This is a genomic window from Pseudomonas hamedanensis, assembly GCF_014268595.2.
GTDB lineage: Bacteria > Pseudomonadota > Gammaproteobacteria > Pseudomonadales > Pseudomonadaceae > Aquipseudomonas > Aquipseudomonas hamedanensis.
In genome coordinates this window covers 4,405,669-4,462,299 of the sequence record NZ_CP077091.1, presented here as the reverse complement: position 1 = coordinate 4,462,299, position 56,631 = coordinate 4,405,669, and the positions used below count along the sequence as shown (strand labels likewise).

The 56,631-nt window shown below is 60.6% G+C and carries 53 protein-coding genes (2 of these 53 cut by a window edge); 14 read left to right on the top strand and 39 right to left on the bottom strand.

Annotation, left to right across the window (positions count from 1 at the left end):
- The 5 genes from HU739_RS19405 to HU739_RS19385 form a co-directional block, all read right to left on the bottom strand.
- Positions 1 to 38, bottom strand: the 5' portion of a protein-coding gene (locus HU739_RS19405; protein ID WP_186551235.1) for a putative 2-aminoethylphosphonate ABC transporter substrate-binding protein. 988 nt of this gene lie to the left of the window's left edge; the window shows 38 of its 1,026 coding nt (coding positions 1-38); its start codon is at positions 36 to 38; its stop codon lies beyond the left edge, outside the window.
- A 36-nt stretch (positions 39 to 74) separates the two neighbouring features.
- Positions 75 to 1,799, bottom strand: coding sequence for a putative 2-aminoethylphosphonate ABC transporter permease subunit (locus HU739_RS19400; protein WP_186551236.1), 1,725 nt, complete (start codon positions 1,797 to 1,799; stop codon positions 75 to 77).
- Positions 1,799 to 2,875 carry a putative 2-aminoethylphosphonate ABC transporter ATP-binding protein gene (locus HU739_RS19395; protein WP_186551237.1) on the bottom strand — a complete coding sequence of 359 codons (1,077 nt, stop codon included), beginning with the start codon at positions 2,873 to 2,875 and terminating at the stop codon, positions 1,799 to 1,801. The genes HU739_RS19400 and HU739_RS19395 overlap by 1 nt, the downstream gene beginning before the upstream one ends.
- A gap of 223 nt (positions 2,876 to 3,098) precedes the next feature.
- Positions 3,099 to 3,962: a LysR family transcriptional regulator gene (locus tag HU739_RS19390; protein ID WP_186551269.1), complete on the bottom strand. Its 864-nt coding sequence runs from the start codon at positions 3,960 to 3,962 to the stop codon at positions 3,099 to 3,101.
- A gap of 16 nt (positions 3,963 to 3,978) precedes the next feature.
- Positions 3,979 to 6,288 (bottom strand): heavy metal translocating P-type ATPase, encoded by a 2,310-nt coding sequence (locus HU739_RS19385; protein WP_186551238.1) that lies wholly within the window; start codon positions 6,286 to 6,288, stop codon positions 3,979 to 3,981.
- 84 nt (positions 6,289 to 6,372) lie between these two features.
- Here HU739_RS19385 and cadR point away from each other — a divergent pair, with 84 nt between their 5' ends.
- A complete protein-coding gene (gene cadR / locus HU739_RS19380) occupies positions 6,373 to 6,822 on the top strand; it encodes a Cd(II)/Pb(II)-responsive transcriptional regulator (protein ID WP_186551239.1) in 450 nt (149 codons plus the stop codon).
- 120 nt (positions 6,823 to 6,942) lie between these two features.
- Here cadR and HU739_RS19375 read toward each other — a convergent pair whose 3' ends face one another.
- From HU739_RS19375 to HU739_RS19365, 3 genes are all read right to left on the bottom strand, one after another.
- Entirely contained in the window at positions 6,943 to 7,914 is a 972-nt protein-coding gene (locus HU739_RS19375; RefSeq protein WP_186551240.1) for a thymidylate synthase, read from the bottom strand.
- A 50-nt stretch (positions 7,915 to 7,964) separates the two neighbouring features.
- Positions 7,965 to 8,780 carry a prolipoprotein diacylglyceryl transferase gene (lgt, locus tag HU739_RS19370; protein WP_090287239.1) on the bottom strand — a complete coding sequence of 272 codons (816 nt, stop codon included), beginning with the start codon at positions 8,778 to 8,780 and terminating at the stop codon, positions 7,965 to 7,967.
- Positions 8,781 to 8,860: 80 nt separating this feature from the next.
- Entirely contained in the window at positions 8,861 to 9,643 is a 783-nt protein-coding gene (locus tag HU739_RS19365; protein WP_186551241.1) for a sulfite exporter TauE/SafE family protein, read from the bottom strand.
- Between the two features lie 130 nt (positions 9,644 to 9,773).
- On the opposite strand from HU739_RS19365, the gene HU739_RS19360 reads away from it, so the two are divergent.
- A complete protein-coding gene (locus HU739_RS19360) occupies positions 9,774 to 10,520 on the top strand; it encodes an NRDE family protein (RefSeq protein WP_186551242.1) in 747 nt (248 codons plus the stop codon).
- A 159-nt stretch (positions 10,521 to 10,679) separates the two neighbouring features.
- Here the strand turns inward: HU739_RS19360 and ptsP are convergent, their stop codons facing one another.
- A complete protein-coding gene (ptsP, locus tag HU739_RS19355) occupies positions 10,680 to 12,959 on the bottom strand; it encodes a phosphoenolpyruvate--protein phosphotransferase (protein ID WP_186551243.1) in 2,280 nt (759 codons plus the stop codon).
- Positions 12,960 to 12,981: 22 nt separating this feature from the next.
- Positions 12,982 to 13,461: an RNA pyrophosphohydrolase gene (locus HU739_RS19350; RefSeq protein ID WP_003229203.1), complete on the bottom strand. Its 480-nt coding sequence runs from the start codon at positions 13,459 to 13,461 to the stop codon at positions 12,982 to 12,984.
- Between the two features lie 143 nt (positions 13,462 to 13,604).
- Between HU739_RS19350 and HU739_RS19345 the strand changes: the two genes are divergently transcribed.
- Positions 13,605 to 14,261 carry a histidinol-phosphatase gene (locus HU739_RS19345; RefSeq protein ID WP_186551244.1) on the top strand — a complete coding sequence of 219 codons (657 nt, stop codon included), beginning with the start codon at positions 13,605 to 13,607 and terminating at the stop codon, positions 14,259 to 14,261.
- Positions 14,262 to 14,355: 94 nt separating this feature from the next.
- On the opposite strand, the gene HU739_RS19340 is transcribed toward HU739_RS19345, so the two are convergent.
- Positions 14,356 to 14,769, bottom strand: a complete 414-nt coding sequence (locus HU739_RS19340; protein ID WP_186551245.1) for a DUF2269 family protein — start codon at positions 14,767 to 14,769, stop codon at positions 14,356 to 14,358.
- A gap of 41 nt (positions 14,770 to 14,810) precedes the next feature.
- Positions 14,811 to 16,325, bottom strand: coding sequence for a threonine ammonia-lyase, biosynthetic (gene ilvA, locus HU739_RS19335; protein ID WP_186551246.1), 1,515 nt, complete (start codon positions 16,323 to 16,325; stop codon positions 14,811 to 14,813).
- Positions 16,326 to 16,644: 319 nt separating this feature from the next.
- Here ilvA and rpiA point away from each other — a divergent pair, with 319 nt between their 5' ends.
- Positions 16,645 to 17,319: a ribose-5-phosphate isomerase RpiA gene (rpiA, locus tag HU739_RS19330; protein ID WP_007913886.1), complete on the top strand. Its 675-nt coding sequence runs from the start codon at positions 16,645 to 16,647 to the stop codon at positions 17,317 to 17,319.
- Between the two features lie 133 nt (positions 17,320 to 17,452).
- Here the strand turns inward: rpiA and HU739_RS19325 are convergent, their stop codons facing one another.
- From HU739_RS19325 to HU739_RS19310, 4 genes are all read right to left on the bottom strand, one after another.
- Entirely contained in the window at positions 17,453 to 18,370 is a 918-nt protein-coding gene (locus HU739_RS19325; RefSeq protein WP_186551247.1) for an SdiA-regulated domain-containing protein, read from the bottom strand.
- Positions 18,371 to 18,487: 117 nt separating this feature from the next.
- Complete coding sequence (locus tag HU739_RS19320) at positions 18,488 to 19,411, bottom strand: SdiA-regulated domain-containing protein (RefSeq protein ID WP_186551248.1); 924 nt, start codon at positions 19,409 to 19,411, stop codon at positions 18,488 to 18,490.
- Positions 19,412 to 19,708: 297 nt separating this feature from the next.
- Positions 19,709 to 20,374 (bottom strand): fumarylacetoacetate hydrolase family protein, encoded by a 666-nt coding sequence (locus HU739_RS19315; protein ID WP_186551249.1) that lies wholly within the window; start codon positions 20,372 to 20,374, stop codon positions 19,709 to 19,711.
- Positions 20,375 to 20,415: 41 nt separating this feature from the next.
- Complete coding sequence (locus HU739_RS19310) at positions 20,416 to 21,810, bottom strand: FAD-binding oxidoreductase (RefSeq protein ID WP_186551250.1); 1,395 nt, start codon at positions 21,808 to 21,810, stop codon at positions 20,416 to 20,418.
- 204 nt (positions 21,811 to 22,014) lie between these two features.
- Between HU739_RS19310 and serA the strand changes: the two genes are divergently transcribed.
- Complete coding sequence (gene serA / locus HU739_RS19305; RefSeq protein ID WP_186551251.1) at positions 22,015 to 23,244, top strand: phosphoglycerate dehydrogenase; 1,230 nt, start codon at positions 22,015 to 22,017, stop codon at positions 23,242 to 23,244.
- A 114-nt stretch (positions 23,245 to 23,358) separates the two neighbouring features.
- Here the strand turns inward: serA and HU739_RS19300 are convergent, their stop codons facing one another.
- Complete coding sequence (locus tag HU739_RS19300; RefSeq protein ID WP_093097349.1) at positions 23,359 to 23,784, bottom strand: DUF4399 domain-containing protein; 426 nt, start codon at positions 23,782 to 23,784, stop codon at positions 23,359 to 23,361.
- Positions 23,785 to 23,919: 135 nt separating this feature from the next.
- Between HU739_RS19300 and HU739_RS19295 the strand changes: the two genes are divergently transcribed.
- The gene (locus HU739_RS19295) at positions 23,920 to 24,489 is read left to right on the top strand and encodes a transporter substrate-binding domain-containing protein (protein ID WP_186551252.1); all 570 of its coding nucleotides are present in this window, start codon (positions 23,920 to 23,922) and stop codon (positions 24,487 to 24,489) included.
- A 117-nt stretch (positions 24,490 to 24,606) separates the two neighbouring features.
- Here HU739_RS19295 and HU739_RS19290 read toward each other — a convergent pair whose 3' ends face one another.
- On the bottom strand, positions 24,607 to 25,092 hold the full coding sequence (locus HU739_RS19290; protein WP_186551253.1) for a DUF523 domain-containing protein: 486 nt from the start codon (positions 25,090 to 25,092) through the stop codon (positions 24,607 to 24,609).
- Between the two features lie 2 nt (positions 25,093 to 25,094).
- Entirely contained in the window at positions 25,095 to 25,727 is a 633-nt protein-coding gene (locus tag HU739_RS19285; protein ID WP_186551254.1) for a 2OG-Fe(II) oxygenase, read from the bottom strand.
- Between the two features lie 108 nt (positions 25,728 to 25,835).
- On the opposite strand from HU739_RS19285, the gene HU739_RS19280 reads away from it, so the two are divergent.
- Complete coding sequence (locus HU739_RS19280) at positions 25,836 to 26,567, top strand: DUF2059 domain-containing protein (protein ID WP_186551255.1); 732 nt, start codon at positions 25,836 to 25,838, stop codon at positions 26,565 to 26,567.
- Between the two features lie 104 nt (positions 26,568 to 26,671).
- Here the strand turns inward: HU739_RS19280 and HU739_RS19275 are convergent, their stop codons facing one another.
- Positions 26,672 to 27,619 (bottom strand): phospholipase BipL, encoded by a 948-nt coding sequence (locus HU739_RS19275; RefSeq protein WP_186551256.1) that lies wholly within the window; start codon positions 27,617 to 27,619, stop codon positions 26,672 to 26,674.
- A 98-nt stretch (positions 27,620 to 27,717) separates the two neighbouring features.
- Between HU739_RS19275 and HU739_RS19270 the strand changes: the two genes are divergently transcribed.
- Positions 27,718 to 28,296 carry a DUF6436 domain-containing protein gene (locus HU739_RS19270; protein ID WP_186551257.1) on the top strand — a complete coding sequence of 193 codons (579 nt, stop codon included), beginning with the start codon at positions 27,718 to 27,720 and terminating at the stop codon, positions 28,294 to 28,296.
- A 102-nt stretch (positions 28,297 to 28,398) separates the two neighbouring features.
- The gene (locus tag HU739_RS19265) at positions 28,399 to 30,810 is read left to right on the top strand and encodes a penicillin acylase family protein (protein ID WP_186551258.1); all 2,412 of its coding nucleotides are present in this window, start codon (positions 28,399 to 28,401) and stop codon (positions 30,808 to 30,810) included.
- Positions 30,811 to 30,942: 132 nt separating this feature from the next.
- Here the strand turns inward: HU739_RS19265 and HU739_RS19260 are convergent, their stop codons facing one another.
- A complete protein-coding gene (locus HU739_RS19260) occupies positions 30,943 to 31,908 on the bottom strand; it encodes a GlxA family transcriptional regulator (protein WP_186551259.1) in 966 nt (321 codons plus the stop codon).
- 312 nt (positions 31,909 to 32,220) lie between these two features.
- Here HU739_RS19260 and HU739_RS19255 point away from each other — a divergent pair, with 312 nt between their 5' ends.
- Positions 32,221 to 32,862, top strand: coding sequence for an HD domain-containing protein (locus tag HU739_RS19255; protein WP_186551260.1), 642 nt, complete (start codon positions 32,221 to 32,223; stop codon positions 32,860 to 32,862).
- A gap of 176 nt (positions 32,863 to 33,038) precedes the next feature.
- Here the strand turns inward: HU739_RS19255 and HU739_RS19250 are convergent, their stop codons facing one another.
- From HU739_RS19250 to HU739_RS27085, 8 genes are all read right to left on the bottom strand, one after another.
- Positions 33,039 to 33,929, bottom strand: a complete 891-nt coding sequence (locus HU739_RS19250; protein WP_122748323.1) for an ABC transporter permease subunit — start codon at positions 33,927 to 33,929, stop codon at positions 33,039 to 33,041.
- Positions 33,926 to 34,807 carry an ABC transporter permease subunit gene (locus HU739_RS19245; protein WP_186551270.1) on the bottom strand — a complete coding sequence of 294 codons (882 nt, stop codon included), beginning with the start codon at positions 34,805 to 34,807 and terminating at the stop codon, positions 33,926 to 33,928. The genes HU739_RS19250 and HU739_RS19245 overlap by 4 nt, the downstream gene beginning before the upstream one ends.
- Positions 34,808 to 34,842: 35 nt before the next feature.
- Positions 34,843 to 35,985 (bottom strand): ABC transporter ATP-binding protein, encoded by a 1,143-nt coding sequence (locus HU739_RS19240; RefSeq protein ID WP_186551261.1) that lies wholly within the window; start codon positions 35,983 to 35,985, stop codon positions 34,843 to 34,845.
- A 63-nt stretch (positions 35,986 to 36,048) separates the two neighbouring features.
- The gene (locus HU739_RS19235) at positions 36,049 to 37,146 is read right to left on the bottom strand and encodes a polyamine ABC transporter substrate-binding protein (RefSeq protein WP_186551262.1); all 1,098 of its coding nucleotides are present in this window, start codon (positions 37,144 to 37,146) and stop codon (positions 36,049 to 36,051) included.
- Between the two features lie 187 nt (positions 37,147 to 37,333).
- Positions 37,334 to 38,446 carry a polyamine ABC transporter substrate-binding protein gene (locus HU739_RS19230; RefSeq protein ID WP_186551263.1) on the bottom strand — a complete coding sequence of 371 codons (1,113 nt, stop codon included), beginning with the start codon at positions 38,444 to 38,446 and terminating at the stop codon, positions 37,334 to 37,336.
- Between the two features lie 171 nt (positions 38,447 to 38,617).
- Positions 38,618 to 39,982 (bottom strand): aspartate aminotransferase family protein, encoded by a 1,365-nt coding sequence (locus tag HU739_RS19225; protein ID WP_186551264.1) that lies wholly within the window; start codon positions 39,980 to 39,982, stop codon positions 38,618 to 38,620.
- A gap of 56 nt (positions 39,983 to 40,038) precedes the next feature.
- Complete coding sequence (locus HU739_RS19220; RefSeq protein WP_186551265.1) at positions 40,039 to 41,397, bottom strand: glutamine synthetase family protein; 1,359 nt, start codon at positions 41,395 to 41,397, stop codon at positions 40,039 to 40,041.
- A 94-nt stretch (positions 41,398 to 41,491) separates the two neighbouring features.
- Complete coding sequence (locus tag HU739_RS27085; protein ID WP_407681933.1) at positions 41,492 to 41,860, bottom strand: glutamine amidotransferase; 369 nt, start codon at positions 41,858 to 41,860, stop codon at positions 41,492 to 41,494.
- A 278-nt stretch (positions 41,861 to 42,138) separates the two neighbouring features.
- On the opposite strand from HU739_RS27085, the gene HU739_RS19210 reads away from it, so the two are divergent.
- A complete protein-coding gene (locus HU739_RS19210) occupies positions 42,139 to 43,515 on the top strand; it encodes a glutamine synthetase family protein (RefSeq protein ID WP_186551266.1) in 1,377 nt (458 codons plus the stop codon).
- Positions 43,516 to 43,799: 284 nt separating this feature from the next.
- Positions 43,800 to 44,426, top strand: coding sequence for a TetR/AcrR family transcriptional regulator (locus tag HU739_RS19205; protein WP_186551267.1), 627 nt, complete (start codon positions 43,800 to 43,802; stop codon positions 44,424 to 44,426).
- A 146-nt stretch (positions 44,427 to 44,572) separates the two neighbouring features.
- Here HU739_RS19205 and HU739_RS19200 read toward each other — a convergent pair whose 3' ends face one another.
- The 8 genes from HU739_RS19200 to HU739_RS19165 form a co-directional block, all read right to left on the bottom strand.
- On the bottom strand, positions 44,573 to 44,788 hold the full coding sequence (locus HU739_RS19200) for a TOBE domain-containing protein (protein ID WP_003229256.1): 216 nt from the start codon (positions 44,786 to 44,788) through the stop codon (positions 44,573 to 44,575).
- Between the two features lie 32 nt (positions 44,789 to 44,820).
- On the bottom strand, positions 44,821 to 45,627 hold the full coding sequence (gene ssuB, locus HU739_RS19195) for an aliphatic sulfonates ABC transporter ATP-binding protein (RefSeq protein WP_186549549.1): 807 nt from the start codon (positions 45,625 to 45,627) through the stop codon (positions 44,821 to 44,823).
- A complete protein-coding gene (gene ssuC / locus HU739_RS19190) occupies positions 45,624 to 46,406 on the bottom strand; it encodes an aliphatic sulfonate ABC transporter permease SsuC (RefSeq protein ID WP_186549551.1) in 783 nt (260 codons plus the stop codon). Before ssuC ends, ssuB begins: the two co-directional genes overlap by 4 nt.
- Positions 46,407 to 46,415: 9 nt before the next feature.
- A complete protein-coding gene (ssuD, locus tag HU739_RS19185) occupies positions 46,416 to 47,564 on the bottom strand; it encodes an FMNH2-dependent alkanesulfonate monooxygenase (protein WP_186549553.1) in 1,149 nt (382 codons plus the stop codon).
- A gap of 25 nt (positions 47,565 to 47,589) precedes the next feature.
- Positions 47,590 to 48,555 carry a sulfonate ABC transporter substrate-binding protein gene (locus tag HU739_RS19180; RefSeq protein ID WP_186549555.1) on the bottom strand — a complete coding sequence of 322 codons (966 nt, stop codon included), beginning with the start codon at positions 48,553 to 48,555 and terminating at the stop codon, positions 47,590 to 47,592.
- Positions 48,556 to 48,644: 89 nt separating this feature from the next.
- Positions 48,645 to 49,238, bottom strand: coding sequence for an NADPH-dependent FMN reductase (gene ssuE, locus HU739_RS19175; RefSeq protein WP_042607062.1), 594 nt, complete (start codon positions 49,236 to 49,238; stop codon positions 48,645 to 48,647).
- A 320-nt stretch (positions 49,239 to 49,558) separates the two neighbouring features.
- Positions 49,559 to 50,197, bottom strand: a complete 639-nt coding sequence (locus HU739_RS19170) for a peroxiredoxin (RefSeq protein ID WP_186549557.1) — start codon at positions 50,195 to 50,197, stop codon at positions 49,559 to 49,561.
- A 292-nt stretch (positions 50,198 to 50,489) separates the two neighbouring features.
- Positions 50,490 to 51,833 (bottom strand): OprD family porin, encoded by a 1,344-nt coding sequence (locus HU739_RS19165; RefSeq protein ID WP_186549560.1) that lies wholly within the window; start codon positions 51,831 to 51,833, stop codon positions 50,490 to 50,492.
- 365 nt (positions 51,834 to 52,198) lie between these two features.
- On the opposite strand from HU739_RS19165, the gene tauA reads away from it, so the two are divergent.
- The gene (tauA, locus tag HU739_RS19160; protein WP_407681963.1) at positions 52,199 to 53,188 is read left to right on the top strand and encodes a taurine ABC transporter substrate-binding protein; all 990 of its coding nucleotides are present in this window, start codon (positions 52,199 to 52,201) and stop codon (positions 53,186 to 53,188) included.
- A 140-nt stretch (positions 53,189 to 53,328) separates the two neighbouring features.
- On the opposite strand, the gene argA is transcribed toward tauA, so the two are convergent.
- Entirely contained in the window at positions 53,329 to 54,630 is a 1,302-nt protein-coding gene (gene argA, locus HU739_RS19155; protein WP_186549564.1) for an amino-acid N-acetyltransferase, read from the bottom strand.
- A 275-nt stretch (positions 54,631 to 54,905) separates the two neighbouring features.
- A complete protein-coding gene (argE, locus tag HU739_RS19150) occupies positions 54,906 to 56,063 on the bottom strand; it encodes an acetylornithine deacetylase (protein WP_186549566.1) in 1,158 nt (385 codons plus the stop codon).
- 156 nt (positions 56,064 to 56,219) lie between these two features.
- On the opposite strand from argE, the gene HU739_RS19145 reads away from it, so the two are divergent.
- Positions 56,220 to 56,631 carry the 5' portion of a CYTH domain-containing protein gene (locus tag HU739_RS19145; RefSeq protein ID WP_186549568.1) on the top strand. Its footprint extends 959 nt past the window's final position, so only the first 412 of its 1,371 coding nucleotides appear in the window; the start codon lies at positions 56,220 to 56,222; the stop codon falls past the right edge of the window.

Sequence of the window (56,631 nt, the reverse complement as noted above, 5' to 3'; positions counted from 1 at the left end):
GCGAGCACAGCAGCGGCCAGGGCCATAGGCTTGAACATGAGCGGATTCCTGTCTTGAGCGTTGAAGGTGTGATTTCAGTGACCGGGCGCTGTTTGCCGCCAGGCCTGGGAACGGCGCAGCAAGCCGCGCGAAGCCCACGCCAGCAGCAGCGACACGCCCGCCGAGGTGAACAGAATCAGAGTCGACATCGCCGCCGCGCCGCCAACGTTGCCGGCGTCGTCCATGTTCAGCACCGCCACTGCGGCAAGGATGGTGTCGGGGCTGTAGAGGAAAATCGCCGCCGACACCGTGGTCATCGCCGAGACGAACAGGTAGCGCACGATATCCAGCAGCGCCGGCAGGCAGATCGGCACGGTCACGCGCAGGAAGTGGCGGTACAGCGGCGCCTTGAGCGACAGCGCGGCGGCTTCGAACTCGGCGTCGAGTTGGCGCAGCGCGGTGGTCGCGGTCATTTGCGCGGTAGTCAAATAATGCGCAATGGTGCAGACGATCAGCAGCGTCATCGTCCCATATAGAACGTGCAACGGGTTGCCGCTGAGATTGAAGAAGAATACGTAACCCAACCCAAGCACCAAACCCGGCACCGCCATCGGTACAAAACTGAGCATGCGCAAGGTCAGGTTCAGCCCGGGTTGGGTGCGGGTTTTCTCCATCAGATAAGCGCCAGTGAAGATCAGCACACTGCCGATCAGTGCCGTGCCCAACGCCATCTTCAAACTGTTGCTGTAGGCGAGCCAGCCACCGCCGGCGGTCTCGTTGAACTGATAGTGGTTGAGCGACAGCGACAGATTGTATGGCCAGAATTTCACCAAGGATGAGAACACCGCCATGCCAAACACCAGCAACAGCGCGGCGCTGATCAACAAGACAATCGCCAGATAGCAACCATCGCGCAGCTTGGACGGCAACGGTTTGAACACCTGTGCGCGCCCGCTCATGGAATCGCCGTGTCGACGACGCAGCCAGGCATCGACGCCAAAACTGAACAGTGCCGGCAGCAGCAACACCATGCCGATCAACGCGCCGCGCCCGAACTGTTGCTGGCCGACCACGGCTTTGTAGGCCTCAAGCGCCAGCACTTGGTAGTCGCCACCGACCACCACCGGCACCCCGAAATCGGTGATGGTCAGGGTGAACACCAGACAGAACGCGGCAAACACCGCTTGGCGCGTCGCCGGCCAGGTAATGCTGCGAAACGCCTTGGCCGGACTGGCGCCCATGCTCGACGCCGCATCGAATAACCGCGCATCGGCCAGCGACAACGCCGAGAGCAAAATCATCAGCGCATGGGGAAAGGTATAAATCACCTCGCCCAGCACAATCCCCCAGAAGCCGTAGATGTTGTCCGACAGCAGCCCGCGCAGCAGGCCCTGGTTGCCGAACAGATAGACCAGGGCAATGCCCGGCAGCATCGACGGCGCCATCAGCGGCAGCAGGGAAATCCCGCGCCAGACGCCCTTGGCCGGAATCAGCGTGCGTTGCAGCGCGTAGGCAAACAGGTAAGCCAGCGGTACGACGATGGCGGCGACGCTGAGGGAAACTTTCAAGCTGTTGCCGAGCAGCCAGTGGAAATTCGCGCTGGTCAGAAGTGTTTTCGCCGCGAGCCAGCCACCGCCCTGCCCGGCGTCATTGCTGAAGCCGCGCCAGAAGATTGCCAGCAATGGCAGCAGTACGGCGAGGCCGAGCAATACCAGCAGTAGAAGCTTGCCGCCGACCACGAACAGGCGATCGCCGATCTCGGCGCGGGACGTCGGCCGTACCCGCTTGTCCGGCAGCGGCAAGGCGATCGGGGCGCTCATCAGGCGAACACCTGCAAGCTGCGCGGCGGCAAGGCGACCATGATCTGCTGGGCGCCGAGGCGTGGCATGGCTTCGGGCGCCAATTCGGCGAGCAGCGCATGGCCCGGCAACTGATCAAGTTCGAAGCTCATGCGGCAGCGGTTGCCGAGGAAGGTGATCTCGCGAACCTTGGCCGGGAACAGGTTTTCTTCATGCACCAGCGGATTGACGTTGATCGCTTCCGGGCGGCAAAACAGTCGGCCCGACGCGCTCTGCACGCTGCCATCGGCCAGGCGCAGATTCATGCCGCCGACCTGGGCGTGGCTGTCACTGCTGCGCTGGAACGGCAGCCAGTTGCCCTGCCCGACGAACTCGGCAACAAACGGCGTGGCCGGACGGTTGTAAATTTCCTGCGGGGTGGCGTATTGCTCGACGCGGCCGTTGTTCATCACCGCAATGCGGTCGGCCATCAGCATCGCTTCGTCCTGATTGTGCGTGACCATCAGGGTGGTGATGCCCAGATTGCGCTGCAACTGGCGCAGCTCGGTGCAAAGATGTTCGCGCACACGGGCATCGAGGGCCGACATCGGCTCGTCGAGCAACAACAGCGACGGGGCCGGCGCCAACGCTCGGGCCAGGGCAACGCGCTGTTGCTGGCCGCCGGACAATTGCCCGGGATACTTTTTCTCGCTGCCGCTGAGGCCGACCAGTTCCAGCATCTGACCGACGCGACGGCGCACTTCGTCGCGACCGCTGCCAGCGAGGCCGTAGGCAATGTTCGCTTCGACGGTCAGATTGGGGAACAGCGCGTAGGACTGGAACAGAATGCCGTAATCCCGCGCCTGCGGTGCGAGGTGCGAAACGTCGCGCTCGCCCAGGTACAACTCGCCGCTGTCCTGCTTCTCCAGCCCGGCGATGCAACGCAGCAGCGTGGTCTTGCCACAGCCCGACGGGCCGAGCAGACACACCAGTTCACCGGCGGCGACATCAAGGGAGACATTATCCAGCGCGGTGAAGGCGCCGAAGCGCTTTTGCACGCCGCGCACTTTCATCGGCGCGCCGGGATGGGTCAGGGCAGTGGCGATGGCAGGATTCATGGACAAACCTCATCAAGCAGATGAGGCCAATCCTAGAGCTGTAATGCGTCCGTCATGTGGCAGTGAGGCAAAAACGGCCGATAGTGGTATTCGGGGATTTTCGTTCAAATGAAGCGTTGCCCGCCCTGGCCCCATCGCGAGCAGGCTCACTCCTACAGGGGAACGCATTCCAACTGTAGGAGTGAGCCTGCTCGCGATGGGGCCAGTCGGCACACTCGAAAATTCAGGCCGGGGACATCTCTTGGGCCAAGCCGAGGAATGCCGCCGGCAACCGCGCCCCTTTGCGCTCCTTGAGGCAATACAGATACTCCGGAATCTGCGGCGCATTCTCGATGGTCAGCACGCGCAGTTGCGGATCGTGCGGCACTTCCTGGCGGGCAATAATGCTGATGCCGATATTGCGCAGCACCGCCTCGCGGATCGACTCGCGGCTGCCGATCTCCAGTAGCGGCCCGAAGCTCACCCCGGCACTGGCCAGCAACTCTTCGGTCAGCCGCCGCGTGGTCGAACCCGATTCGCGCATCAACAGCGTATGCCCGGCCAGAGCACTCAACGCCACATGTTCGTGCGCTGCCAGCGGATGATTACGGTGCACCGCCAGCACCAGCGGATCAGTGCCCAGCACCCGACGAATCAACCGTGCATCGTCGAGCAATTGCGACGAAGCGGCGACGTCAACGCGATAATCCTCCAGCGCCTCGAGTACCTGCTGCGAGTTGCCGATTTCCACCGACACTTCCACCTGCGGCAAACGCTCGCGAAAGGTTTTTACCAGATCAAGGATGTAATATGGCGCGGTGGCGGCAATGCGCAACGTGCCCTGCACCTGGCCGCTGTTGCGCAGAAAGAACTCGATGTCCGCTTCTTGCTGCAACAGCGCTTTGACCATCGGCAGCAAGCGCGCACCTTCATCGCTGACACTCAGGCGCCGCCCACCGCGATAGAACAGTTCTACCGAGTACTGGCTCTCCAGGTTACGGATCTGCGTGGTCACGGTCGGTTGGCTGAGGCCGAGTTTCTTTGCCGCCAGCGTGATGCTGCCCAGGCGGGCGACCCTGTAAAACGCTTTCAGCTCGGCACTCAGCACAACCATCCCTCATCGTTTATTTGCGCAGCAAACGCAAACCGTTGAACACCACCAACAGGCTCACGCCCATGTCGGCGAACACCGCCATCCACATGGTGGCGAGTCCGGCGAAGGTTACCCCAAGAAAGATCGCCTTGATCACCAAAGCCAGGGCGATGTTCTGTTTCAAGATGCTGGCCGTGTTGCGCGACAGGCTGATGAATGCCGGGATCTTGCGCATATCATCATCCATCAGGGCGACATCCGCGGTTTCAATCGCCGTATCGGTACCGGCCGCAGCCATGGCGAAACCAATCTCGGCGCGGGCCAGTGCCGGAGCGTCGTTGATGCCGTCACCGACCATGCCGACCCGGTGGCCCTGCTTGTACAGATTTTCGATGGCTTGCAGTTTGTCGGTCGGCAACAAATCGCCACGCGCCTCGTCGATACCGACTTGCGCGGCAATCGCTTGGGCAGTGTGGACGTTGTCGCCGGTAAGCATCAGGGTTTTCACCCCAAGTTCATGCAATTGGCGAATCGCCTCACGACTGGTTTCCTTGACGGTGTCGGCCACTGCAAACAACGCCAACGGGCCGGACGGGTCCAACAGCAACACCACTGATTTGCCCTGTTTCTCCAGCGCAAACAGCTTTTCTTCCAGCTGCGGCGAACACAGCCCCAGTTCTTCGACCAGACGATGGTTGCCCAAGTGATAGGTCTGACCGTTGATCTCACCTTTGACGCCGCGACCGCCAAGCGCTGTGAAGTTATCCACAGTGAGCACTTCAAGATTTTTATCCACAGCGGCGTTGGCAATGGCCAGCGAAACCGGGTGATCGGAGCGCCCGGCCAAGGCAGCGGCAATTGCCGGCGCTGTGGCATCGGCGGTCGGGTCGAGCGACAGGTAGTCGGTCTGCACCGGTTTGCCGTGGGTGATCGTCCCGGTTTTATCCAGCGCCAGGTAATCGAGTTTGAAACCGCCTTCCAGGTACACGCCGCCCTTGACCAGAATGCCTTTGCGCGCCGCCGCCGCAAGGCCACTGACGATGGTCACCGGCGTGGAAATCACCAGTGCGCACGGGCAGGCAACCACCAGCAGCACCAGCGCCCGGTAGATCCAGTCAAACCATGCCGCGCCCATGAACAGCGGCGGTATCACCGCCACGGCCAAGGCAAAGACGAACACCACCGGCGTGTAGATTTTCGAGAATTGATCGACGAAGCGCTGGGTCGGTGCCCGCGCGCCCTGGGCCTGTTCGACCGCGTGAATGATCCGCGCCAGGGTCGAGTTGTTGGCCGCAGCGGTAACTGTGTACTCCAGCGAACCGGCCTGGTTGATGGTACCGGCGAAGACTTTGTCGCCGATGGTCTTGTCTACCGGCAGGCTTTCACCGGTGATCGGCGCCTGGTCGATGGTCGAACTGCCACTGGCTACTTCGCCGTCCAGGGCAATGCGCTCGCCGGGTTTCACCCGCACACGGGCGCCAAGTTCGACGCTTTTCACCTCCTGTTCGAGCCAGTTGCCATCGGCCTGCAACACCGTCGCCTGCTCTGGGGTCATCTGCATAAGACCGCTGATCGCATTGCGCGCGCGGTCCAGCGAGCGCGCTTCGATCAACTCGGCGGCGGTAAAGAGAAACATCACCATCGCCGCTTCCGGCCACTGGCCGATGAGAATTGCACCGGTCACGGCGATACTCATCAGTGCATTGATGTTGAGATTGCGGTTCTTCAGGGCGATCCAGCCCTTTTTGTAAGTGCCGAGGCCACCGCTGAGGATCGACACCAGTGCAACGACCGCCACCCCCCAGTCCGGCGCGGCGTTGGTAAAATGGATAACTTCGGCTGCCAGCGCGGTCACGCCAGACAGCGCCAGTGGCCACCAGTGCTTTTTCACTGGCGTCGGGGCCGGCGCGTCGACGCCCGCCTCCAAGGGTTCGGCGTGCATGCCGAGGGATTTGATCGCCGCCGTGATCGGTGCGGTGTCCGCCAGGTTATGGGTCACGCCGAGTACACGGTTGATCAGGTTGAATTCCAGCTGCTGAACGCCGGCCAATTTGCCCAGTTTGTTCTGGATTAGCGTTTGCTCGGTCGGACAATCCATGGCTTCGATGCGGAAACTGCTCAGCCGTGCATCGGCGCTGGTCTTTTCACTCAGTTGCACCAGCGCGGGCGCTGCGGCTTTCGACGAGCAGCAGGCGTCTTCGTGCGAATGAACCGGGGCCGGCGCAGCGGCTTTCGAACCACAGCAAGAGTCGCCGCCATGCGCATGTTTATGCACGGGCTGCGCTTTATGACTGTGATCGTGCCCGTCGCCGGGCTTGTGGGTGTGCAGGGAATCGCTCATTGGTCGCGTCCATGAAGGTGCCTGTTGCCAAGTAAAGACCCTGTAGCCACTATAGGGTCAAGCACCCTTTTGGAGATTGCCGCGATGAAGATTGGAGAACTGGCCAGACTCACCGACTGCGCCGTAGAAACCATCCGCTACTACGAGCGCGAAAACCTGCTGCCGGAACCGGCCCGCAGCGACGGCAACTACCGCGTCTACACCCAGGCCCACGCCGAGCGCCTGACCTTCATCCGCAATTGCCGCACCCTCGACATGACCCTCGAAGAAATCCGCAGCCTGCTCGCCCTGCGCGACAGCCCGCAGGATCAGTGCGAGAGCGTCAACGCGTTGATCGACGAGCATATTCAACACGTGAAGGCGCGGATTGACGGGTTACTGGCCTTGCAGACACAACTGCTCGAGCTGCGCCAGCGTTGCGGCGAAGGGCCGGAGGCGGATCAATGCGGGATTTTGCAGCGGCTGGAAGTGAGTGGCGGGGTTGTTGCGACGGAGGTTGAGCATTCCCACGTAGGCCGCAGCCACGGCCACTGACGGGCGAAGCTCGTTCCCACGCTCCGCGTGGGAATGCCGCCATGGACGCTCCGCGTCCAAAGTGGCGCAGAGCGTCACGGGATTCATACCCACGCGGAGCGTGGGAACGATCAATGGTGACTAGACCGCCATCGGCGCGGTCATCGGCGGATGGTGCTCATAGCCTTCCAGCGAGAAATCGCTCGGCTCGACCAACTCCAGCCACTCCGGCTGATACACACCCGTCTTGGCAAACTCCGGCACGCGGTCAGAGATCTTCAGCTTCGGCATGGCAAACGGCTCGCGCTTGAGCTGTTCGTTGAGCATGTCCAAGTGGTTTTCGTAGACATGGGCATCACCGATGAAATAGGTGAACCAGCGCGGCGTATAGCCGGTCAGGCGACCGATCAGGCTCAGCAGTGCGGCGCCTTCGGTGAGGTTGAACGGCGTGCCCAGACCCAGGTCGTTGGAGCGGATGTACAGGGTCAGCGAGATCTCTTTGGTCTCGACGTTCGGGTGGAACTGGTACAGCAGATGGCACGGCGGCAGGGCCATTTCATCGAGCTGGGCGCAGTTCCAGCCGTGGAACAGGATGCGGCGGCTGCCCGGATCGTTGATGATCGTGTCGACGCACTGGCGCACCTGGTCGATGGCTTTGTACAGCACCACGTAGGCCTGACCGTCTTCTTCGCCTTGGGCAATCTGCTTGTAGCCGATGCTCAAGGTTTGTTCGATGGCGGCAGTGTTGTTCAGCGGGATCTGCTTGTACGCCGGCCATTTGCGCCATTGCACGCCGTAGATTTCGCCGAGGTCGTCGTCGCCCTGACGGAACGGGTTGGCCAGCCATTGCGCGTTTTCGTTGGCGTTCTGGTCCCAGACCTTGCAGCCCAGCGCGCGGAATTGCGCGGCGTTGTTCACGCCACGCAGAAAGCCGCACATCTCGCCGATGGCCGATTTGAAGGCCATCTTGCGCGTGGTGATCGCCGGGAAGCCTTCCTGCAGATCGAAACGCAGCATCGCCCCGGGGAAACTGATGGTGTTGATGCCGGTGCGGTTGGCCTGTTTGGTGCCGTTCTGGATGACGTGCGAGACCAGTTCGAGATATTGCTTCATGAGTTACCTGTGTCCTTTGAGCCCCGGCGTCGCGCGCCGGGGTTCGTAGTTTAAGCCGTCGGGGCGAGCGGCGCTGCCGGTGCGCGACGATAGGCCAGCCAGATCAGGAACAGCCCGCCGACAATCATCGGCACACACAGTACCTGGCCCATGGTCAGCCAGTTCCACGCGAGATAACCCAACTGCGCATCCGGCACGCGAACGAACTCGACGATGAAACGGAAGATGCCATAGAACAACGCGAACATCCCGGAAACGGCCATGGTCGGGCGCGGTTTGCGCGAGAACAGCCAGAGGATCAGGAACAGCGCCACGCCTTCGAGGGCAAACTGATACAGCTGCGACGGGTGACGCGGCAGTTGCGCCGGATCGCTGAACGGCGGGAACACCATCGCCCACGGCACGTCGGTGGCCTTGCCCCACAGCTCGGCGTTGATGAAATTGCCGATACGCCCGGCGCCCAGACCGATCGGCACCATCGGCGCAACGAAGTCCATCAGCTGGAAAAACGACTTGCCATTGCGCTTGCCGAACCACAATGCCGCGAGCATCACGCCGATGAAACCGCCATGGAACGACATGCCGCCCTTCCACACCTCGAAAATCAGCGTCGGGTTGGCCAGGTACGCGCTCAGGTCATAGAACAGAACGTAACCCAGACGGCCGCCGACAATCACGCCCATCGACAACCAGAACACCAGATCGGAGAGTTTCTCCTTGGTCCATGTCGGGTCGAAGCGGTTGAGCCGACGCGACGCCAACAGCCACGCGCCGCCAATGCCGATCAGGTACATCAGACCGTACCAGTGGATTTTCAGCGGACCGATGGCCAGGGCCACCGGGTCGATCTGCGGGTAAGGCAGCATTGCGACTCCTCGTTAGAGTTGAAAGCGAAAATTCCCGGGCGACGCTGCCACCTCAGGATTAAGCCAGGATTGCCGCGCGATCAAAGCAGGAAGCTCAAACCTACGCAAAACAGCAACGCGGCGAACAGCCGCTTCAGCAAGCGCGGCGACAACCTGTGCGCCAGACGCGCGCCGAGACGGGCGAACACCATGCTGGTCAGGGCGATGCCCAGCAATGCCGGCAAATACACAAAACCGAGACTATGGGCCGGCAACAACGGATCGTGCCACCCCAGAATCATGAAACTTAATGCACTGGCCAAGGCAATCGGCAGACCGCAGGCCGACGAGGTCGCCACGGCTTGCTGCATCGGCACACTGCGCCAGGTCAGGAACGGCACGGTCAGCGAACCGCCACCGATGCCAAAAATCGCCGACGCCCAGCCAATGACGCTGCCGGCCACGGTCAGACCGAGTTTACCCGGCACCGTTCGACTGGCCTTGGGTTTGACATCCAGCGCCAATTGCACGGCTATTACCAGGGCGAACACGCCGATGATCTTTTGCAGGTTCGGCCCGGAGATCGCCTCGGCGGTCAAGGCACCGAACCCGGCGCCGAGCAGAATGCCCACGGTCATCCACATGAAGATCGGCCAGCGCACCGCGCCCCGACGGTGATGCTCACGCACGGCGTTGACCGAGGTGAAAATGATCGTCGCCAGCGAGGTACCGACCGCCAGATGCGTGAGAATCGACGGATCAAAGCCTTGCAAGGTGAAACTGAACACCAGCACCGGGACAATAATGATCCCGCCGCCAACCCCGAACAGCCCGGCCAGCACGCCTGCGCAGGCGCCCAGCGCCAGATAGAGCAGAAATTCCATGTCCTTCTCCCAGACGCATCCCCGAAACAGGAGCGGCATGGTAACGGATGCGCGGCCTTCTGCTCCACTGGCGATGGATGCACGGGCGCCGGATGCGTAGAGTGAGCAAAAAACACACAAGGACCGCCTTATGTGCCTGATTGTTTTCGCCTGGCGCCCGGGCCATGCCCTGCCGCTGATCGTCGCGGCCAACCGTGACGAATTCTACGCCCGGCCAAGCCTGCCGCTGGCGCCGTGGCCGGAAGCGCCGCATGTGCAGGCTGGGCGTGATCTTGAAGCTGGCGGCACCTGGCTGGGAATTGGTGCCAACGGGCGCTTTGCTGCGCTAACGAATATCCGCGATCCGCAGCAGCCGCCGGCGACCAAATCCCGTGGCGAACTGGTGGCGCGGTTTCTCGTGGATGATCTGTCGATTGATGATTATTTGCGCGATGTGGTCGGTCGTTCGGCGGAGTACGCCGGGTTCAACCTGTTGCTCGGCAATGCCCATGAGCTGTGGCACTTCAATGCTCGGGCGTCGGAGCCGGTGATGCTTGAGCCTGGGATTTATGGGTTATCCAACGCGGGGCTGGATACGCCGTGGCCTAAACTGCTCAAGGCCAAGGCTGCGTTGAACGCGGTGCTGGACGATCCGCAGCCGGAGCGGCTGTTGGCGTTGTTGAGCGATGCGCAGACCGCGCCGGAGGCCGAGTTGCCGAACACCGGGGTGGGGCTGGCGACAGAATCGCTGCTGTCGAGTGTATTCATTGCCAGCCAGAGTTACGGGACGCGGGCGAGTACGGCGTTGATTGTGCAGGCGGACGGGACGCGGCGGATGGTGGAGCGCAGTTTCGGGCCGTATGGCGGGCACTTGGGTGAGGTGGAGATCACTATTTGAAGCGACATCAATGTGGGGCGAGGGAGGCTTGTCGAATCGTCGCACCGTCCCGCTCGGCTGCGCAGCAGTCGCAACAGACAAATGTGATGACATTGGCCCGATTGGGAGCGCTTCGCACTCCAGCGGGAGCAAGCTCCCTCGCCACAGACCCATCAGCGACTAGAGGGCCTTGGTGACCACAGGCGGATTCATCTTGGCCAAGCCGAGATTTTTCAGCGCCAACTGCAGTGAGCTGTGGATAACTTGCGGGTTATCGATGGTCATCAGCTCAGCCAGCAACGCCTGGGCCTTGCTCAGATTGACCTGGCGCAACATCCATTTCACCTTCGGCAGGTTGGTGGCGTTCATTGACAGGCTGTCGAAGCCCATCGCCATCAGCAGCACCGCCGCCGCCGGATCACCGGCCATTTCGCCGCAGATGCTCACCGGTTTGCCTTCGGCATGGGCGTCGCGCACCACGGTTTGCAGGGCTTGCAGCACCGCCGGGTGCAGGTAGTCGTAGAGATCGGCCACCCGCGGGTTGTTGCGATCGACCGCCAGCAAATACTGGGTCAAGTCGTTGGAGCCGACGGACAGGAAGTCGACCATTCGCGCCAGTTCTTTGGTCTGGTAAACGGCTGCGGGAATTTCGATCATCACCCCGATCGGCGGCATCGGCACGTCGGTGCCTTCGTCGCGCACCTCGCCCCAGGCACGGTGAATCAGGTGCAGGGCTTCTTCGAGTTCGTGGGTGCCGGAGATCATCGGCAGCAGAATCCGCAGGTTGTTCAGGCCTTCGCTGGCCTTGAGCATCGCGCGGGTCTGCACCAGGAAAATTTCCGGGTGATCGAGGGTGACGCGGATACCGCGCCAGCCCAGGAACGGGTTGTCTTCCTTGATCGGAAAGTACGACAGCGACTTGTCACCGCCGATGTCGAGGCTGCGCATGGTCACCGGCTGCGGGTGGAACGCGGCGAGCTGTTCGCGGTAGATCGCCAGTTGTTCCTTCTCGCTCGGGAAGCGCTGGTTGATCATGAACGGCACTTCGGTGCGGTACAGACCGACCCCTTCAGCGCCACGCTTCTGCGCCCGCGCCACATCGGCGAGCAGGCCGGTGTTGACCCACAGCGGCATGCGGTGACCATCGAGGGTCACGCACGGCAGGTCGCGCAAGGTGTCGAGGCCCAGCGCCAGTTGTTTCTCTTCTTCGACGACTTCGGCGAACTGCTTGCGCAGCACTTCGCTCGGGTTGGTGTAGACCTCGCCACGGGTGCCGTCGACGATCATTTCGATGCCGTCGACCTTGGCGTACGGCAGGTCGACCAGGCCCATCACCGTCGGAATGCCCATGGCCCGGGCCAGAATCGCGACGTGGGAGTTACCCGAACCGAGTACCGAGACCAGACCGACCAGCGTGCCTTCCGGCACCTCGCCGAGCATCGCCGGCGTCAGTTCTTCGCTGACCAGAATGGTTTTTTCCGGGTAGACCAGGTTCTGCTGACGCTCTTCCTGCAGATAGGCGAGCAGACGGCGGCCAAGGTCTTTGACGTCCGAGGCACGCTCGCGCAGGTAGGCGTCGTCCATCAGTTCGAAACGGTTGACGTGCTCAGTGACCACCTGACGCAGCGCGCCCTGAGCCCACTGCCCCGTCTTGATCACGGTGGTGATTTCGCTGCCCAGCGAGGCATCGTCGAGCATCATCAGGTAGACGTCGAACAGCGCGCGCTCTTCCGGGCGCAACTGGGTCGCCAGCTTGGCGGACAACGCGCGCATGTCGGCGCGCACGCCTTCGATGGCGGTCTTGAACAGCGCCAGCTCAGCGTTGATGTCGGTGATGGTCTTGTCCGGCACCACGTCCAGATCCGCCGGCGGCAGCATGACCACCGCAGTACCGACGGCAGCACCCGGTGAACCCGGCACGCCGACGAACTTGGCTTCCTGTATGCCTTTGCCCTGACGGCCCAGACCACGGATCGAGCCGGTGGCCTCGGCGTGGGCGATGACGCCGGCGAGCTGCGCGCTCATGGTCACGAGGAAGGCTTCTTCACCTTCGTCGAACTGGCGCCGCTCTTTCTGCTGGATGACCAACACGCCGACGACGCGGCGGTGGTGGATGATCGGTGCACCGAGGAACGAGGCGTAACGCTCTTCACCGGTTTCGGCGAAGTAGCGATAACGCGGGTGATCCGCGGCGTTTTCGAGGTTCAGGGGTTCTTCACGCGTGCCGACCAGACCGACCAGACCTTCGTTGGGAGCCATGCTGACCTTGCCGATCGAGCGCTTGTTCAAGCCCTCGGTGGCCATCAGGACAAAGCGGTTGGTCTCGGGGTCAAGCAGGTAGACCGAGCAGACCTGGCTGCCCATGGCCTCTTTGACGCGCAACACAATAATCCCCAACGCCGCCTTGAGATCCTTGGCGGAGTTAACTTCCTGGACGATCTTGCGCAGCGTATTGAGCATGGCTCGGGGTCGAACTCCGTCGTCAGTCGCGCGCTAAAAGGCGCGGGGCAAGCTCTTTGAGGGCGCGGCGATACACCTCGCGCTTGAATGTCACCACCTGGCCCAACGGATACCAATAGCTGACCCAGCGCCAGCCATCGAACTCCGGTTTACCGGTCAAATCCATCCGCACCCGCTGCTCGTTGGAGATCAGGCGCAGGAGAAACCATTTCTGTTTCTGGCCGATGCACAGCGGTTGGCTGTGGGTACGCACCAGACGTTGCGGCAAACGATAGCGCAACCAGCCTCGGGTACAGGCCAGTATTTCAACATCTTCACGTTCCAGGCCAACTTCTTCGTTCAGCTCGCGGTACAAGGCGTCTTCCGGCGTCTCCTCGGGGTTGATGCCCCCTTGCGGAAACTGCCAGGCGTCCTGATTGATACGGCGAGCCCATAGCACCTGGCCGGCGTCATTCGTCAGAATGATCCCGACATTGGGGCGGAAACCATCGGGGTCGATCACGGCAACAACCTCGCAAACGCATGTCGCCGCATTGTTCCACAAAGCTTGATCAGGCGGCAACGAAGGTTCCTACCTTATGTGCACTCTTGTGAAAAGACCGTATTCTTGTCGCCTTTTTACTGACTTTTCAGCGGGTAACTGCAATGCGCCTGGCTCTATTCGATTTGGACAACACCCTTCTGGGCGGCGACAGCGATCACGCCTGGGGCGATTATCTGTGCGAGCGCGGCTTCCTCGACCCGATCGCCTACAAGGCGCGCAACGACGAGTTCTATCAGGATTACCTGGCCGGCAAGCTGGATAACGCCGCCTACCTGAACTTCTGCCTGGAAATTCTCGGCCGCACCGAAATGGCCGTGCTTGATCAATGGCACAGCGATTACATGCGCGACTGCATCGAGCCGATTGTGCTGCCCAAGGCGCTGGAGTTGCTCAAGCAACACCGCGACGCCGGCGACAAACTGGTGATCATCACCGCGACCAACCGCTTCGTCACCGCACCGATCGCCGCGCGCCTGGGCGTCGAAACCCTGATCGCTACCGAGTGCGAGATGGTCGATGGCCGCTACAGCGGGCGCAGCACTGACATCCCGTGCTTCCGTGAAGGCAAGGTGACGCGGCTCAATCGTTGGCTGGAAGAGACTGGTTATTCGCTTGAGGACAGCTATTTCTATAGCGATTCGATGAATGACTTGCCGTTGCTGGAGCAGGTGGCGAATCCCGTTGCTGTGGATCCGGATCCGAATTTGCGCGCCGAAGCCGAGAAGCGTGGCTGGCCGGTGATTTCGTTGCGCGGCTGACATCGCTATCGCGAGCAGGCTCACTCCTACAAGGGAACGCATTTCAAATGTAGGAGTGAGCCTGCTCGCGATCGGGCCAACCCGGTCTCAAGCCTTAAACCGGCTTGGCCCCCATCAACGCCGCTATGGCGACAAATCCGACGCCGCTGACAATCGCCAGCGCCAGATTGAATGTCCGATTGCCCTTTCCGCTTGTCCACAGCCGATTCAGCCGAACCAGCAGCCAGACCGCACTGAACGCGGCCACGGCATAGATCACGCTGGACCCCAGGATCCACAATTGCCCCAACGGCCAGCCAACCAGGTGCACCAGCCACCAGCCAGTGAACGGCATGCTGAGCATAGCGATCAGCATCAAACACCAGATAAACAGCCAAGGCCGCTGCATCGTGCTGGCCGCCCCTTCGCTGCGATTACGCCAGGTCAGGGCGGCAAGCCCCAGTCCGCTCGCGAGTATGACTACGGTCGCCGCGACGTGAAGGACTTTCAGGGTAGTCAGGGTTTCCATGCAGTTCTCATCCGTAGGTCCATGCCCATCAGCGTAGCCGCTCAGCCGAGAAACAGCTGATAAGCCGGGTTGTCGCTTTCGTCCCAGTACGGGTAGCCGATTTCAGCCAGCGCCGCCGGCACCAGATGACGCTCGTCATGGGGCACTTGCAGGCCGGCGACCACGCGGCCGTCCGCCGCGCCGTGGTTGCGGTAGTGGAACATCGAAATGTTCCAGCGCCCGCCGAGCTTGTTGAGGAAGTTGAACAGCGCGCCCGGACGTTCCGGGAATTCGAAGCGCAGCACCACTTCATCGACCACCTGCGCCGCGCGACCGCCGACCATATGGCGGATGTGCAGCTTGGCCAGCTCATTGTCGGTCAGGTCGATCACCGGGAAGCCCTGCTCGGTCAGGCTCGCCAGCAAGGCGCTGCGCGGGTCGTTGTCGGGGTGGGTCTGCACGCCGACGAAGATGTGCGCTTCGCTGCCGGTGTTGTAGCGGTAGTTGAATTCAGTGATCTGGCGCTTGCCGATGGCCTCGCAGAAGGCTTTGAAGCTGCCGGCTTTCTCAGGGATGGTCACAGCGATGATCGCCTCGCGACCCTCGCCCAGTTCGGCGCGTTCGGCGACGTGGCGCAAACGGTCGAAGTTGACGTTGGCGCCGGAGTCAATGGCGACAAAGGTCTGGCCGCTGACACCGCGCTGCTCGACGTACTTCTTGATCCCGGCCACGCCCAACGCGCCAGCAGGTTCGGTGATCGAGCGGGTATCGTCGTAGATGTCCTTGATGGCCGCGCAGATCTCGTCAGTGCTGACGGTGATCACTTCATCGACGTAATCCTTGCAGATGTCGAAGGTGTGCTGGCCGATCTGCGCCACCGCCACGCCGTCGGCGAAGATGCCCACGGTCGGCAGGACAACGCGCTCACCGGCGGCCATGGCCGCTTGCAGGCAGTTGGAGTCGTCGGGTTCGACGCCAATCACCTTGATGTCTGGCCGTAGATATTTGACGTACGCGGCGATGCCGGCGATCAGCCCGCCGCCGCCGACCGGGACGAAAATCGCGTCCAGAGGTTGCGGGTGCTGACGCAGAATCTCCATCGCCACGGTGCCCTGCCCGGCAATGGTGTGCGGATCGTCGTAGGGATGGATGTAGACGTAGCCTTTCTCGTCGACCAGTTTCAGCGAGTAGGCCAGCGCCTCGGGAAACGAATCACCGTGCAGCACTACTTTGCCGCCCCGCGAGCGCACGCCTTCAACCTTGATTTCCGGAGTGGTCTTGGGCATGACGATGGTGGCTTTGACGCCCAACACTTTCGCCGCCAGAGCCAGACCCTGCGCATGATTGCCCGCCGAAGCAGTGACCACGCCACGGGCGCGTTCTGCGTCGCTCAGTTGGGTCAACTTGTTGTAGGCGCCGCGAATCTTGAACGAGAACACGGGCTGCAAGTCTTCGCGCTTGAGCCAGATGTCGTTGCCCAGCCGCTCGGAGAGCTGGCGAGCGTTGTGCAGCGGGGTTTCTACGGCAACGTCATAAACGCGCGAGGTGAGGATCTTCTTGACGTACTGTTCGAGCATCGGAAAGCATCACTGAGCGGGTTGGGCGGGACCGGGGAGTCTAACCCGGCTTTCAACCGGACGACCACACTAAACAGGTGGTTTTAAGGTCTGGAAAGCCATTCTTGAGTGAGCACCATTGTGGCGAGGGGATTTATCCCCGTTGGAGTGCGAAGCGCTCCCCTGCATTTTTTCAGTTACACCGCGTTCCTGGGTTTTACGACGACTGCGCCGCCGAACGGGGATAAATCCCCTCGCCACAGGGTGTTTCCCCCTGCACCACCGCGGGGCCTATAATGCCGGCCTTTCTGCCCACCCCTTGCCCGCTTCCGGAGCCCGCATGACCCAGGATCAACTCAAACAGGCCGTAGCCCAGGCCGCCGTCGACTTCATCCTGCCGAAACTCGACGACAAGAGTATCGTCGGCGTCGGCACCGGCTCCACCGCCAACTGCTTCATCGATGCCCTGGCCCAGCACAAGGGCGCGTTCGATGGCGCGGTCGCCAGCTCCGAAGCCACCGCCGCACGCCTCAAGGGCCATGGCATTCCGGTGTATGAGCTCAATACCGTCAGCGACCTGGAGTTTTACGTCGACGGCGCCGATGAAAGCGACGCGCACCTGAACCTGATCAAGGGCGGCGGCGCGGCCCTGACCCGCGAGAAGATCGTCGCCGCCGTGGCCAAGACGTTCATCTGCATCGCCGACGCCAGCAAACTGGTGCCAGTGCTCGGTGAATTCCCGCTGCCGGTGGAAGTGATCCCGATGGCGCGCAGCCACGTCGCTCGCCAATTGGTCAAACTCGGTGGCGACCCGGTGTACCGCGAAGGCGTGCTGACCGACAACGGCAACATCATCCTCGACGTGTTCAACCTGCAGATCACCAACCCGGTGGAGCTGGAAGCGCAGATCAACGCCATTGTCGGCGTGGTCACCAATGGCCTGTTCGCGGCGCGCCCGGCGGATTTGTTGTTGCTGGGCACGAGTGAAGGCGTGAAGACCCTCAAGGCTGAATAAATGTCTTCAGGCGGTGAAATTCCTCTGTAGGAGTGAGCCTGCTCGCGATAGCGGTCTGTCAGTCGACATAAATATCAACTGACAGACCGCTATCGCGAGCAGGCTCACTCCTACAAAGGTTTTGTGGTGTTGGTTAGTTTTGTGCAGGCTTTTTGAAGACGTAGAACAGATTCGGCTCGCTCACCAGGTACAACGTCCCGTCATCGTCCATCGCAATCCCCTCGGCCTGCGGCACGGTTTTCTGCAAACCCTGACGTCCGCCGCTGATGGACATAGTGCTCAACGGTCGCCCGTCGACATCCAGCTCGATAATCAACCGCGATTCGTCTGACAGCGCCAGCAGGTGCCCGCTGCGTTCGTCGTACTGCAAGCTCGACAGATCACGCACGAACATCCCGGCATCACGCTTGGGGTTGTTGATCACGTGCACGGCGTAGGTTTTGTCCGGTTTGAAATGCGGAAAGCCGTGGACTTCATAGATCAGCATCGGGTCGCGCTCTTTCGCCACGAACAGCCGTTTACCCACTGAATCGTAAGCCAGCCCCTCAAAACCCTTGTTGCTGGCCATGTGCACGCCGAGCGTCATTTGCTCGGCATCCTCGGCATCGAGAAACGTCGTGTCGGCGTCGAGGTGGATCTTGATCAGTCGCTGCTGGCGCTCGTCGGTGATGACATAAGTGTCAGCGCTGATGTACTCCACCGCTTCGGGATCGCCAAAGCCGACCAGAGCAATGCGTCGCAGGATCTTGCCTTCCAGCGACAGTTCGATCAGTTCAGAGTTTTTGTTGGTGACGGTGAACAGGCTTTTGCGCACCGGATCGTAGGTCAGCGCCGAGACGTCATCGTCGAGCCCGTCGATCGGCCGCGCCTCGATCGCCACCCGATACTGACCCAGCCCGATCGCCTCGCTGCTCAACGGCTGCCACAACGTGTGCAGGTTGAACCAGGCGCGCTCGAACAGGCGCAGGTATTGGCCGACCGCGATCAACGCGATCAGGGCAATTACCGACAAGAGGATGACCAGCGGTTTGGGACGGGCAAGTCGACGCATTCGGGCAGGCTCGGATTCAAAACAGGCCGATGAAATATCATGCCCGTCTGAACTGAAGCTTAATGGCCACTTGCCTGCCACGACAACCGCACAATTCCGCGATTGTCGTAGGGAAAGTTACCGGTGCTTTTCGAAACGGTAGAACAGGTTCGGCTCACTGACGATGTACAGGGTGCCGGCCTCGTCCATGGTCACGCCTTCGGCGCGGGGGATGGTGTCTTTCAAACCGTTGAAATTGCCGAGCAGGGTCATGAAGCTGACTTGTTCGCCGGTCTCGTCCAGTTCCAGCAACAGGTGCGAATCGGCCGACAACACCAGCCAATGGCCGGTGCGCGGATCGACGGCCAACGCCGAAAGATTGCGGATATCCAACTCATCGCTGGGCAGTTTTTGCTTGTCACCCGTCAACGTCTGGCTACCGTCGCTTTTCCAGGTGAACAGCGCCGGCGGCCGCTCTTCACCCAGCACCAGTTGCTGATTGCGCGGATCCCAAGCGATGGCTTCGAAGGCTTTGTTCTGGTCTTTCGACGGGCCGAGGTCGTATTTGGGGAAGTCGGCGATGTTCAGCTCGCGAGTCGCGGCATCGACCTTGACGATCGACAGCGTGTGTTGACGCTCATCGACGATCGCCAGCAGACCGTTCTCCATCACCGTCAGGCCTTCCGGATTGCTCCAGCCCACCAGCGGCATTTTGCGCAGCACCTCGCCTTGCAGGCTGAGTTCGGCGAGAAACGGATTTTTGCCCATCACTGAAAACAGGGTTTTGGTCTGCGGGCTGTAGGCCAGGTCCGAAGCTTCGTCCTTCTCCATGCCCGGCAGTGGCTTGGCATCGATCACCACTTGGTAGTCCGGCAGCCAGACGCTCTCCTTCTGCTCGGCCTTGCTCTCGAAGCGTTCCAGCACCCAGAGCACGCCGCGATCGTCCCAGTGCATGGCGAACGCCAGCCCATAGACCGCAGCGATGATCAACAACAGCCAGGCGTACCAGCGCAGGGCGAAACGGGAGCGACGTGTGGGTTTCTGCTGAGTTTGAGAGGACATCAAGGGACGCGTTCCGTAAATTCAGGCCAAGGGTAATAGCACAAACAGGCCGGCTCAGACGCCAGAATGGCGGAAATTATCCAGAGAGGATGTGAAAAAAACGGGAAATGGCGGGATTGGCGTGTGCGTTTGCCAGCCGCTACACATTATCGATATGGAATGGCCCTTGTGGCGAGGGGATTTATCCCCGTTGGCGCGCGAAGCGGGCCCAAAAATCTTAGGCCTGCTGCGCAGTCCAACGGGGATAAATCCCCTCGCCACAAAGCTCACTCCAGGGGGGAGTTGCAGTGTTGCGATTTAGCGCACGCTGCTGGTAAAGCGGCTCGCGCCCGGGAGTTCGAGGACGATCTCATCGCCGACGTTCAGCGGCCCGACACCCACCGGCGTGCCGGTCAGGATCACGTCACCGGCCTGCAGCGAGAAACAGCCGGCCATGTGCTGGATCATCGGCACGATCGGGTTGAGCATCGCGCTGCTGTTACCGTCCTGGCGCACTTCGCCATTGATGGTCAGGCGAATGCCGATGTCGGTCAGGTCGGCAAAGGTGCTACCCACCACAAACGGGGCGAGTACCGCTGCGCCGTCGAACGATTTGGCGATTTCCCACGGCAGGCCCTTGGTTTTCAGCTCGGCCTGCTTGTCGCGCAGGGTCAGGTCCAGCGCCGGGGCGAAACCGGAAATGGCGTCGAGGACTTCTTCGCGGCTCGGCTTGGTCGACAACGGCTTGCCGATCAACACGGCGATTTCCGCCTCATAGTGCACCGAGCCGCGCTCGGTCGGAATGCTGAACCCGCCTTCCAGCGGCACCACGCAACTGCCCGGCTTGATGAACAGCAGCGGCTCGGTCGGGACCGGGTTGTCCAGTTCCTTGGCGTGTTCGGCGTAATTGCGGCCAATGCACACGACTTTCCCGATCGGGAAGTGAATGCGCGTGCCGTCGATGTACTGGTGCTGATAGCTCATTTACCGACTCCTGCCTTCATTGATTCAACAGAGATTACCGATCAAACCGCAAAGATCTTGCCCGGGTTCATGATGCCGTTCGGGTCGAACACTGCCTTGACCGCTTTCATGTATTCGATTTCGACCGGCGAGCGGCTGTAGGTCAAGTAATCGCGCTTGGTCATGCCGACGCCATGCTCGGCGGAAATCGAACCGTTGTACTTCTCAACGGTTTCGAACACCCACTTGTTGACGGTCGCGCACTTGGCGAAGAACTCGTCCTTACTGAGGTTTTCCGGCTTGAGAATGTTCAGGTGCAGGTTGCCATCGCCGATGTGGCCGAACCAGACGATTTCGAAGTCCGGGTAGTGCTCGCCGACAATCGCATCGATTTCCCGCAGGAAGGCTGGCACTTTCGAGACCGTGACCGAGATGTCGTTCTTGTAGGGGGTCCAGTGCGAAATGGTCTCGGAGATGTATTCGCGCAGTTTCCACAGGTTCTGCAACTGGGTTTCGCTCTGGCTCATCACGCCGTCCAGCACCCAGCCCTGTTCGACGCAATGTTCGAAGGTTTCCAGCGCGCTGTTGGCCACTTCTTCAGTGGTCGCTTCAAATTCCAGCAGGGCGTAGAACGGGCACTCGGTGCCGAACGGTGCCGGTACGTCGCCACGGCCGAGCACTTTGGCCAGGGCCTTGTCGGAGAAAAATTCGAACGCAGTCAGATCAAGCTTGCCCTGAAAGGCGTGCAGCACCGGCATGATCGAATCGAAATCGGCGGTGCCGAGGACCATGGCGGTGAGGTTTTTCGGCGCGCGGTCCAGGCGCATGGTCGCTTCGACGACGAAACCCAAGGTGCCTTCGGCGCCGATGAACAACTGGCGCAGGTCGTAACCGGTGGCGTTCTTGATCAGGTCCTTGTTCAGTTCGAGCACGTCGCCCTTGCCAGTGACGACTTTCATGCCGGCCACCCAGTTACGGGTCATGCCGTAGCGAATCACCTTGATTCCGCCGGCATTGGTGCCGATGTTGCCGCCAATCTGACTGGAACCCGCCGACGCGAAGTCGACCGGGTAGTACAAGCCATTTTCTTCGGCGACATTCTGCAGATGTTCAGTGACTACGCCCGGCTGGCACACGGCGGTGCGGTCGGTGAGGTTCACGTCGAGGATCTGGTTCATGTAATCGAACGAGACAACCACTTCGCCGTTGGCCGCCACCGCAGCGGCAGACAGCCCGGTGCGTCCGCCCGACGGCACCAGCGCGACCTTGCGCGCGTTGGCCCAGCGGACCACGGCCTGGACTTGTTCGATGGTCTTGGGAAACACAATGGCGCTCGGCGCCGGAGCAAAATGCCTGGTCCAATCCTTGCCGTATGCGTTCAGGGAGTCGGCGTCAGTCAAGACCTTGCCAGCTTCGACCAGGGACTTCAGTTCATCAATCAGCGCAGGATTGGTCATCGACAGAACTCTCGAACAATTCATGGTCATCCTGAGAACGCTTCACGTCGCAGGAATGAGTGTTTAGCGGGGTGGCTATGCTAGCATACCGACCCCGCAGGACAGTGCCCAAGGCCTGATCCGCGGTGACGGCATTCTTGTCGTCCAGGTCAGCGTCTGCTGGCTATCTCCTGCCATTTTTCTCCGGGATACAGGTTTACGCAGATGAGCAAGACTTCTCTCGATAAGAGCAAGATCAAGTTCCTTCTTCTCGAAGGCGTCCACCAATCGGCTGTCGACGTCCTCAAGGCGGCGGGCTACACCAGCATCGAGTACCACACCAGTTCTCTGCCGGACGCCCAGCTCAAGGAAAAGATCGCGGACGCTCACTTCATCGGCATTCGCTCGCGCACGCAACTGACCGAAGAGATCTTCGATCACGCGAAGAAGCTGGTCGCGGTCGGCTGTTTCTGCATCGGCACCAACCAGGTTGACCTCGGTGCGGCCCGCGAGCGCGGTATCGCCGTGTTCAACGCGCCGTACTCCAACACCCGCTCCGTGGCCGAGCTGGTGCTGGCCGAAGCGATCCTGCTGTTGCGCGGCATCCCTGAGAAAAACGCGTCCTGCCACCGTGGCGGCTGGATCAAATCCGCAGCCAACTCCTTCGAGATCCGTGGCAAGAAGCTGGGCATCGTCGGCTACGGCTCGATCGGCACGCAGCTGTCGGTTCTGGCTGAAGGCCTGGGCATGCAGGTGTTCTTCTACGACACCGTGACCAAGCTGCCGCTGGGCAACGCCACGCAGGTCAACAACCTGCACGAGCTGCTGGGCATGTCCGATATCGTCACCCTGCACGTACCGGAAACCGCAGCGACCCAGTGGATGATCGGTGAGAAGGAAATCCGCGCCATCAAGAAGGGCGGCATCCTGATCAACGCCGCACGCGGCACCGTGGTCGAGCTGGACGCCCTGGCGGACGCGATCAAGGACAAGCACCTGATCGGCGCGGCCATCGACGTGTTCCCGGTGGAGCCACGCTCCAACGACGAAGAGTTCGAAAGCCCGCTGCGTGGCCTCGACAACGTGATCCTGACCCCGCACATCGGTGGCTCGACCGCCGAAGCGCAAGCCAACATCGGTCTGGAAGTGGCGGAAAAACTGGTCAAGTACAGCGACAACGGTACCTCCGTCTCGTCGGTGAACTTCCCGGAAGTGGCCCTGCCGGCTCACCCTGGCAAGCACCGCCTGCTGCACATCCACGAGAACATCCCGGGTGTGATGAGCGAGATCAACAAGGTCTTCGCCGAAAACGGCATCAACATCTCCGGTCAGTTCCTGCAGACCAACGAGAAGGTTGGCTACGTGGTGATCGACGTCGACGCCGAATACTCGGAGCTGGCGCAAGAGAAGCTGCAACACGTCAACGGTACTATCCGTAGTCGCGTACTGTTCTAACAGCAGCTGCAAGCTGCAAGCGGCAAGTGAAAAGCGCGTTTGCCTTTACTTGCCGCTTGTAGCTGGCAACTTGAAGCTGAATAAAAGAAGGGAGCCCCGAAGGGCTCCCTTTTTTTATTTCACGTTTACGGTGATTTTTTCCGAAACGATCGACGGGTCGAACGGCATGTGGCCGCTGTCGCCGAGAATCAGCTGCAAGGTGTGCTTGCCCGGGGCCAGTTTGATCGTGGCTTCGGTCTGCGCCTTGCCGAAATGCATGTGGTGGGCGTCAGTCGGGATCGGCGCGCCTTCGGCCGGCAGGTCGTCGACGTCGATCAGCAGGTGATGGTGGCCGGTGTTTTTGGTGACGTCACCCGCCGGGGCCAGCGCGATGTTCTTGACGCCGAACTTGACCTTGAATTCCTGCGAGACGGTGGCCCCGTCCTCGGGAGAAACGATGAACACTTCAGCATCCTTGGGCGCCGGCGTTGCCGCACTGGCCAGCACCGAAACACCCATCAGCACACCGGCCAACGCTGCACGTGACATAAAGCTTTTCATTTTCTTCTCCAGTTTTTCCGTAAAATCCGCACGGTCATGACAACTTCATGACCATTCGTTGTCGAAGGCACTCGACAACCATAGCAAAGCGAGCCTGAATCAGAGCGTCGCGATAATGATTTCAAAGGAGTGACCATGCGTTTTCTGCCTGGCCTGATCTGCCTGCTTCCCCTTCTGAGCCCCTTGGCTCACGCCGAACTGATTGATGACGTCAACGACCGTGGCGAGTTGCGCATAGCCCTTGAAGCTAATACACCGCCGTTCAATTACAAGGAAGGCGACACACTCACGGGGTTCGAGGTCGAGCTTGGGCAACTCCTGGCCCGTGAGCTGGATGTGCGCGCCGACTTCATCGTCACCGACGAGGCCGATCTGCTCCAGGGCGTTGAAAGTGGCAAGTACGACGTCGCGCTCAATCACATAGCACTGACACCCGAACTCAAGGAACGTTTCGACGTCAGCACACCGTACGGCGAGGTCGACGGGCAGCTACTGGCGAAGAAAGACGAGACACCCCGGCCGATGGTGCTGGTGCAGGCGTTGACCGAAGAAAAGCCGAAAGCGCCGCAGTCGGTGGAACTGGCGATTCCGTTTCAGAAGGGCAACCCGGCGTTTCAGGCCAGCCTTGAGAGTGCGATGCAGCGGATCAAGGCCGATGGGCGGCTCGATGCGCTGACCGAGAAGTGGCTCACCGCACCCAAGTGAACACAAAACCTGTAGGAGTGAGCCTGCTCGCGATAGCGGTGTGTCAGTCGAAGAATGGTTAACTGACAAACCGCTATCGCGAGCAGGCTCACTCCTACACGGGATTTCAGCGATCCTTTAGATGAGGGCTGCCAGGGCCTGCGCCGCTTGCGGCAGCTCAAGCTCACTGAAGACCTGCACGCCATGACGCTTGAGCAGCGCCGCCGTTACGCCTTCGCCGGAGACTTTCACTCCGCTGAATGTGCCATCGTAAGTCAGCAAATTCCCGCAAGAGGGACTGTTGGCCTTGAGCACCGCCACGCGAATACCGTGCTTTTGCACCAACTCTAGTGCTTGCCGTGCACCGTCGAGAAACTGCGCACTGACATCCTCGCCATCGGTGGTGATCACTGCGGCCACGCCATCAAGCACCTCTGCGCCCTGCCCGCCGGGAATCTCCGCCGCCGCCCTCGGGGTCGGCAAACCACCGGCCACCTCAGGACACAGCGGCACTACGCGTCCTTCGGCAATCCATTGTTCAAGCAGATCGAACGGCCCACTGGCGCCACCGTCATAACGCACGCGATGGCCCAACAGGCAACGACTGACCAGAATCTTGTCCATGCTCAGAACGGCTCGTTGCCACGGCGACGGAACCATCCGGTCAGCGACAGCCGCTCGCGGTTGGCCGGCAGCACTTCGTGGGGCACTTCGCCGGAAAGAAACACCACCAGACAGCCGCCGGTCGGCTGCACGTCGTGCACGCGTCCGTCCTTGAGGTACATGCGCAACTGACCGCCATCCTCCGGCAGCCACGCCTCGTTGAGGTAAATCACCGCCGAGACCATGCGCCGGTCGTCATCGCGGAAGCGGTCGACGTGCTTGCGATAAAACGCGCCGGGCGGGTACAGGGCGAAATGGCATTCGAAGTCTTCAAGGCCCAGGAACAGGCCGCGATTGAGCGCTTCGCGCAGGCTGTCCATCAGGCTCAGATAACGGTCAGTGGCCTCGGCCTGGCCCGGGTCGATCCACTGAATGTGGTCGCCACGAATGCCCTCGCGGATCTCTGAAAACGGGCCGCGGCCGACCGCCGCCGGCGCCAGTTCACCCTCGGCTTCACGTTGACGGCACTCGGCCGCCAGCTCGCCGGTCAAACCGGCAGGCAGGAAAATGTTCTGCTGCGACCAGCCGTGTTCGGCCAGGTCGTCGACAATGCGTAACAGCAGCGGGTGTTCAGAGGATATCGGCATGGCGCGCATAGTATGCCGGCGGCAACAAATCCGACAGAGCCGCGCGGCGCCTTGATACGAATTCTCGACAAGTACCGGCACCGCACGGAGAATAGTCGGCTGCTGACAGGAGTCCCTATGCGCCGTTTGCTTTTTTCACTGTTGATGTTCTGCGTTTTGCCTGCCTGGGCGGACGGCCACGATCAGCTCTACAAGGTCGCCGGCTGGCCAGAACAACGCGCGCATTTCAACGACGCCCTGAGCGCCGCCCAGCAGCGTTATCAGAACAGCCTGCCGCCGGCGGTGTTTCAGGCGCTGGTGAACAACAGCAATCAGCGCTTCGCGCCTCAGGCCATGGATCAACGTGCCGAAGCGCAACTGCGGCAGAAACTCGCCGACCCGAAACCGGCGCTGGCGTTCTTTCAGTCACCACTGGGCAAGAAAATCGTCGCCGCCGAACTGCTCGCGACCCGCCGCGATCAACTGGCAAAAAATGCCAAGGGCCTGCCGAAAATGCAGGCCAGCGACACACGTCTGCTGATTATCGGCCACCTCGCCCAAGCGCTGCCCGCGCGCGAGGCTGGCGCCGAAGTCAGCCTGGCGATTGCCGGCGTCGCGGCGGACAGTTTGAGTTCGATGATTCCGGGGTTGCTCGGTGGCGGTCAGGCCCAGGGCATGTTGAATGGTCAGCGTCAGCGCCTGATGGATCAGATTGGCGCCGATTTGAACAACACCCTGCTCTATGTCTATCGCGACTTGTCGGATGAAGAGCTGGAAGAGTTTGCGACGTTTGCCGAATCGACCGAGGGCAAGGCTTACTATCAGGCGGCGCTGGCGGCGATTCGGGCGGGGCTGGCGGTCGGGCAGTGACCCTCGTCGCCTCTTAGACCGCTATCGCGAGCAGGCTCACTCCTACAGGGGTACGCATTCCAAATGTAGGAGTGAGCCTGCTCGCGATGGGGCCATCGCTAACGCTAGAGATTCCGGCCCCTGATCCGCTTGCTCAAGAACTCGAAATACTCCTCGCGCATCTCCGCCGTCTCATTGGCCAGATGATGGCGCGCCTCAGCCAGCAGCAGAATCTGCGGCCGGTCGAACTTCCATTTCAATACCTGCAGATTGTGCTGCCAGTCCACGGTCATGTCCGCCTGCCCCTGAATGATCAGCGGCCGTCGCGGGCTTTTTTTGGCGTGCTCGACGCGAATGATCCAGCGTGACAGAGCGCCTACCCATTGCGTCGGCAGGCGCCGGGGCTGTAACGGATCGGCCTGCAAAAATGGCAAGAAGTCCGGATCGTTGGAGTTCTCGCTGAAGCGCCGCGCGACGCCTCGGACAAAAGGCCGCAGCAGGTAATAGCTCAGCTGCGACCAGCCCCACGCTCTTGGCCGCACCAGCGGCGCCAGCAAAATCACCTGGCCCTGCGCCGGACTGTGCTCGCCATGGTTGAGCAGGTGATCGACGACAATCGCGCCACCCGTGCTCTGCCCGCACAAATGCCACGGCTGTGGCAGCGCGATCGAATTGGCTTCGGCGAACAGCGCTTGCAGCATGTGCTGATATTCAGCGAAATCACGAATGCTCGCCCGTGGCCCGCTCGACAGACCATGCCCCGGCAAGTCGCAGGCGATCACGGCAAAATCCTGGTCCAGCGCCCACTCGATCACATGCCGATACAGCCCGACGTGATCGTAGTAACCGTGCAACAGAAACAGCGTGCCCTTGACCTTCTCCGGCCACCAGCAATGGCTGACCAGCTCGTAGCCATCGACCTCGAAACGGCCCATGCCACGCCAGACATCGCGCTCGGCAAAGTCGGTTTTGTAGAAGCGCTGATAAGCCTTGGCCTCGTCCGATAACGGCTGCCACTCGGCCAAGGGCTTGAGGCTCGCGCGTAAATGATCGGGGTCGAAAGTATCAGGCATGCGGTCATTCCAAAGCGGTAAACAGACTTTATCGGCCTGCGATATTCATCTGTCGCGGCAAGCATGGCAAGCTAGCCCGCCTCCGAGGACTCAAATCCATGCGTTCGCCCTACCGCACCGCACTGTTCGCCAGCCTGCTCGCGCTGATCTGCGCCGGGGTATTGTGGGCGGCGTATGACTGGTTTCAGGGGCGTTATCTGCGTGCGTTCAGCGAACACACCGCCGTATTTTCCGGCGATCCGCTGCGTCTGCCGGACAACCTCGCCGGGCCGGGCAATATTCGTCTGGTGCACTTCTGGGACCCGGCGTGCCCGTGCAATGTCGGCAATCAGCAGCACCTGACCGAGATGGTCGAGCAGTTCGGCGCCCGCGGCGTGGAGTTTTTCGCCGTGCAAAGGCCCGGCAGCCACGGCCGGTTGCCCGCCACCCTCGCCAGCCTGAAAAGCATCATCGTCCTGCCCGGTTCCGAACAGATCCCCGCCAGCCCCGCCGTGGCGATTTGGGACCGCAGCGGCAAACTGGCCTACTTCGGCCCCTACAGCGAAGGCCTGACCTGCAACTCCAGCAACAGCTTTATCGAACCGATCCTGCATGCCCTGACGGAAGATCGCCCGGTCGATGCCACGCATACCTTGGCGGTGGGGTGTTATTGCCCGTGGCCGGTTGAGACGAAGTAAGGCATTCCGGACTTTTCAAGGACAGCGCTGCACCGCACAGATGCTCTGTGCTAAATGTTTGCAGCCCGACGGGCGGCCCACTCGCCTGCACTAGGAGTCACCATGAAGCGTGCGTTGATCGTTGTTGCCTTGCTGATCGTTGTCCTGCTCTGCGCCGCCGGCGGGTACGTCTACAGCAAACAACCGACACGTCAGGGCCAGGTCGAACTGCGCAACCTGCAAGGCTCGGTGACCGTGCGTTACGACGAGCGCGGTGTGCCGCATATTCGCGCCGAGAACGAAACCGACCTGTATCGCGCCCTCGGTTATGTGCACGCTCAGGACCGGTTGTTCCAGATGGAAGCCATGCGCCGTCTCGCCCGGGGTGAGCTGGCCGAAGTGCTGGGACCGAAACTGCTCGACACCGATAAGCTGTTCCGCAGCCTGCGCATCCGTGAACGTGCGGCCAGTTACGTCGCCGGTCTCGACAAGCAGTCGCCGGCGTGGAAGGGCCTGCAAGCGTATCTGGATGGCATCAACCAATATCAGGACACCCACGCGGCGCCGATCGAGTTCGACGTGCTGGGCATCGCCAAGCGGCCGTTCACTGCCGAGGACAGCATCAGCGTCGCGGGGTACATGGCCTACAGTTTTGCCGCCGCGTTTCGCACCGAGCCGCTGCTGACCTACGTGCGCGATCAGCTCGGCGCCGACTACCTGAATGTCTTCGATCTCGACTGGCAAGCCAAAGGCGTTCTGGCCCCCGATCACGCCAGGCACAAACCAGCTCTCGCCGCTGGCGACTGGCAAGACCTCAACACCCTCGCCCGCCTCAGCGAGCAGGCACTGATCGACAACGGCCTGCCGCAGTTCGAAGGCAGCAACGCCTGGGTCATCGCCGGCAGCCGTAGCCAGAGTGGCAAGCCGCTGTTGGCCGGCGATCCGCACATTCGTTTCTCGGTGCCGTCGGTGTGGTACGAGGCGCAGTTGTCGGCGCCGGGCTTCGAACTGTACGGACATCATCAGGCACTGGTGCCGTTTGCGTTTCTGGGACACAACCTGGATTTCGGCTGGAGCCTGACCATGTTCCAGAACGATGACCTGGATCTGATCGCCGAGAAGGTCAACCCGGACAACCCCGATCAGATCTGGTATCGCGGCCAGTGGACCGACATGGTCGTCACCGAGCAGCAGATCAATGTGAAAGGCCAGGCGCCCGTGACCATCGCCTTGCGCCAGTCGCCGCATGGGCCAATCGTCAACGATGCCCTCGGCAGCGCTGCCGGAAAAACACCGATTGCGATGTGGTGGGCCTTCCTCGAAACGCCGAACCCGATTCTTGAAGGCTTCTATCAGCTCAACCGCGCCGACACCCTGGCCAAGGCACGCACTGCGGCGGCCAAGGTGCAGGCGCCGGGTCTGAATCTGGTCTACGCCAACGCCAAGGGCGACATCGCCTGGTGGGCCTCGGCCTTGCTGCCCAAGCGTCCGGCCGGGGTAAAACCGGGTTTCATTCTTGACGGCAGCACGCCTGAGGCGGACAAGGACGGCTACTACCCGTTCAGCGCCAATCCGCAGGAAGAAAATCCGGCGCGCGGCTATATCGTTTCGGCCAACTTCCAGCCCGTCTCGCCGACGGGGATGGAAATTCCCGGTTACTACAACCTCGCCGATCGCGGCCAGCAGCTCGATCTCCAGCTCAGCGACAACCGCGTGAAGTGGAGCAACGAGGCCAATCAGAGGTTGCAGTTGGGCACGGCGACCGCTTACGGGCCGCGTCTGTTGAAACCGCTGTTGCCGGTGTTGCGTGAGGTGGTGAGTGATCCGGCGCAACTGAAGCTGGTCGAGCAACTGGCGCAGTGGCCTGGCGACTATCCGCTGGACTCGGTCACGGCGACGGTGTTCAACCAGTTCCTCTATGACCTCGCCGATGCGGCCATGCGCGATGAGTTGGGCAATGCCTTTTTCGAGACGCTGTTGTCGACGCGGGCGGTCGATTCCGCACTGCCGCGACTGGCGGCAAATGTCGATTCAGCGTGGTGGGACAATCGCAGCACGCCGGCCAAAGAGAGCCGCGCCGACGTCGTGCGCACGGCATGGGCGGCGAGCATGGCGCATCTCAAGCTGACGCTTGGCGACGATGTGGCGGGCTGGCAATGGGGCGCGGCGCACACGCTGACGCATGGCCATCCGCTGGGGCAGCAGAAGCCGCTGGATCGCCTGTTCAATGTCGGCCCGTTCGCGGCGCCGGGCAGTCATGAAGTACCCAACAACCTCTCGGCGAAAATCGGCCCGGCACCATGGCCGGTAACTTACGGGCCGTCGACACGGCGGCTGGTGGATTTTGCCGACCCGGCGCATGGCTTGACCATCAACCCGGTCGGCCAGAGTGGTGTGCCGTTTGACCGGCACTATGACGACCAGGCTGAAGCGTATATCGAGGGGATTTATGTGCAGGCGCATTTCAGTGAAGAAGAGGTGCTGGCGAATATGCGCAGTACGTTGAGGCTGTTACCGGCGCGCGCTGGGCAATAGAGTTCTGCCGTCTGCACCGGCCCCTTCGCGAGCAGGCTCACTCCTACAGTTGATCGCATTCCTTCAGGAAAAACGCGGTTAATTGTAGGAGTGAGCCTGCTCGCGATGCGGCCCTTCCAGTCAATACTCGTCTCAGAGCATTACGGCAAAATTCAGCCGAAACTGTTGCGGCGTCACGCCTAATCTGCGGTTGAACACGCTGCGCATATGTTGCGCATCGCGAAACCCGCACTGGTACGCCACGGTTTTCAGCGGTGCCGCTGTGCTTTCGAGCATCACCCGCGCCGCATCCACGCGCGCCCGTTCGACAAACTCCGCGGGCGTTACCTTGGCCTCTCGCGTGAACACCCGGGAAAAATTCCGCGCACTCATGTTGGCCGCACGGGCCAGATCGGCAATCGTCAGATCCCCGGTGAGATTGGCCAATACGTACAGCTGCACCATCGCCACCGCCGACGTCGATTCGGCATGTGGCGTGAGGAAAGGGCTGAACTGCGATTGCCCGCCCGAGCGCTGGGTGAACACCACCAGACGTTTCGCCACATTCAGCGCGACCTCGGTGCCATGGTCGCGCGCCAGCAGGTAGAGAGACAGATCGATGCCCGCCGTGACCCCCGCCGAGGTGTAGAGGGTGTCGTCTTCGACATACAGACGATCCGCTTCAACCCGCGTCGTCGGACATAGCCGCGCCAAGGCCTCGGCATCGTTCCAATGGGTGGTGACTGTGCGCCGCTCCAGCAAACCGGCACGCGCCAGCATGAACGCGCCGTTGCAGATTGAGCCGAAGCGCCGGGCACGGCCACAGGCATCGCGCAGCCAGGCGTCGAAGGTCGCGCCGAAATCCATGAACGGCAATTGCGGGCCACCGGCGACCAGCAGCAGGTCATAGGCGTCGAGCACTTCGCTGAAATGGCGATGAGCGTGGAGGGTAAGGCCGTTGGAGCAGGCCATCGGCCCACGCTCCAGGCCGATCACCTCCAACCGATAGTGAGCCTGTGCTGCGAGGAAACGATTGGCCTCGGCAAACACATCCATGGGGCCGCTGACGTCCAGCGATTGCACGCCGGGGAATACGACGATGGCGACGGATTTGTTCATGGCTCAAACGCCCTCATTGCTTGTGGCAAACACAATCCCTGTGGGAGCGGGCTTGCTCGCGAAGAGGCCATTACCTGCAACATCTCCGTTGAATGGCACACCGCCTTCGCGAGCAAGCCCGCTCCCACATGGGCCATGTCTGGCTTGTTGATCGAGCCAACCCTAGCCAAATCCCACCCGGCAAGCGAGCTTGGCACGATTTGCAGGTGCAATGGCAAGGATCGCAGCCATGCCTCGATTGTTCGCTCGCCGCGCCAGGAACAGACTTTCCCCATCAACGCCACAACGGCGTTTTCGCTGAGGAAAACCAAAATGTCCAGCACCATCGCCGGCATCAAAATCCCCGACAGCGCCCTCGCCCGGGCTACCACCGAATACATCCGTGACATCGAATCCGACCTGCTCTATCACCACTCGCGCCGGGTGTTTCTGTTCGGAGCCTTGAGCGGCGATCGCCAACAACTGGCCTACAACCCGGAGCTGTTATACGTCGGCGCGATGTTCCATGACCTGGGTCTGGTCGAAGGCCATCGCAGCGACGATGAGCGTTTTGAAGTGGACGGCGCGAATGCCGCGGCAGCCTTTCTCAAGCCGTACGGGCTGAGCGATGACGACATCGAGCAAGTGTGGCTGTCGATCGCCTTGCACACCACGCCGGGCGTGCCCAGGCATCTGCGCCCGACCGTGGCGCTGGTGACGGCTGGCGTGGAGATGGATGTGCTGGGTATGGACTATGCGGCGTTCAGCAGCGTGCAGCGCGAAGCCGTGGTGCATGCGCATCCACGCGGCGAGGGTTTCAAGGAATGCATTATCTGCGCGTTTGCCGACGGCTTGCGCCATCGTCCGCAAACCACGTTTGGCAACGTGAAGACTGATGTGCTGGTAGATAAGGAGCCGGGGTTCAGGCCGATGAACTTTGTGGAAGTCATCCGCCAATCTCCCTGGACTGCTTAAAACCAGATTTGGAACTGGGCCCTGTGGCGAGGGGATTTATCCCCGTTGGGTTGCGAAGCGACCCCAAAAAAAACAGGCCTGCTGCGCAGTCCATCGGGGATAAATCCCCTCACCACAAAAGCCCGCTCCCACATTTAATTTGGGTTGACCTCGGGAATGAGGTCAACCCATCCGGCTTACACAGTTTGCGGCGCAGGCGCGCGGCGGGCGTCCGGTTGCTTCCACGAATCGGCCGCACTCTCTTCGATGGCTTGCTGGATGGCTTTTTTGCGTGCTTCTTCGGCGCGGCGGCTGAAGAACCACACCAGGAAGGTCACCAGCGACACCGCCAGCAAAATCAGGCTGGCCACGGCGTTGATTTCCGGCTTCACGCCGAGGCGCACCGCCGAGAACACTTCCATCGGCAGAGTCGTCGAACCCGGCCCGGAAACGAAGCTCGCCAACACCAGGTCATCCAGCGACAGGGCAAACGACATCATCCCGCCCGCTGCCAGCGACGGCGCGATCATCGGGATGGTGATCAGGAAGAACACCTTCCATGGCCGCGCGCCCAGGTCCATCGCCGCTTCTTCGATCGACAGGTCCAACTCACGCAAACGCGCCGACACCACCACCGCGACATACGCCGCACAGAATGTGGTGTGGGCGATCCAGATGGTGACGATGCCGCGCTCCTGCGGCCAGCCGATCATTTGCGCCATGGCCACGAACAGCAGCAACAGCGACAGACCGGTAATCACTTCCGGCATCACCAGCGGCGCAGTCACCAGGCCGCCGAACAGCGTGCGGCCCTTGAAGTGGGTGATGCGCGTCAGCACGAATGCCGCCAGAGTACCCAGCGCCACCGCGGCAACCGCCGTGTAGCAGGCGATTTCCAGCGAGCGCAGCACCGAGCCCATCAGTTGCGAGTTATCGAGCAGGCCGACGTACCACTTGATCGACCAGCCGCCCCACACCGTCACCAGTTTGGAGGCGTTGAACGAGTAGATCACCAGGATCAGCATCGGCAGATAGATGAAGATCAGACCCAGTACCAGCATCAGGCTGGAGAAACGGAAGCGCTTCATTCTTTACCCTCCATTTCCTTGGCCTGACTGCGGTTGAACAGAATGATCGGCACAATCAGGATCGCCAGCATCACCACCGCCAGCGCGGACGCCACCGGCCAGTCACGGTTATTGAAGAACTCTTGCCACAGCACCTTACCGATCATCAGGGTTTCCGGACCGCCGAGCAGTTCCGGGATCACGAATTCGCCGACCACCGGGATGAACACCAGCATGCAGCCGGCAATGATCCCGTTCTTGGACAGCGGAATGGTGATTTTCCAGAAGCTGTTGAAGGTGCTCGACCCCAGGTCCGAAGCAGCTTCCAGCAAGCTGTTGTCGTGCTTCACCAGGTTGGCGTACAGCGGCAGGATCATGAACGGCAGGTACGAATAGACCACGCCGATATACACGGCGAGGTTGGTGTTGAGAATCTGCAGCGGTTCGTCGATCAGGCCCATGCTCATCAGGAAACCGTTGAGCAGGCCGTTGTTGCTGAGAATGCCCATCCACGCGTAGACGCGGATCAGGATCGCGGTCCAGGTCGGCATCATGATCAGCAGCACCAGCACCGTTTGCAGCTCTTTGCGGGCGCTGGCGATGGCGTAGGCCATCGGGTAACCAATCAGCAGACAGAGCACGGTGCTGATAAAGGCCATTTTCAGCGAGCCGAGGTACGCGGCGATGTACAGTTCGTCATCGCCAAGCAACGCGTAGTTGCCCAGGTTCAGCAGCAGCTGCAGCTTTTGCTCGGCGTACGTGTAGATCTCGGTGTACGGCGGGATCGCCACATCGGCTTCGGCGAAGCTGATCTTCAGGACGATGAAGAACGGCAGCATGAAGAACAGAAACAGCCAGATGAACGGCACCCCGATGACCATCTGCCGGCCATTGGGGATGATTCGGTTGATACGCCGCTTGAATTTGCGCATGTTCATGAGCGAAGCACCACGCCGCTGTCGTCTTCCCACCACACGTAAACCTGATCGCCCCAGGTCGGACGCGCGCCGCGGCGTTCGGCGTTGGCGACAAACGACTGCACCAGTTTGCCGCTCGGCAATTCGACGTAGAACACCGAGTGGCCGCCGAGGTAGGCGATGTCATGCACCTTGCCGCTCGACCAGTTGTATTCGCAAGTCGGCTGCTCGGCGGTCACCAGCAGTTTTTCCGGACGAATCGCGTAGGTGACCGACTTGTCCTGCACCGAAGTACTGATGCCGTGGCCGACGTAGATCTGCCGGTCGAGGTCCTTGCAGGTGATGGTCGCGTGGCCTTCGGCGTCGTCGATCACTTCGCCTTCGAAGATGTTCACGTTACCGATGAATTCGCAGACCAGACGGCTAGTCGGGGTTTCGTAGATGTCGATCGGGCTGCCGATCTGCGCGATCCAGCCCAGGTGCATGATCGCTATGCGCTCGGCCATGGTCATGGCCTCTTCCTGGTCGTGGGTCACCATCACGCAGGTCACGCCGACGCGCTCAATGATTTCCACCAGTTCCAGTTGCATCTGCGAACGCAGTTTTTTGTCCAGCGCGCCCATCGGTTCGTCGAGCAGCAGCAGCTTCGGCCGCTTCGCCAGGGAACGCGCCAGCGCCACCCGCTGACGTTGACCGCCGGACAATTGATGCGGCTTGCGCTTGGCGTACTGGCTCATCTGCACCAGCTTGAGCATCTCGGCCACGCGGGCCTCGATCTCGGCCTTGGGAATCTTGTCCTGCTGCAAGCCGAAGGCGATGTTCTGCGCCACGGTCATGTGCGGGAACAAGGCGTAGGACTGAAACATCATGTTGATCGGACGTTCGTACGGCGGCATGTCGGTGATATCGACGCCGTCGAGGAAGATGCGCCCCTCCGTGGGCCGTTCGAAGCCTGCGAGCATGCGCAGCAGGGTCGACTTACCCGAACCCGAACCGCCGAGCAGGGCGAAGATCTCGCCCTTCTTGATTTCCAGGGACACGTCGTCCACGGCAATCGTCTCGTCGAACTTCTTGGTGACCCGGTCGATTTTGACCAGCACCTGTTTGGGTGTCTGGTCGCCCTCGAGGGCTTTCTTGTAGGCGCCGGAGGCAACTGCCATTTACGAAACTCCCAACAGAAGCAGTGGTTCGCCACGCAAGACGAACCCTGGATAGTTTGTGCGTTATTTGCCCGACTTGACCTTGGTCCAGCTGCGGGTCATCAAACGCTGAATATTGGCTGGCAACTCGGTCGACACGTAGGTCTTGTCGAGGACTGCTTGCGGTGGGTAAACCGCTTCATCGGTGCGAATGGATTGCTCCATCAGCGAGTCCGAACCCGGGTTGGGGTTGGCGTAACCGACGTAATCACTGACCTGGGCGATCACCTCAGGTTTCAGCAAGTAGTTGATGAACGCGTGGGCTTCCTTGACGTTGGACGAGTCCTTGGGGATCGCCAGCATGTCGAACCACAGCGCGCCGCCCTCTTTCGGAATCGAGTAGGCGATGTTGACGCCCTTCTTGGCTTCCTCGGCACGGTTCTTCGCCTGGAAGATGTCGCCGGAGAAACCGATGGCCACGCAGATGTCGCCGTTGGCCAGATCACCGATGTATTTCGAGGAGTGGAAATAGGTCACATAAGGACGCACCGCGAGCAGCTTGGCGGTGGCTTTTTCGTAGTCCTTGGTGTTGGTGCTGTTGGCGTTCAGGCCCAGGTAATTGAGCATGGTCGGCATCATTTCATCCGCCGAATCAAGGAATGCGACGCCGCAGCTGTGCAGCTTCTTGATGTTTTCCGGCTCGAACAGCACGGCCCAGGAATCGATCTTGTCGATGCCGAGCACGGCTTTGACCTTGTCGACGTTATAGCCGATGCCGTTGGTGCCCCACAGATACGGCACGGCGTAAAGGTTGCCGGGATCGTTCTGTTGCAGGCGCTTGAGCAGCACCGGGTCGAGATTGGAATAATTAGGCAACTGCGCCTTGTCGAGTTTCTGGAATGCGCCCGCCTTGATCTGCTTGCCAAGGAAATGGTTTGACGGCACGACCACGTCGTAACCGGTGCGCCCGGCGAGCAGCTTGCCTTCCAGGGTTTCATTGGAATCGAAGACGTCGTAGACCGGTTTGATCCCGGTCTCTTTTTCGAAGTCGGCTAGGGTCGATTCGCCGATGTAATCGGACCAGTTATAAATATGCACCGTCCCGGCGGCCTGGGCACCGACCATGAACGTCAGGCCGGCAGCGGCCAGCAGGGCATTGCGCAACGAAGAAAAAATAGGCAAGTGGAGGTCCTCTAAATTAGTTGGGCCCAAGTTGCCCCGCGCTGCATGACAGCCATGGCTGCCCGACAACAAAACCGGCGCGCAACTTACCCTCGAAAAACCGATCCAGCAAAACTTTCCGTCATTTAATTATTCCGCTGGCCGCCGTCGCGGCGACGACGGCCAGTGGTTGTGGCATCAAACCGGCTTATTTGCCCGATTTGATCTTGGTCCAGCTGCGGGTGATCAGGCGCAGAGTGGCTGCGTCCAGATCGCTGATCGCATAGAGCTGCTTCTTCACTTCAGCCGACGGATAGATGCTTGGGTCGCTGGTGATGTCCTTATCCACCAAAGGCGTGGCGGCCTTGTTGCCATTCGGGAAACGCACGGCATTGGTGATGCCGGCCATCACTTGCGGCTCGAGCAGGTAGTTCATGAACTTGTAGGCCGCTTCGACGTTTTCGGCATCCTTCGGAATGGCGACCATGTCGTAGAAAGTACCGGCGCCTTCTTTTGGAATGGTGTAGGCCAGTTTGACCTTGTCACCGGCTTCCTGGGCGCGGGTCTTGGATTGCTCCAGGTCACCCGAGTAACCGACGGCGACGCAGATGTTGCCGTTGGCCAGGTCGGAGATGTACTTGGACGAGTGGAAGTAGGCGACCGAAGGACGGATCTTGAGGAACAGGTCTTCGGCGGCTTTCAGGTCAGCCTTGTCCTTGCTGTTGGTCGGCTTGCCCAGATAGTGCAATGCCGCCGGAATCATTTCGGTCGGGGCATCGAGGAAGCTCACGCCGCAGCTTTTGAGTTTCTCGATGTTTTCAGGCTTGAACACCACGTCCCACGAATCGATCTTGTCGATGCCCAATGCAGCCTTGACCTTGGCCGGGTTGTAGCCAATGCCGATCGAGCCCCACATGTACGGGAAGGCGTGTTTGTTGCCCTGGTCGCTGGCGTCGCCAACAGCTTTGAGCAGGTCTTCGTCGAGGTTTTTCCAGTTTGGCAGTTTGGACTTGTCCAGTTCCTGGTAAACGCCGGCCTTGATCTGCTTGGCGAGGAAGTTGTTGGAAGGCACTACGATGTCGTAACCGGACTTGCCGGCCAGCAGCTTGGCTTCCAGGGTTTCGTTACTGTCGAAGACGTCGTAGACGACTTTGATCCCGGTGGCTTTTTCGAAGTTGGCCACGGTGTCCGGCGCGATGTAGTCGGACCAGTTGTAGACGTGCAATACCTTGTCGTCCGCCTGAACCGCACCCGCCATCATGCCCGCCATGGACAGCGCGAGCAGAGTTTTGCCAGCTAGCTTTTTACCTAATGCCTTCATGCGTCATGCTCCAAATTTTTTCTTTTTTGAACCACTGTGTTCAGCGGCCGAACCCGGACAACTGGAACCGCGGCTAGTCTGGCAAGATCCGAGGCGCTCTTTCAAGGAAAGACGGCCTTTCTGACAGCTTTGGGCGAGTGTGCCGCAGCTCCCCCGCTCAAAGCCTAGCACCTAGGCCTGCAGCGCACCGAGGGTCAGGTCCAGACACTTGCGTGCCTTTGTAACCAGCTCATCGATCTCCGCTTTGCTGATGACCAGCGGCGGCGCGATGATCATGGTGTCACCCACGGCGCGCATGATCAGGCCGTTGTCGAAGCAGAACTGCCGGCAGATCATGCCGACGCCCTTGCCTTCGTAACGCTTGCGTGTGGCCTTGTCCTGCACCAGCTCGATCGCCCCCAACAGACCGGCGCCGCGAACTTCACCCACCAATGGGTGATCGTTCAGCTCGCGCAGACGTTTCTGCAAATACGGTGCCGTTTCGTTGTGGGCGTTCTCGATAATTTTCTCATCGCGCAGGATGCGGATGTTTTCCAGACCCACCGCCGCTGCCACCGGATGCCCGGAGTAGGTAAAACCGTGGTTGAAGTCGCCGCCCTCATTGAGCACCGCCACCACCGAATCACGCACGATCAGGCCACCCATCGGGATGTAGCCGGAGGTCAGGCCCTTGGCGATGGTCATCATGTCGGGCTTAAGGTCGTAGAAATCGCTACCGAACCACTCACCGGTACGGCCGAAACCGCAGATCACTTCATCAGCGACGAAGAGGATGTCGTACCTGGCGAGGATTTCCTTAATGCGCGGCCAGTAAGTGTCGGGCGGAATGATCACGCCACCGGCACCCTGGATCGGCTCGGCTATAAAGGCACCGACGTTGTCGACGCCGACTTCGAGAATCTTCTCTTCCAGTTGATTGGCCGCCCAGACGCCGAACTCTTCCGGGGACATGTCGCCGCCTTCGGCGAACCAGTACGGTTGGGCAATGTGGACGATGCCCGGAATCGGCAAATCGCCCTGCTCGTGCATGTAGGTCATGCCACCCAGGCTGGCGCCGGCCACGGTCGAACCGTGATAACCGTTCTTGCGGCTGATGATGACTTTCTTGTTCGGCTGGCCTTTGATCGCCCAGTAGTGGCGAACCATGCGCAGCATGGTGTCGTTGCCTTCGGAACCGGAGCCAGTGAAGAACACGTGGTTCATGCCTTCTGGCGCGACGTCAGCGATCGACTTGGCCAGCTCCAGCGCCGGCGGGTGGGCAGTCTGGAAGAACAGGTTGTAGTACGGCAGCTCGCGCATCTGTTTGGCGGCAGCATCGGCCAGTTCATCGCGGCCGTAACCGATGGCCACGCACCAGAGGCCGGCCATGCCGTCGAGGATCTTGTTGCCTTCGCTGTCCCACAGGTAAACGCCCTTGGCGTTGGTGATGATCCGCGGGCCCTTCTCTTTCAGTTGCTTGAAGTCACTGAACGGGGCCAGGTGGTGATCGCTGCTCAGCGCTTGCCACTCACGGGTTTGCGGGTTGTTGCTGGTCATGCCAATTCTCCTTGTTATCGGTGAAGGCGCGACGGCTGGCCGCCGCGCCCGGCGCATCAGACGGCGAAGAGCAGGTACTCACGCTCCCAGGAACTGATCACGCGCTTGAAGTTTTCATGCTCGGCCCGCTTGACCGCGACGTAGCCTGTGATGAAATTCTTGCCGAGGTACTTCTCAACAGTCTTGCTGTTTTCCATGCGTTCCAGCGCATCTTCGATGGTCAGCGGCAGACGCAGGTTGCGCCGCTCGTAACCACGACCGACAACCGGCGCGCTCGGATTAAGGCCTTCAACCATGCCGATGTAACCGCAGAGCAGGCTCGCGGCGATCGCCAGATAAGGGTTGGCGTCGGCGCCCGGCAAGCGGTTTTCCACACGGCGGTTCTGCGGGCCGGCGTCCGGTACGCGCAGGCCGACGGTACGGTTCTCTTCGCCCCACTCGACGTTCACCGGGGCCGAGGTGTCGGGCAGGAAGCGGCGGAACGAGTTGACGTTCGGCGCGAACAGCGGCAACAGCTCGGGGATCAGTTTCTGCAGGCCACCGATGTGGTGCAGGAACAACTGACTCATGGTCCCGTCTTCGTTAGAGAAGACGTTCTTGCCGGTCTGAATGTCGATGATGCTCTGGTGCAGGTGCATGGCGCTGCCCGGCTCGCCGGTCATCGGCTTGGCCATGAACGTCGCGGCCACGTCGTGCTTGAGTGCGGCTTCGCGCATGGTGCGCTTGAACACCAGAATCTGGTCGGCCAGCGACAGGGCATCGCCGTGACGGAAGTTGATTTCCATCTGCGCCGTGCCGTCTTCGTGGATCAGCGTATCAAGGTCCAGCTCCTGCAGTTCGCACCAGTCGTAGACGTCTTCGAACAGCGGGTCGAATTCGTTCGCCGCTTCGATGGAGAACGACTGGCGACCGATTTCCGGACGGCCCGAGCGGCCAATCGGCGGCTGCAACGGATAGTCGGGGTCGTCGCTGCGCTTGGTCAGGTAGAACTCCATCTCCGGCGCCACGATCGGCTGCCAGCCCTTGTCGGCATACAGCTTCAAGACTTTCTTGAGCACGTTGCGCGGCGACAGCTCGATCGGGTTGCCTTGCTTGTCGTAGGTGTCGTGGATCACTTGCGCGGTTGGCTCGATGGCCCATGGCACCAGGTACACGGCGTTCTGGTCGGGACGGCAGATCATGTCGATGTCGGCCGGGTCGAGCAGTTCGTAATAGATGTCGTCTTCGACGTAGTCGCCGGTCACGGTCTGCAGCAGCACGCTTTCGGGCAGACGCATGCCTTTCTCGGCGATGAACTTGTTGGTCGGCGAAATCTTGCCCCGGGTGATGCCGGTCAAGTCGGCGATCATGCATTCGACTTCTGTGATCTTGTGGTCTTTCAACCAATCGGTGAGCTGGTCGAGGTTGTTACTCATAAATGCCTCTGGGCTGAGTCTCCTGACGCAAGGTCAGGCAAAGTTTGACGCCTGGGGCGTCGCGTTAAAGGGGGCTTGCTCGCGCAGTGCCGGCTTACGCCTGGCACCGCGCATAAACAATGAAAGAGGAGCTTACCTGCCCTTTACGCTGGCGTTGCATTTCCCGTGCACTTTCGAAACGTGCAGCCACCCGTGCAGAATCACGAGCACGGCGCTGCGCGCGGCACGGGCTTTGAGCATGAAAGAGTTCTATAGTGAGAGGAGACGCCATAAAGCGGATGCTATGCCCGACGTCCAGAATATCGGACGCTGCCGTTTTGCCGGTTGTTGACGACGATGTCGTCGACAGGTTGCGCGCCTTGCTGGCTGCGCTACGGACGGATTGATCGCCACTGATGTGATGAGCATGCAGACCGGACTGTTGCGAGCAGTCGGTGATGCCGATTAACGGCAGGCGAGACATGAAGCACCCCGGTATTATTGCTGTTATGGGTTTGACCGGAGCTTAGCCTTGTTCATTTTTTTACACAACACCCCCGTAAAAAATACAACACGGCCTGCTCAAGCCTGCGGTTGGCAAGCATCTGCAAGGGCAAAAACAGCCCAAAAATGCCCCATAAATGCCCCCGCAGCGCTTTTTTAGGGCAAAAAAGGCCTCGCTTGACTTCGGCAGGCCGTTCGGGTTGACTGAAACCAGAAAAGATCAATGATTGATATTTTTAACAACAAAGGTGTTGCATCATGTCGGTACCCCCGCGTGCCGTTCAGCTTAACGAAGCGAACGCGTTCCTTAAGGAACATCCTGAGGTTCTGTACGTTGACCTTCTGATTGCGGATATGAATGGTGTGGTGCGCGGCAAGCGCATCGAACGCACCAGCCTCCACAAGGTTTACGAGAAAGGCATCAACCTGCCGGCCTCTCTATTTGCTCTGGATATCAACGGCTCCACGGTGGAAAGCACCGGTCTGGGCCTGGACATCGGCGACGCCGATCGTATCTGCTATCCAATTCCCGATACCCTGTGCAACGAGCCATGGCAGAAGCGCCCTACCGCGCAGCTGTTGATGACCATGCACGAACTCGAAGGCGACCCGTTCTTCGCCGATCCGCGTGAAGTACTGCGCCAGGTAGTGGCCAAGTTCGATGAACTGGGGCTGACCATCTGCGCCGCCTTCGAACTCGAGTTTTACCTGATCGACCAGGAAAACGTGAACGGCCGTCCACAGCCGCCACGCTCGCCGATCTCGGGCAAACGTCCGCACTCGACGCAGGTTTACCTGATCGACGACCTCGACGAATACGTCGACTGCCTTCAGGACATTCTCGAAGGCGCGAAAGAGCAAGGCATCCCGGCCGATGCGATCGTCAAGGAAAGTGCCCCGGCGCAGTTCGAAGTCAACCTGCACCACGTTGCCGACCCGATCAAGGCCTGCGACTACGCGGTCCTGCTCAAGCGTCTGATCAAGAACATCGCCTACGACCATGAAATGGACACCACCTTCATGGCCAAGCCGTATCCGGGCCAGGCGGGCAATGGTCTGCACGTGCACATTTCGATTCTGGACAAAGCCGGCAAAAACATTTTTGCCAGCGAGGATCCCGAGCAGAACGCCGCGCTGCGTCACGCGATCGGCGGTGTGCTCGAGACCCTGCCCGCGCAGATGGCTTTCCTCTGCCCGAACGTCAACTCCTACCGTCGCTTCGGCGCGCAGTTCTACGTACCGAACTCGCCGTGCTGGGGCCTGGACAACCGCACCGTGGCGATTCGCGTGCCGACCGGCTCCTCCGATGCCGTGCGTATCGAACACCGCGTTGCCGGCGCCGACGCCAACCCGTACCTGCTGATGGCTTCGGTATTGGCCGGCGTGCACCACGGTCTGGTCAACCAGATCGAACCGGGCGCGCCTGTCGAAGGCAACAGCTACGAGCAGAACGAACAGAGCCTGCCGAACAACTTGCGTGATGCCCTGCGCGAGCTGGACGACAGCGAGGTGATGGCCAAGTACATCGATCCGAAGTACATCGATATCTTCGTCGCCTGCAAGGAAAGTGAGCTGGAAGAGTTCGAACACTCCATCTCCGACCTTGAGTACAACTGGTATCTACATACTGTTTAAGTGGTTTGCAGCTTCAGGAAAACGCCGTTGGCTATTCAGCCAGCGGCGTTTTTTTATGGCCGAACACAAAACCTGTGGCGAGGGGATTTAGCGAACCGTCGCACCGCCCCGTTGGGTTGCGAAGCAGCCCCAAATCCATACCACTCGGTGTGTCAGGAATACCCGGCTCTCAGGGTTTACGACTGCTGCGCAGCCGGACGGGGATAAATCCCCTCGCCACAGGGTACCGGCAGACAACACCGAAACCGCCTCGTACAATGCCCGCTGCCCCGCAGGAGATTTCCATGACGCGTCCCGCCCCCGTCCGCAAACCCCGTGCCCGCAGTCAGGCGCGGATCGATTCGATACTCGACGCCGCGCGCACGCTGCTGGCCGCCGAGGGCGTGGCGAGCCTGTCGATCTACAGCGTCGCCGAGCGTGCGCAGATTCCGCCCTCTTCCGTGTACCACTTCTTCGCCAGCGTCCCGGCACTGCTCGAAGCGCTGACAGCAGATGTCCACGCGGCGTTTCGCGCGTGCCTGCAAGCACCGATCGACCATGACGCGTTACGTGACTGGCGCGATCTATCACGGCTGGTGGAGCAGCGGATGCTGGAAATCTACGGCGAAGATGCGGCCGCGCGGCAACTGATTCTTGCGCAGCACGGACTGACCGAAGTGACCCAGGCTGACCGTCAGCACGACCTGGAACTGGGCGACCTGATGCACAAGCTGTTCGACCATCATTTCGAGCTGCCGAGGCTGCCGGGCGATGTCGATGTGTTTGCCCTGGCGATGGAACTGGGCGACCGGGTTTATGCACGCTCGGTGCAGCAGCACGGGCAGATCACTCCGCGCATGGCCGAGGAAGGGATGCGGGTGTTTGATGCCTATATCAGCCTCTATCTTCCGCCCTATCTACCCAAGCGCTGAGACATGATCGTTCCCACGCTCTGCGTGGGAATGCAGCCCGTGACGCTCCGCGTCACTGGACGCGGAGCGTCCCTAGAGGCATTCCCACGCAGAGCGTGGGAACGATCAGGGCTCACACCCCCCGGGGTTGTTTTTTGCTCACCGGCTTACAACTTGGCGATCGATACCTCGGTGGATTTCACAAAGGCGATCACTTCGCTGCCCACCACCAGTTCCAGTTCTTTCACTGAACGTGTGGTAATCACCGATGTGACGATGCCCGAAGCGGTCTGCACGTCGATTTCCGACAGCACGTCGCCGAGGACGATTTCCTTGATCGAGCCTTTGAACTGGTTGCGCACGTTGATGGCTTTGATAGTCATGGCGTTGATTCCTGTCGTTGTGGATAAGTGAGTCATTGCGCCCAACGCAATTGCGTAGGCAGGGGTGAAACGGGTTCCGGCGCCGGCGGTTCGCCGGGCAGGGACAGAACACGGTTGAGCACTTCGGTTTCCAGCGCGGCGAGGCGATGCGAGCCACGGACCCGAGGGCGTGGCAGTTCGACCTGCAGATCGAGGCCGACCTCGCCGTCCTCGATCAGGATCACCCGGTCGGCAATCGCCACCGCTTCGCTGACGTCGTGAGTCACCAGCAGCACGGTAAAACCGTGTTGCTGCCAAAGCCGTTCGATCAGTTGCTGCATTTCGATGCGGGTCAGCGCATCCAGCGCGCCAAGCGGTTCGTCGAGCAGCAGCAAACGCGGTTGATGGATCAGCGCGCGAGCCAGCGCGACCCGCTGCTTTTGGCCACCGGACAAGGCTGCCGGCCACTCATCGGCGCGATCCGCCAGACCCACCGCTTCCAGTGCATCCAGCGCTTGCTGGCGCCAGTTGCCCTTGAGGCCGAGACCGACGTTGTCGATGATCTTTTTCCACGGCAGCAGGCGCGCCTCCTGAAACATCAATCGCGTATCGTCCCGCGCCTGGCTGAGCGGCGCGGAGCCGGCGAGCAGGTCGCCGCCCGTCGGTTGGTCGAGGCCGGCGAGCAAACGCAAAAATGTGCTTTTGCCACAGCCGCTGCGCCCGACCACGGCGACGAATTGCCCTGCCGGAATGTGCAGGTCGATATCCCGTAGCACTTGGCGTGAGCCAAAGGTTTTCTGCAGGTTGCGCACTGCCAGCGGAATCCCGCGCAGCAGGCGTGGAGGTTGTTGAGCGGTCATGCTGCACCTCCCTTGACAACCTGATAGGCCGGATGCCAGCGCAACCACACGCGTTCAAGTCCACGAGCCGCAAGGTCGGCGAGTTTGCCGAGCACGGCGTAAAGCAGGATCGCCAGTACCACCACGTCGGTTTGCAAGAACTCGCGGGCGTTCATCGCCAGATAGCCGATGCCCGAGCTGGCCGAGATGGTTTCGGCGACGATCAGCGTCAGCCACATGAAGCCCAGGGCGAAGCGCACGCCGACCAGAATCGATGGCAGCGCCCCCGGCAGAATCACCTGCCAGAACAGGCTGAAACCGCTCAAGCCATAACTGCGCGCCATCTCCACCAGCGCCGGATCGACGTTGCGGATGCCGTGATACGTATTGAGATAAATCGGGAACAACGTACCCAGCGCCACCAGAAAAATCTTCGCTGACTCGTCGATGCCGAACCACAGGATCACCAATGGAATCAGCGCCAGATGCGGCACGTTGCGGATCATCTGCACCGAGCTGTCGAGCAGGCGTTCACCCCACTTCGACAGACCCGTGATAAAACCCAGCACCAGGCCAATGCTGCCGCCGATGGTGAAACCCAGTGCCGCGCGCCACCCGCTGATCGCCAGATGCGTCCAGATCTCGCCGCTGCGCACCAGACTGACGCCGGCCTCGATCACCGCTACCGGCGCCGGCAGAATCCGTGTCGACAGCCAGCCCGCCGACACCGACAACTGCCACACCGCCAGCAGCAACACCGGCAACGCCCAAGGCGCGAGGCTGTGGATAAATTTCTTCATGGCCGCGCCTCAGCTCTGCGATGCGGCTTTGGGCAGGATGTCGTTGGCGACCATCTCGCCGAACGGGCTGACATAACCGGCGCTTTTCGGCAGTTCCGGGCGCTCGACGTCGAGGTGCGGAAACAGCAGTTCTGCCACGCGATACGATTCTTCAAGGTGTGGATAACCGGAGAAGATGAAGGTGTCGATGCCCAGATCGGCGTATTCCTTGACCCGCGCCGCCACGGTCGGGCCATCGCCGACCAGTGCCGTGCCTGCACCACCGCGCACCAGACCGACACCGGCCCAGAGGTTGGGGCTGACTTCGAGATTATCGCGACTACCGCCGTGCAGCGCGGCCATGCGTTGCTGGCCGACCGAATCGAAACGCGCCAGCGAAGCCTGGGCACGCTTGATGGTGTCGTCGTCCAGGTGCGAGATCAGCCGATCCGCCGCTTGCCAGGCTTCAGCGTTGGTTTCACGCACGATCACATGCAGACGAATGCCGAAACGCACGGTGCGCCCAAGCTTGGCGGCTTTGGCCCGCACTTGTGCGATCTTCTCGGCCACTGCAGCCGGCGGCTCCCCCCAGGTCAGGACCATTTCCACTTGCTCGGCCGCCAGATCCTGCGCCGCTTCCGATGAACCACCGAAGTACAGTGGCGGACGCGGTTGCTGAATCGGCGGATAGAGCAGCTTGGCGCCTTTGACGCTGATGTGTTCGCCATCGTAATCGACGGTCTCGCCTTCCAGCACGCGGCGCCAGATGCGGGTGAATTCCACCGAGGCCTGATAGCGTTCTTCATGGTTGAGGAACAGACCATCACCGGCCAGTTCTTCCGGGTCGCCACCGGTGACCAGATTGAACAGCGCGCGCCCGCCGGACAGACGATCCAGCGTCGCTGCCTGCCGCGCCGCGACCGTCGGGGAAATGATCCCGGGACGCAGGGCGACGAGGAATTTCAAACGCTGGGTCACCGGGATCAGCGAGGCCGCGACCAGCCACGAATCTTCGCAAGAACGCCCGGTGGGAATCAGCACACCGCCGAAGCCGAGACGATCCGCCGCTTGCGCGACCTGTTGCAAATAGCCGTGATCCACCGCGCGGGCGCCTTCGGCGGTACCGAGATAATGGCCATCGCCGTGGGTAGGCAGGAACCAGAAGATATTGAGGCTCATGGAGTGGTCTCCTTGGGGATTCGAATTACTGCGCGGTAGCCACAGCGGCCGGTGGGGTCCAGATCACGTCCTTGATGCTCAACGGCTTGGGAATCAGCTTGAGCTGGAAGAACGTGTCGGCGATTTTCTGTTGCGCGGCGACCACTTCCGGAGTCAGGAACAGCGCACCGTAACCCTGGCGTTTCACCGAGGTCAGGGTGATGTCCGCCGGCAGGCCGAGCAGTGGCGCGACCTGTTGGGTCACGTCTTCAGGATTGGCTTTCGACCACTCGCCCACGGCGCGCACTTCTTCGACGAGGGTCTTGATCACCTCGGGATTTTTCTGCGCGTAAGGTTTGGTCGCGAGATAGAACTGGTGGTTGTCGACGATGCCTTTGCCGTCGCGCAGGGTGTGCGCCTGCAATTGCTTTTCGGCGGCAGCCTGGTACGGATCCCAGATAACCCACGCGTCGACACTGCCGCGCTCGAACGCAGCGCGGGCGTCGGCTGGCGGCAGGAATACAGTCTGGATATCGGTGTATTTGAGGCCGGCGTCTTCCAGTGCGCGCACCAGCAGGTAATGCACGTTGGAGCCTTTGTTCAGGGCGACTTTCTTGCCCTTCAGACCGGCCACCGATTTGATCGGCGAGTCTTTCGGCACGAGGATCGCTTCGCTGTTCGGCGCCGGCGGTTCATAGGCGACGTAGAGCAGATCGGCGCCGGCCGCTTGGGCGAATACGGGCGGCGTCTCGCCGGTCACGCCGAAGTCGATCGAGCCGACGTTGAGGCCTTCCAGCAGTTGCGGGCCGCCGGGGAATTCAGTCCACTGCACGTCGACGCCTTGCGCGGCGAGACGTTTTTCCAGGGTGCCTTTGGCTTTGAGCAGCACCAGGGTGCCGTACTTTTGATAACCGATCCGAAGCGTCTCGGCCTGGGCTTGAGTGATGGCGCCGAAGGACACAGCCGCAGCAAACAGAGCGACCAGACCACGACGCAAAAATACAGTGCGCATTGCGCTCTCCTTTTTGCTGTTGGGTTTTGGCTGCACCTGCTTGCCCGTTGGCGGGCGAGTAAGGCCAGTACTTCAAATTTCGGTGTGGCTTAAATGCTCCAGCGAGCACTCAACAAACGTTCATTCAGCAGGCCCGGCTCCAGCGGTTTCGGCCGGCGCGCCATGGCGCCGATGAACTGGTCCAGCGCCTCGTGCAACCGTTGCTCCAGTGCCGGCGCCAGTTGCGCGGCGGCACTGCCTTCGCCGTAAGCGATCTGGCTGTCCTCGGCAAAAATGCCCTGAAGCATTTCCTGGGCTTTCAGCGCCGACAGCACAGGCTTGAGGGCGTAATCGACGACCAGCATGTGGGCGATGCTGCCACCGGTGGCCATCGGCAAGACTATCTTGTGGTTCAAGGCGCGCTCGGGCAGCAGATCCAGCAGGGTTTTCAGCGCCCCGGAAAACGAGGCCTTGTACACCGGGGTAGCGATGAGCAGGCCGTCGGCGTTTTCGATCTGTTGCAGCAGGTCGAGGACCTTCGGGCTGTCGAAGCGGGCGTGGAGCAAGTCCTCGGCCGGGAAGTCCCGCACCTGATAACTCACCACTTCCACCCCTTGCTGTTGCAACCAGCGTTGCGAACGCTCCAGCAGCACCCCGGAACGGGAGCGCAGGCTGGGGCTGCCACCGAGTGAGACGACCAGCATTGCAGATTCCTTTAAGCGTTACCGGCGATTCGCGGGCTGCGATCTCGCTTCATTGGGAGTGACCTTACCAGTTGATTTATATATCCATAAATCATATTTATTCATTTGGTTATGCATTTAAGAGATATGCCGTTGAGCCGAATTCAGGCGAAAAAAAAGGCCGTCGAAACGGCCGGAATTCCCCTGCGTCCAATATTCTGTGTTGCCTGGACTGATGCCTTCGCGAGCAAGCCCGCTCCCACAGGGAAACGCATTCCAAATGTGGGAGCGGGCTTGCTCGCGAAGGCGGCGGCGGCAGCTACTGCGCAGAACGTTCTGATTTATTTGTTCGGTTGCGGCGTCAGGCGCAGGTACGGCTTCACCGCACGATAGCCTTTCGGGAAGCGCTGCCTGATTTCTTCCTCGTCCTTGAGCGACGGCACGATCACCACCTCTTCACCGTCCTGCCAATTGGCTGGCGTGGCCACTTTGTAGTTGTCGGTGAGTTGCAGCGAATCGATCACCCGCAGGATCTCGTGGAAATTGCGCCCGGTGCTCGCCGGGTAGGTGATGGTCAGGCGGATCTTCTTGTTCGGGTCGATGACAAACAGCGAACGCACGGTCAGGGTGTCATTGGCGTTCGGGTGGATCAGGTCGTACAGATCGGAAACCTTGCGATCGGCATCGGCCAGGATCGGAAAGTTGACGATGGTGTTCTGGGTTTCGTTGATGTCTTCGATCCACTTGTGGTGCGAGTCCACCGGGTCCACCGACAGCGCAATGGCCTTTACGCCACGCTTGTTGAACTCATCCTTGAGCTTGGCAGTGAAGCCCAGCTCGGTGGTGCACACAGGGGTGAAATCCGCCGGATGGGAAAACAGCACGCCCCAGCTATCGCCCAGCCATTCGTGGAAACGAATCTTGCCGGCGCTGGAGTCTTGTTCGAAATCGGGGGCGATGTCGCCGAGTCTGAGGCTCATGGTGCTGCTCCTGATGAGGGATGGGAGACAACAACTGTAGCTCGGGATCAATCAGCGTGAAAAAGAATAAATAAATAGATATCTAGATCATTAGTGAATATTAAACATCTGTTCATTGGACACCGGCCAGCATCGCGACGAACATCGGTCGCAAGGTTCGAGAAGGCCTTGAGTTGCAGCAAAGAGGGACATCGAGAAGGGCTTACGGGGGTGAGCCTGACTCGAAACGCAAAAGCCCCGTCCGGCGCGATGCCGGACGGGGCTTTTTTACATCAGGTACCTGAACGCGCTATTACAGCAGCGGGATCGAGTAGCTGACGATCAGGCGGTTTTCGTCCTGCGAACGGGTGTTCGGCAGGTCGGTGCGCCATACAGCGTTTTTCCACATCAGGCCGACGTTCTTGAACGGGCCTTCCGGTACGACGTAACCGATGGTGAAGTCGCGTTCCCACTCGGAGCGGTTCGAAGCGCTTTCGCGGCCGTTGGAGCCAACGGTGTCGATGCTGTCGCCTTTGAGGTAAACCACACCAGCGGTCAGGCCAGGTACGCCGACTTTGGCGAAGTCATACGAGTAGCGAGCCTGCCAGGTTTTCTCGCCGGCACGGTTGAACTTCTGGATCTGCATGTCGGTGATGGTGTAGTTCGACGAACCGTCACCCTGGTTCAGCCAAGGGAAGTCGCTGCTGCCATTGGAAACCTGATAGCCACCACCGAAAGTGTGGCCGGCAACGGTGTACAGGAACAGGCCGCTGTACAGGTTGTTGTCGACTTCACCGCGACCGTTACGAACGCCGGTGTAGTTACCGGTGCTGTAGTAGGCCGGGTCGGTGCCGTTTTTGCCGTCATCGGAGCTGTTGAAGTAACGGAAGTCAGATTTCAATACGCCCGGGCCGATGGACCAGTTGTGAACCAGACCCAGGAAGTGCTGCTTGTAGAATTCTTCCAGGTTGCCGTAGTAGTACTGGGCAGTCAGGTCTTTGGTGATTTTGTAGTCACCACCGGCGTAGATGAACTTGTTGCTGTCACGGAAACCGGCACCGCGGGTGTTGGCGCCGCTGATAGACAGGTTTTCGTTGTTGCTGGAGTTACGACCTTTCACGGCTTCGATCTGGCCGCCGACCAGGGTCAGATCCTTGATCTCGCCGGAAGTGATCTGGCCGCCCTGCCAGGTTTGTGGCAGCAGGCGACCGTCGTTGGTGATGATCACCGGGTTTTTCGGCTGCAGGGTACCCAGCTTCAGTTCAGTCTGAGAGATCTTGGCTTTGGCAGTCAGACCCAGGCTGGAGAAGTTGTCCACGGCCTTGCCGTTGGACTCGCTCGGGAACACGGTGCCGCCGTAAGCAGTACCAGCGTTGCCGTTGGTACCGCCGCCCGAATCAAGACGCACGCCCAGCAGGCCAATAGCGTCGATACCGAAACCGACGGTGCCTTGGGTGTAGCCAGAGATGAAGCGCAGATCGAAGCCTTGGCCCCACTCTTCGTTCTTGTTGGCGCCAGCGCCATCGCGGTTGTCGGTGTTGATGTAGAAGTTACGCAGACCCAAGGTAGCCTTGCTGTCTTCAATGAAACCGGCGGCGCCTGCCTGCTGCGCCATAACCCCAACGGCCACGGCCAGGGCCAAGGTGGACTTGTTCATGTATCGCTCCTCTCGTTTCTAATTCTTGTGTTCCTGGTTCGGGGTCGATTTGCCCTGAATCCTAAGATGCGCGATTAGCGCCAGACCGTGACTGACAAGTCAATCGTAACCTTGTGTGTCTACGACCATCGTCTAATCGCAAGTGATTTGGTCCCTGCAGAGTAATGACGTCCTGATAAACCGAAAAAGAATTATTTCATTCCTTTTCATACCATTCGGATATATGGCCCATTAATGGCCATCTGCACCGGGAGACAGCGTATCGGCGCCTAAGCTCATTCCTAAATGGTATTTGTTGCCCTTTTTTTAGATCGATTAGCTTTGGCGTTCTCCCAACACGTCAAATCCCATCGAAAAGGCGACGCATCATGGCGAAACGCGCACTATCAAGTCAATTTGTTACAGTTTGTGTATCGGCGCTGATTTCTTTTTCAACACAGGCCGCCGGTCTGACGGTGGGTTATCAGACCGGTATTGATCCGAGCAAGGTGCCCCAGGCTGACGGCGTTTACGAGAAAACCATTGGCGAGAACATCGACTGGCGCCGCTTCAACAGCGGCCCGGAAGTTGTGACAGCCATTGCTTCCGGCGATGTGCAGATTGGCAATCTCGGCTCCAGCCCCTTGGCTGCGGCGGCCTCGCGCAATCTGCCGATCGTGGCGTTCATCGTCTCGGCGCAGATCAATGCCGCTGAGGCTTTGGTGGTGCGCAACGGCAGCGGCATCGACAAGCCGCAGGACCTGATCGGCAAGACCATCGCCACGCCGTTCGTTTCGACCTCGCACTACAGTCTGCTCGGCGCACTGAAGCACTGGGGCCTGAATACGTCGCAAGTCAAAGTGGTAAACCTGCAACCCGCTGAGATCGCTGCGGCATGGAAGCGTGGCGACATTGACGGGGCGTTCGTCTGGTCACCAGCGCTGGGTGAGATCCGCAAGACCGGCAAGACCCTGACCGACGCCGCTCAGGTCGGTCAGTGGGGTGCGCCGACTTTCGAGGTGTGGGTGGCGCGCAAGGATTTTGCCGAGCAGCATCCCGACGTGGTGGCAAAATTCGCCAAGGTCACGCTGGATTCGTTCGCTGATTACGCGGCGCATAAAGACAGCTGGACTGCCGACTCGGTGCCGGTACAGAAAATCGCCAAACTGACCGGTGCCAATGCCGCCGATGTGCCGGAATTGCTCGCCGGCTCTACTTTCCCCGACGCCAAGGCGCAGCAAACCACGGCGCTGCTGGACGGTGGTACGGCGAAGGCGATTGCTGAAACGGCGAAATTCCTGAAGGAACAGGGCAAGGTCGAGACGGTGCTGCCGGATTACTCGCCGTACGTCAGCGCCAAATTCATCACCGACTGAAATGCAAAACACTGTGGCGAGGGGATTTATCCCCGCTGGGTCGCGTAGCGGCCCCCTATGTTTTCACTTGGAAACGCAAGGGGACTGCTGCGCAGTCCAGCGGGGATAAATCCCCTCGCCACAGGAGACCTCGTTGAGCTTCAGAGGGTCTTTTCGAAGATTTTCGAGTTGCGCTGGTAGTTGTACAGCGAAGCCCGCGCCGCTGGCAGGCGTTCGACGCTGCTCGGCTCGAAGCCGCGCTCGCGGAACCAGTGCGCCGTGCGTGTGGTAAGCACGAACAACGTCTTCAAGCCCTGCGCCCGCGCCCGCGTCTCGATACGTTCGAGCAATTCATCGCCGCGACCACCGTGGCGGTATTCCGGGTTCACCGCCAGACACGCCAGTTCGCCGGCGTCGGAATCGGCAATCTGATACAGCGCCGCACAGGCGATGATCATGCCTTCGCGCTCAACCACACTGAACTGTTCGATCTCGCGCTCCAGCACTTCACGCGAGCGGCGCACCAAAATCCCCTGCTCTTCCAGCGGGCTGATCAGGTCGAGCAAACCACCGACGTCCTCAATCGCCGCCTCGCGCACCAGTTCGAATTGCTCCTGCGCGACCAACGTACCGCCACCGTCACGGGTGAACAGCTCGGTCAGCAGCGCGCCGTCTTCGGCGTAACTGACTATATGACTGCGCGCAACGCCACCACGGCAGGCTTCAGCGGCGGCATCGAGCAACTCCGCCTGATAATTGCTCATGCCCAGACGCTGCAAATGCGCCGGCACCTGTTGCGGACGCAGCTCGCGCACCAGTTTGCCGTTTTCGTCGATCAGGCCGAGTTCGGCACCGAACAGCAGCAGTTTATCGGCGCCCAGATCAATGGCTGCACGCGTGGCGACGTCTTCGCAGGCCAGGTTGAAGATCTCACCGGTCGGCGAATAGCCCAGCGGCGACAGCAATACGATTGAGCGCTCGTCGAGCAGACGGTTGATGCCTTTCCGGTCGACCCGACGCACTTCCCCGGTGTGGTGATAGTCGACACCTTCGAGCACGCCGATCGGCCGTGCGGTCACCAGATTGCCGCTGGCGACGCGCAGCCGCGAGCCTTGCATCGGCGACGAAGCCATGTCCATCGACAGGCGGGCTTCGATGGCGATGCGCAACTGGCCGACCGCATCGATCACGCATTCCAGGGTGGCGGCATCGGTGATGCGCATGCCGTGATGGTAATGCGGGGTCAGGCCGCGTGAGGCGAGGCGCGTTTCAATCTGCGGGCGCGAACCGTGCACCAGCACCAGGCGCACGCCAAGGCTGTGCAGCAAGACCAGGTCGTGGACGATGTTGCCGAAATTCGGATGCTCGACGCCGTCGCCGGGCAGCATGACGACGAAGGTGCAATCGCGGTGAGCATTGATATAAGGAGACGCGTGGCGAAGCCAATTGACGTATTCGGGCATGAACCTGGGCCTGTAAATAAGTAGCAGCCGAAAAAAGGGGCGAAACGAAAAACGCACAGCGGGCTGATGGTTATCGTCGGAACAGGCTTGGCGACACGCGCGCTCTCCTCATGAATACGGGTTGGGGTGCAGGCAATTTACCGGGTTCGATCAGACAAAACACAACTCCCCTGTAGGAGTGAGCCTGCTCGCGATAGCGGAATTTCAGTCAATATCTTCGGTGACTGACTCACCGCTATCGCGAGCAGGCTCACTCCTACAGGTACAGCATTCATTCACACAAGTTTGTCCGGGCTCAGGCAGTAATGTTCAATCAACTGCCGAATCAGATGCACGGTAGGCTGCAAACGTGACATTTCAAGGTATTCGCCAGGCTGATGCGCACAAGCGATATCGCCCGGGCCGAGCACGATGGTTTCGCAACCAAGGCGCTGAAGATAAGGCGCTTCGGTGCCGAACGCCACTGCTTCGGCACGATGACCGGTGAGCTTTTCGGCAATGCGCACCAGTTCGGCGTCTTGCGCCTGCTCGAACGGCGGCACTTCCGGAAACAACGGCTTGTAGTCGATCTTCACTTTATGCCGTTCGGCCACCGGATTGAGCTTGCGCAGGATTTCCGCGCGCAGCACGCTCGGGTCCATGCCCGGCAGCGGGCGCAAGTCGAACTCCAGCGAGCACTGGCCACAGATGCGGTTGGGGTTATCGCCGCCGTGAATGCAGCCGAAGTTCATCGTCGGTTGCGGCACGCTGAATTGCGCGTTGTTGAACTCACGCTGCCACAACAGGCGCAAACCGCGCAGTTCGCCGATCGCATCGTGCATGGCTTCGAGCGCACTGCGGCCCAGACGCGGGTCCGAGGAATGGCCGCTCTGCCCAAGGATGTCGATGCGCTCCATCATGATGCCTTTGTGCATGCGGATCGGTTTGAGCCCGGTGGGCTCGCCGATCACCGCGGCGCGGCCCAGCGGTTGCCCGGCTTCGGCCAGTGCGCGGGCGCCGGACATCGAGCTTTCTTCGTCGCAAGTGGCGAGAATCAGCAGCGGTTGCTTGAACGGTTGATCGAGCAGCGGTTGCACGGCTTCGATGACCAGCGCAAAGAAGCCCTTCATGTCGCAACTGCCCAGACCGACCCAGCGACCGTCGACTTCAGTGAGCTTCAGCGGGTCGGTCTGCCATAAAGCATCGTCATACGGCACCGTGTCGCTGTGTCCGGCCAGCACCAGCCCGCCGGGGCCGCTACCGAAACTGGCGAGCAGATTGAATTTGCCGGGGCTGACCTGGCGGATATCGCAGTTGAAACCCAGCTCGCCCAGCCACCCGGCGAGCAGATCGATCACCGCCCGATTGGACTGGTCGAGGCTCGGTTGGGTACAGCTGACCGATGGCGTGGCAATCAGCGCCGCGAACTGGTCTTGCATGGACGGCAAAGGCATCGCTGACTCCAACTCCCGATTTGAGGTCCATCATAGAACCATCCGGCGCTCGGAATAAACCGCCGCAGGGCGTAGGAAGTTTGAGTCCTGTACACTGCACGGCCTTGGCAGCCACACATTCCCCCGGCTGCGCTCCCGATCCTGGATTTTCCGGCCATGCAAAAAGAAACCGAAATCAAACTCCGCGTCAGCCGCGAAACCCTCGCCGCCCTGCGCGAGCACCCGCTCCTGAAAAAACGCAACAAAAGTGGCTGGGAACGCCGTGAGTTGATGAACCAGTACTTCGACACTCCCGAGCGCGACCTGGCCCAGGCCAAAGTTGCCCTGCGCCTGCGCAAAGACGGTGACGAAGTGATTCAGACCCTCAAGACCCGTGGCCACAGCGTCGCCGGTTTGTCCGAGCGTAACGAGTTCGACTGGAAACTTGCCAAAGCCAAACTCGACGTGAAGAAACTCGACGGCGAATGCTGGCCCGAGTCGCTGGCCGAGCTGGACAAGAAAACCCTCAAGCCGATCTTCACCACCGATTTCGTCCGCGAGCGCGCCGAAATTGCCTGGGGCCGTGGCA

What these genes read in the sequence shown, in the direction of transcription:
- HU739_RS19400 (WP_186551236.1), bottom strand. Translation starts at nt 1,799, where the DNA reads ATGAGCGCCCCGATCGCCTTGCCGCTGCCGGACAAGCGGGTACGGCCG.
- HU739_RS19280 (WP_186551255.1), top strand. Translation starts at nt 25,836, where the DNA reads ATGCGCCGTTTGCTTTTTTCACTGTTGATGTTCTGCGTTTTGCCTGCC.
- HU739_RS19170 (WP_186549557.1), bottom strand. Translation starts at nt 50,197, where the DNA reads ATGAGCCTCAGACTCGGCGACATCGCCCCCGATTTCGAACAAGACTCC.
- HU739_RS19270 (WP_186551257.1), top strand. Translation starts at nt 27,718, where the DNA reads ATGCGTTCGCCCTACCGCACCGCACTGTTCGCCAGCCTGCTCGCGCTG.
- ilvA (WP_186551246.1), bottom strand. Translation starts at nt 16,325, where the DNA reads ATGCTCGAACAGTACGTCAAGAAGATCCTCACCTCGCGCGTTTATGAC.
- HU739_RS19220 (WP_186551265.1), bottom strand. Translation starts at nt 41,397, where the DNA reads ATGAGTAACAACCTCGACCAGCTCACCGATTGGTTGAAAGACCACAAG.
- rpiA (WP_007913886.1), top strand. Translation starts at nt 16,645, where the DNA reads ATGACCCAGGATCAACTCAAACAGGCCGTAGCCCAGGCCGCCGTCGAC.
- ssuB (WP_186549549.1), bottom strand. Translation starts at nt 45,627, where the DNA reads ATGACCGCTCAACAACCTCCACGCCTGCTGCGCGGGATTCCGCTGGCA.
- HU739_RS19300 (WP_093097349.1), bottom strand. Translation starts at nt 23,784, where the DNA reads ATGAAAAGCTTTATGTCACGTGCAGCGTTGGCCGGTGTGCTGATGGGT.
- HU739_RS19230 (WP_186551263.1), bottom strand. Translation starts at nt 38,446, where the DNA reads ATGAAGGCATTAGGTAAAAAGCTAGCTGGCAAAACTCTGCTCGCGCTG.
- HU739_RS19205 (WP_186551267.1), top strand. Translation starts at nt 43,800, where the DNA reads ATGACGCGTCCCGCCCCCGTCCGCAAACCCCGTGCCCGCAGTCAGGCG.
- HU739_RS19285 (WP_186551254.1), bottom strand. Translation starts at nt 25,727, where the DNA reads ATGCGCGCCATGCCGATATCCTCTGAACACCCGCTGCTGTTACGCATT.
- HU739_RS19345 (WP_186551244.1), top strand. Translation starts at nt 13,605, where the DNA reads ATGCGCCTGGCTCTATTCGATTTGGACAACACCCTTCTGGGCGGCGAC.
- ptsP (WP_186551243.1), bottom strand. Translation starts at nt 12,959, where the DNA reads ATGCTCAATACGCTGCGCAAGATCGTCCAGGAAGTTAACTCCGCCAAG.
- HU739_RS19325 (WP_186551247.1), bottom strand. Translation starts at nt 18,370, where the DNA reads ATGCGTCGACTTGCCCGTCCCAAACCGCTGGTCATCCTCTTGTCGGTA.
- HU739_RS19260 (WP_186551259.1), bottom strand. Translation starts at nt 31,908, where the DNA reads ATGAACAAATCCGTCGCCATCGTCGTATTCCCCGGCGTGCAATCGCTG.
- HU739_RS19265 (WP_186551258.1), top strand. Translation starts at nt 28,399, where the DNA reads ATGAAGCGTGCGTTGATCGTTGTTGCCTTGCTGATCGTTGTCCTGCTC.
- HU739_RS19210 (WP_186551266.1), top strand. Translation starts at nt 42,139, where the DNA reads ATGTCGGTACCCCCGCGTGCCGTTCAGCTTAACGAAGCGAACGCGTTC.
- ssuD (WP_186549553.1), bottom strand. Translation starts at nt 47,564, where the DNA reads ATGAGCCTCAATATCTTCTGGTTCCTGCCTACCCACGGCGATGGCCAT.
- argA (WP_186549564.1), bottom strand. Translation starts at nt 54,630, where the DNA reads ATGCCCGAATACGTCAATTGGCTTCGCCACGCGTCTCCTTATATCAAT.
- HU739_RS19250 (WP_122748323.1), bottom strand. Translation starts at nt 33,929, where the DNA reads ATGAAGCGCTTCCGTTTCTCCAGCCTGATGCTGGTACTGGGTCTGATC.
- HU739_RS19360 (WP_186551242.1), top strand. Translation starts at nt 9,774, where the DNA reads ATGTGCCTGATTGTTTTCGCCTGGCGCCCGGGCCATGCCCTGCCGCTG.
- HU739_RS19340 (WP_186551245.1), bottom strand. Translation starts at nt 14,769, where the DNA reads ATGGAAACCCTGACTACCCTGAAAGTCCTTCACGTCGCGGCGACCGTA.
- HU739_RS19200 (WP_003229256.1), bottom strand. Translation starts at nt 44,788, where the DNA reads ATGACTATCAAAGCCATCAACGTGCGCAACCAGTTCAAAGGCTCGATC.
- HU739_RS19385 (WP_186551238.1), bottom strand. Translation starts at nt 6,288, where the DNA reads ATGAGCGATTCCCTGCACACCCACAAGCCCGGCGACGGGCACGATCAC.
- HU739_RS19375 (WP_186551240.1), bottom strand. Translation starts at nt 7,914, where the DNA reads ATGAAGCAATATCTCGAACTGGTCTCGCACGTCATCCAGAACGGCACC.
- HU739_RS19290 (WP_186551253.1), bottom strand. Translation starts at nt 25,092, where the DNA reads ATGGACAAGATTCTGGTCAGTCGTTGCCTGTTGGGCCATCGCGTGCGT.
- lgt (WP_090287239.1), bottom strand. Translation starts at nt 8,780, where the DNA reads ATGCTGCCTTACCCGCAGATCGACCCGGTGGCCCTGGCCATCGGTCCG.
- HU739_RS19180 (WP_186549555.1), bottom strand. Translation starts at nt 48,555, where the DNA reads ATGCGCACTGTATTTTTGCGTCGTGGTCTGGTCGCTCTGTTTGCTGCG.
- HU739_RS19315 (WP_186551249.1), bottom strand. Translation starts at nt 20,374, where the DNA reads ATGAGCTATCAGCACCAGTACATCGACGGCACGCGCATTCACTTCCCG.
- ssuE (WP_042607062.1), bottom strand. Translation starts at nt 49,238, where the DNA reads ATGCTGGTCGTCTCACTCGGTGGCAGCCCCAGCCTGCGCTCCCGTTCC.
- HU739_RS19240 (WP_186551261.1), bottom strand. Translation starts at nt 35,985, where the DNA reads ATGGCAGTTGCCTCCGGCGCCTACAAGAAAGCCCTCGAGGGCGACCAG.
- cadR (WP_186551239.1), top strand. Translation starts at nt 6,373, where the DNA reads ATGAAGATTGGAGAACTGGCCAGACTCACCGACTGCGCCGTAGAAACC.
- HU739_RS19225 (WP_186551264.1), bottom strand. Translation starts at nt 39,982, where the DNA reads ATGACCAGCAACAACCCGCAAACCCGTGAGTGGCAAGCGCTGAGCAGC.
- HU739_RS19255 (WP_186551260.1), top strand. Translation starts at nt 32,221, where the DNA reads ATGTCCAGCACCATCGCCGGCATCAAAATCCCCGACAGCGCCCTCGCC.
- ssuC (WP_186549551.1), bottom strand. Translation starts at nt 46,406, where the DNA reads ATGAAGAAATTTATCCACAGCCTCGCGCCTTGGGCGTTGCCGGTGTTG.
- HU739_RS19275 (WP_186551256.1), bottom strand. Translation starts at nt 27,619, where the DNA reads ATGCCTGATACTTTCGACCCCGATCATTTACGCGCGAGCCTCAAGCCC.
- HU739_RS19365 (WP_186551241.1), bottom strand. Translation starts at nt 9,643, where the DNA reads ATGGAATTTCTGCTCTATCTGGCGCTGGGCGCCTGCGCAGGCGTGCTG.
- argE (WP_186549566.1), bottom strand. Translation starts at nt 56,063, where the DNA reads ATGCCTTTGCCGTCCATGCAAGACCAGTTCGCGGCGCTGATTGCCACG.
- HU739_RS19165 (WP_186549560.1), bottom strand. Translation starts at nt 51,833, where the DNA reads ATGAACAAGTCCACCTTGGCCCTGGCCGTGGCCGTTGGGGTTATGGCG.
- HU739_RS19295 (WP_186551252.1), top strand. Translation starts at nt 23,920, where the DNA reads ATGCGTTTTCTGCCTGGCCTGATCTGCCTGCTTCCCCTTCTGAGCCCC.
- serA (WP_186551251.1), top strand. Translation starts at nt 22,015, where the DNA reads ATGAGCAAGACTTCTCTCGATAAGAGCAAGATCAAGTTCCTTCTTCTC.
- HU739_RS19395 (WP_186551237.1), bottom strand. Translation starts at nt 2,875, where the DNA reads ATGAATCCTGCCATCGCCACTGCCCTGACCCATCCCGGCGCGCCGATG.
- HU739_RS19320 (WP_186551248.1), bottom strand. Translation starts at nt 19,411, where the DNA reads ATGTCCTCTCAAACTCAGCAGAAACCCACACGTCGCTCCCGTTTCGCC.
- HU739_RS19310 (WP_186551250.1), bottom strand. Translation starts at nt 21,810, where the DNA reads ATGACCAATCCTGCGCTGATTGATGAACTGAAGTCCCTGGTCGAAGCT.
- HU739_RS27085 (WP_407681933.1), bottom strand. Translation starts at nt 41,860, where the DNA reads ATGTCTCGCCTGCCGTTAATCGGCATCACCGACTGCTCGCAACAGTCC.